The organism is Kribbella sp. NPDC058693 (genome assembly GCF_042715335.1).
In the GTDB taxonomy this organism is placed as follows: Bacteria; Actinomycetota; Actinomycetes; order Propionibacteriales; family Kribbellaceae; genus Kribbella; species Kribbella jiaozuonensis.
In genome coordinates this window covers 1196375-1253305 of sequence record NZ_JBHXSQ010000001.1, presented here as the reverse complement: position 1 = coordinate 1253305, position 56931 = coordinate 1196375, and the positions used below count along the sequence as shown (strand labels likewise).

The following is a 56931-nucleotide window of genomic DNA, read 5'->3' as shown; positions in this document are numbered from 1 at the left end:
ACGCCGATCGGCTGGGCGACGTACTTCGTCGAGGACTACGTGAACGTGCCGCTGGCGTTCCAGACCCAGCTGATGAGCTTCGTCGCCGAGGGTGTCTTCGTCGAGTTCCCCGAGCTGAAGGTCGTCACGATCGAGGGCGGGTTCGCCTGGCTGCCGCCGATGATGTGGCGGTTCGACAAGGACTGGAAGGGGCTGCGTCGTGAGGTGCCGTGGGTGGAGCGTCCGCCGTCCGAGGTGATCCGCGACCACGTCCGGATGACGATCGCGCCGCTCGACCGGCCCGACACCCCGCAGTACCTGCTCGACGTGATCGACCAACTGCTCAGCGACGACATGTTGATGTTCTCCACCGACTACCCGCACGCGCATTTCGCGAACTCCGCGGACGCGCTGCCCGAGGGAATCTCCGGGGATCTGCAGACCAAGATCATGTCCGGCAACGCGCACGCGACGTACCGGCTGCGATGAGGAGCCTTCCATGACACAGACAGAAACCCGACCGGAACGCCGGACCGCGACGAAGCAGATGATCATCGACTGCGACATCCACAACGTGATGGCGCCCGGAGCCCTGGAACCGTACCTCTCGAACCGCTGGCTCCGGCACCTGAAGACGTTCGGCTCCCGGCAGCACAACGGGAACGTGTACCCGAAGGGATCGCCGGCCCGGTACGACGCCTTCCCGCCGTCCGGACTGCCCGCGGGCGCCGATCTGGGCTTCATGCAGAAACAGCATCTCGACGGGCTGAACGTCGAGTTCGGCATCCTCGGTCCGCTCAGCGGCTCCGGCAGCCAGCTCGACCCCGAGTTCTCCGCGGCGTTGTCGGCGGCAACCAACGACTGGCAGATCAAGGAATGGCTGGAGCCGGAGCCGCGGCTGCGCTCGGGCATGATCGTGCCGGCCGAACACAGCGAGCAGGCCGTCGCCGAGATCGAGCGGCTCGCCGGTCATCCGGGGTTCGTGCAGGTGCTCCTCGTCGCGCGTAGTTCCGCGCCTCTCGGCGATCGCCGGTACTGGCAGATGTACGAGGCTGCCGCGCGGCACGACCTGCCGATCGGGATTCACTACGGCGGCGGGGTTCGCGGCGTACCGATCAGCAGCGCGGGCTGGCCGTCGTACTACCTGGAGGACCACGCGGGGATGTCTGCCGCGTTCCAGGCGCATGTGGCGAGCTTGATCCTCGGCGGGGTGTTCGACCGGTTGCCGAATCTGCGCATCGCGTTGATCGAGGGCGGGTTCGCGTGGCTGCCGTCGCTGGCCTGGCGGATGGACACGCACTGGGAGCGCTTCCGCGACGAGATTCCCTCGGTACGGCGGCGGCCGTCGGAGTATGTGCGCGACCACTTCTGGGTGACGACCCAGCCGATCGAGGAACCGCATCGGCCGGCCGACCTGCAGAAGGTGTTCGACCACCTCGGCGGTAGCGACAAGGTGATGTTCTCGACCGACTACCCGCACTGGGACTTCGACCATCCCCAGCACGCCTTCAAGGTCAGGCTGTCCGCGGAGCAGCGGGACAACATCTATACGGAGAACGCCCGAGCGTTCTACAAGCTGCCGGCGCGGGCGGAGTCGCTTTGACCAAGATCACCTCGATCGAGACATTCGACGGCCACGGCTGCATCGTCCGCGTCAGTACCGACGACGGCCTGGTCGGGTACGGGCAGACCGCGCACTCCGAGGCCCGGATCACCGGCGAGGTGCTGCACACGCTGGTCGCGCGGAACTACCTGGGCCGGGACCCGTCCGATGTCATGACCCTGGCCGAGGAGTGCGCGCGGGCGGAGTACAAGTACTTCGGGAGCTTCCTGTTCCGGGCCTTGGCCGGCGTCGATACCGCGTTGTGGGACCTGGTGGGGAAGGCCAGGTCCCAGCCGGTCTACCAGTTGCTCGGCGGGAAGTTCCGGTCGTCGGTGCCGGTCTACGGTTCGGGGATGCGGCGCGACACGACGCCCGAGGAAGAGGTCGACCGGATGGTCGCCGCCGTCGCCGAGCACGGGTTCCGCGCGGTGAAGATCAAGATCGGCGAGCGCAACGGTCGCGATGCCGAGTCGCGAACCGGCCGCACCTGGCGGCTGGTTCCCTTACTGCGCAAGGAGCTCGGCGACGACATCGAGCTCAGCGCGGATGCGAACGGCGCCTACTCACCGGGGCAGGCGGTCCGGATCGGGCGGCTGCTCGAGGAGTACGACTACCTGCACTTCGAGGAGCCGGTGCCGTTCTGGGAGTACGAGAACACCAGGAGCGTGGCGGCAGCTCTCGACATCCCCGTCGGGCTGGGGGAGCAGGAGTTCTCCGTCGACACCATGCGGCGGATCATCCAGGACGGTACGGCAGACGTCATCCAGCCCGACGTCTGCTACATCGGCGGCATCACCCGCGCCCGGCAAGTTGCCGACCTGGCCAACCTCGCCGGGCTCCCGTGCGTACCGCACTCGTCGGGCAGATCGCTGACGGCGATCTTCACCGCCCACCTGGTCACGGCGATGCCGGCCTGCAACCTCTTCCACGAATGGACGATCGAGGACGCCTCGTCGATGCGGGTCTACGAGCCGTTCCCGGTCGCCCGCAACGGCGAGGTCGTCCTGTCCGATGCACCGGGCTGGGGTGTCGAGATCGCCGATTCCGTGCTGCAGCGGATGGAGCGAAGGGCGTCGTCGCTCTAGATGGAGTACCGGATCGGGCGGATGATCGACAGGTCAGGGGAGGCGATCCGGGAGGGACACGATCATGAGTGACAGCACGCGCGCGATCCGTACATTCCGTGTCGAGGTACCGCAGGCGGAGCTCGACGAACTGCTCCGGCGGATCGAGGCGACCCGCTGGCCGACCAAGGAACTCGTCGGGGATCGGTCGCAGGGAGTGCAGTTGGCGGCACTCCAGGAGCTCGCCCGCTACTGGTCGACCGAGTACGACTGGCGCCGGTGCGAGGCGCGGCTGAACGAGCTTCCGCAGTACAAGACCGAGATCGACGGCCTCGACATCCACTTCATCCACGTGCCGTCGCCGCACGAGAACGCGTTGCCGCTGGTCATGACGCACGGCTGGCCGGGCTCGATCATCGAGCTGCTGGAGACGGTCGGTCCGCTCACCGATCCGACCGCGTACGGCGGAAGCGCCGACGACGCCTTCCACCTCGTGCTGCCGTCCATCCCCGGCTACGGCTTCTCCGACGAGCCGGCCGAGCTCGGCTGGGGTCCGATCCGCATCGGGCGGGCCTGGGACGAGCTGATGCACCGCCTCGGTTACACCCAGTACGTCGCGCAGGGCGGCGATGTCGGCTCGCAGGTCACCGATGCGATGGGCCGCCTGGGTCTCGACGGGCTGATCGGCATCCACACCAACCTGCTGACACCGGCGCTGGGCGACGCCGAGGCCCTGAGCGAGACGCCACCCACCAAGGAAGAACAGACCGCGCTCGACCAACTCGCGACCTTCCACGAGTCCGGCACCGGCTACTTCGTGGAACAGGCGACCCGCCCGCAGACCATCGGTTACGCCGCTCTGGACTCCCCGATCGCCCTGGCCGCCTGGATGATCGACCACGACACGGACAGCTACCTGAAGATCGCCCACGTCTTCGTCGACGGAGAACCCTCGGGCAACCTGACCAAGGAACATCTGGTCGACAACATCACCCTCTACTGGCTGACCGGCACCGGCGCCTCCGCGGCCCGCTCCTACTGGGAGGAGACCCAGGAGAACGCCCGTGCCGTCGGCCAGCCGCCGACCTCGGTGCCGATCCCGGTCGGTTTCACCACCTTCCCCGGCGAGATCTGGCAGACCCCGCGCAGCTGGGTCGAGAAGGCTTACCCGAACGTCGTCTACTTCAACGAGGTAACCAAGGGCGGCCACTTCGCCGCCTGGGAGGAACCCGATCTCTTCTCGTCCGAGATCCGCGCTACTTTCCGTTCGTTGCGCTAGTCAGGAGGTGGCCCGGGCGGCTTCCAGGATCAGGTCCGCGGTGGTCTGCGGGTGGCTGATCATTACGACATGGGAGGAGGTACGTACCTCGACGACCCTGCGGAAGTTCCCGCGGGCGTACATCCAGCGTTCGGCCGCGGGTGGGATCGCCTTGTCGCGGCCGGCTACCAGGCCCCAGGACGGGATGGTTCGCCAGGCGGCGGCCGTGGTCGGATAGATGAAGGAGTCGGCGTCGAACGGGCGTTGGGTGGCTTGGAGGATCCGGAACGATTCCGCCGAGATGTCGGCGGCGAAGGCTGCTTGGCCGTCCTTGCTCAGGTAGAGGTCGATGCCGGTGGTGCCGTCGGCCTTCGTGTACGGGATCCCGACGCTGACGGGCTCGACGAGGCTGCCCGGGAACTTGGTGATCAGCTCGCCCTGCGTCTCGCCCACGTCGGGCGCGAACGCCGCGATGTAGACCAGCGCCTTGACGTTGCTCTTGCCGGCGGCCGCGTTCGTGATGACGGTTCCGCCCATGGAGTGTGCGACCAGCACGACCGGGCCGTCGATCGAGTCCAGCAGACTGCCGATGTACGGCGCGTCGGTGGGAATACCGCGCAACGGGTTCGAGCCCGCGATCGTGGTGTAGCCCTCACGCTGGAGCTTCTGGATGACCGCGTTCCAGCAGGACGAATCGGCGTACCCACCGTGGACCAGCACGATGGTCGGCTTGACCTTCGGCGGCTTGCCGGCCTGGGCAGCGGCCGGAGTGGCCAGCAGCGCGGCTGAGCCGGCCGCGACCGCGCCGGCCGCCAGGACCTGGCGGCGAGTGACATTGGTACCCATGCTGATCTCCTAGGCCAGGGACTCGACAGCGGTGTGGATGAGGTCTGCCACGGCCTGCGGCTGGGAGACGTAGACGGAGTGGCTGCCCGAGACCTCGCGGACGGTGGCGCCGGCGCGTTCGGCCATCTGGCGCTGGGCGGGCGGCGGGATCATCCGGTCGTCGGCGGCGACGAGGTACCAGGACTGCTTGGCGCGCCAAGCGGGTTCGGTGACCGATCCGGCCAGGGCGTTCACGCCCCACGGCACCTGCGAGTCGGCCATGAACGCGGCCTCGTCGGCGGGCAGGTCGCCCGCGAACGACTCGTGGAACTTGTCCCGGTCGAGGCAGAGGTAGCCGTCGCGCGGCGGCAGGATCGGGGGTACCGGCGCGCCGGGCGGCGGGTCGGCGATCAGGGTGTTGACGGACTCGCCCTTGTCCGGGGCGAACGCCGCGATGTAGACGAGGCCCACGACCCGCTCGTCGGTGCCGGTCTCGGTGACGACGACCCCGCCGTACGAGTGACCGACGAGGACGGCCGGTCCGTCGATCGAGTCGAGGACCTGCTTGACCGCGGTCACGTCGCCGTCCAGGGAGACGGTCGGGTTCTGGACGACGGCAACTCGGTGGCCCTGGGCGCGGAGCCGGTCGTACACGCCGCGCCAGCCGGAGCCGTCGACGAAGCCGCCGTGGATGAGGACCACTGCCGGTCGGGTGCTGCTCATGAGATTCCTCCAAGGGTGGGGTACTCCGTGACCGTAGGGATGGGACCGCTCTCACGGCAGGCGGGAAAACCCTCGACCGGGTCCCTCGCGACCCTCGATCTGCGCGGTCGGGTACCGCAGAATGACCTGATGGACGACGAACTGGCGGCCGCGTACGGGTTGTACGGCCGCGAGGACGCCTTGGGGCTGCTGAGCGACGTCGTGGACGACGGCGGTAGTGCTGTCGTGATCGGCGAACCCGGGCTCGGCAAGAGCAGTCTGCTGAAGGTGGTCGACCAGCTGGCCCAGCGGCGCGGCCGGCGGGTGCTGTCGGTCGGCCCGACGCAGTTCGACCGCGGGTTGCCCTTCGCGGGGCTGGCCGAGCTAGTCAGCCAGTGTCCAGACAGCGCGTTCGACCTTCTGCCGGCTCCGCAGCGACGTGCGCTGTCGGTTGCACTCCAGCGTGCCGACCCGGACGGCGACGACGTCGACGCCTTAGCCGTCCCGCTAGCGGTGCGCGGGCTGCTGACCCAGTTGTACGGCGCTGAGCCGGTCACGCTGATCCTCGACGATGCGCAGTGGCTGGATCAGGCGAGTCTCGCCAGTCTCGCGTTCGCGCTGCGGACGATCGACCCGCGCAGGTTGAGCGTCGTACTGGCGTCGAGGCCTGATCCCGGGGCGGCGGCCGAGCTGATCCGGGTGCTGGCCGAGCCGCGGCACGAGTTGGAGTTGAAGCCGCTGCCGGACTGGGCGATCGGCCAGTTGCTGCGCAAGCGGCTGGGGCTGCGGTGGACCCCGCCGATGAGTGCCGGGGTGGCGCGGGCCAGCGGCGGCAACCCGCTGCTGGCGTTGATGATCGCGATGGCGATGCAGTCCGATCTGTCGAAGTGGCGCTGGAGTTCGCAGGAGGGCCACGAGCCGATCTTCCCGGTCCCGCCGAGCCTGGCCGGGTTGCTGGGGGAGAAAGTCTCGGTGCTGTTGTCGCAGGACGCCCGCGACGTACTCCTGCTGGTCTCCGCGGCGGGCCGGCTGACGGTCTCGCAGTTGCAGCGGATGGTCGAGGAGACTCGGCTTCGGTCAGCTCTGGAGGCGGCGGCCGATGCGGACGTGGCCAAGGTCGGGGCGGGCGCATTGGTTGCTTTCACCCATCCGCTGCTCGCGTCGGCCATTTACGACGCTGCGGCACCCGAGGCGCGACGTCGTACGCACCGGATGCTTGCCGAGAAGCTCGAGGACCCGGTCGAGCGGGCCCGGCACCGCGCGGAGTCGATCGTCGCGCCCGACGAGACCGCGGCCGGCGAGCTCGAACGCGCCGCCGAGATCTCGCGCAGCCGCGGCGCTCAGCAACTGGCGGGCGAGTTGCTGGAGGCCGCGGCGTTGGCGACGCCGTCCGACGTGGACGCGTCGGTGAGCTTCCGTCGTTGGCTCGGCGCACTCGACACGTACTTCGGTGCCGGGGACCTGCTGGCGGCCCGGGCCGCACTGGAGAACGCGTCCGCTGTGGCGGCGTCGCCGGAGGACCGTGCCCAGGTGCTGCTCCGGGAGGCGCGGCTGCCAGGCAACCTGCGCTCCGCGCGCTCGCTCTCCGAACAGGCGTTCCGGCTCGCGCCCGCGGGCACGGAGGTCCGGGCCGCGATCCTCCAGGAGCTCAGCGAGTACCACCGGATGGAGGGCCACGGCCGGCTCACACTGCGGCTGAGTCAGCTGGCGATCGACGAGGCGGTCGCGGTCCGGCGTACCGACATTCAGTTCATGGCGTTGAACCAGCGGCTGAATGCCGAGTGGCTGTGGGGGAGCAGCCGTCTGAAGGAGACAGAGCGCGAGTTCGAACAGCTGGTCGCGAGTTCGGACACCGAGATCTCCGCCGCGGAGCTGGCCTGGGGCCGCGCATTCCATGCGGCCTGGAACGATCCGGAGGCCGTGGCGGAGATTCGCGACGGCATCCGGCGGACGATCGACGCCGGGCGGTACGGCGATCTGTCGAGCCTGTACATCTGTCTGGTCATGTGCCACGTCCGGGGGTCGCGGATCGCGGACGCGCGGGCGGCGCTCGAGGAGGCGGACCGTTCAGGGGCGTGGGCGAGTGCCTTCAACCTGCAGGAGCAGATGGCGCGGATCCTGGTCGCGGAGTACTCCGGTGACCTGGACGAGGCCCGGACCCTGGCGCAGCGTGCGGCGGCAGAGTCCAGGTCGCACGGGATCACGTACTGGCTGGCCGGATTCCTCGCCCAGGTGGGGTTTGTCGAGACCTCGGCGCGCAACTGGCAGACAGCGCTCGACGTACTGCGTGAACTCGCCGACATCTTCGCGAAGACCGAACTCGTCGACCTCGAGCAGCTGTTGTGGCCGGTCGACTACGCCGATGCCGCGCTGCAGGTCGGCGCACTCGACGACGTCGAGACAGCCGTTGCGCTGCTCCGTCGCCAGGGGGAGGCGGGCCGCCCGGAGGCGAGCGTTGCCGCCGATCGCTGCCAGGCCTTGTTGACTGCTGCCCGCGGCGACCTGGACCAGGCGATCGCCGAACTGCGATGGATCGTCGATCAGACCGGCGGCGAATGCCCGTTCGAGACGGCCCGGTCGCGGCTGGCACTGGGGCAGGTGTACCGCCGTGCCGGCCAGAAGGGCCTGGCCGTCGAGACTCTGAACAAGGCCGCCGCGACGTTCGACGCGCTCGGCGTACCGCGCTGGGCCGAGCGCGCCCGCGACGAGTCCGGCCGCTCCGGCCTGTACCCGAGTACGTCGATGCTGACGGCAACCGAGCGCCGCGTCGCGGAACTCGTCGCCGCGGGCCGGTCGAACCACGAGACCGCCGCGGAGCTGTTCATGTCGGTCAAGACCGTCGAAGCCAACCTGACCCGGATCTACCGCAAGCTCGCCGTCCGCTCGCGGACCGAACTCGCGAACCACCTGAACCGGGCCTGACGAAGTTGTAGGCCGTGGCATCTTGACGTGTTGAGGACATTCGCGTTTCATCCTTCTCACGGTGTCGGCGCAATTTTGCGATGCGCTGTCGCAAATTCCTGACATCGCGGCCGTCGCAGTCGCCCGTCGGGACAGCCCGCTCCCGACCTGCGGAGGCCGGAGAGGAAGACCCATGCGCTCTGCCCTGCTCAGCCTCCTGTCCGCCGTTCCCGTCGCCGCGCTGCTCGTCACGCCGGCGGCCGCGGCTACGACCGCCGGCGCAACCGTGCCATTCACTTCGTACGAGGCCGAGGCCGGCGTGCTCGGCGGTGGCGCGACCGCGGTGTCGCTGACGGCCGCGCCGACGACGCAGTACTCGAGCCCTTCGCTGGAGGCGTCCGGGCACGGGTATGCCCATCTCGCCGGCACCGGCCAGAGCGTGCAGTGGACCAACACGACCGGCGCACCGATCAGCGCGATCACGGTCCGGGTGAGCATCCCCGACAGCAGCGCCGGCGGCGGGCAGACCAGCACGTTGAACCTGTACGTCGACGGCGGTCTGCGGCAGGCGCTCAACGTCAACTCGAAGCAGACCTGGCTGTACGAGGGCAACAACAACTACAACGGCAACAGCCAGAACCCGTCCGACGGCAGCCCGCGAGTGTTCTTCGACGAGACGCGTACCTTCGTCACCGGTACGCCGATCGCACCCGGCGGCACGTTGATGCTGCGCAAGGACTCCGGCAACTCGGCCGCGTACTACGACGTCGATGTCGTCGATGTGGAGAACCCGCCGGCCGCCCTTTCCCAGCCGGCCAACTCGATCTCGATCACCGACTGCGGCGCGGTCGCCGACAACACCCCGACCAACGGTGCGGCGGACCCTGCGTCGGTCGACAGCCGGGCGGCGATCCAGAACTGCATCAACCAGGCGCAGTCGCAGGGCAAGACTTTGTGGATCCCGGCCGGCACGTTCTACGTCAAGGGCACGCAGGGTCTGCAGGCACAGGGCATCACGATTGCGGGCGCGGGCGCCTGGTACAGCACGATCTACCGTGACGTACCGCTGCCGAACAGCACTCCGCTGCCCGCGCTATGGGGCCTGACCTCGACCACGATCCGCAACCTGCACGTTGACTCCAACGCGACCAGCCGTGCAACTGTCGACGGCGCCGGCGGCTCGATGGACGTCACCGGGACGAACTGGGTGGCCGAAGGGATCTGGACCCAGCACACGCTGTCCGGCTTCTGGGCTTCCGGCACCGGCGGCACGATCCGGAACAACCGCCTGACGACGATCTGGGCGGACGGCGCGAACATCAACAACGTTTCGATGGGCAACTCGGTCGGCAACAACCTGACCATCACGAACAACTTCGTCCGCGGCACCGGTGACGATGCGCTCGCCATCAACTCCGTTAATTACAACGACATCGACGGCACGCGGGTCTATTACACGCCGATGGCGAACGCGGTGGTGACGAACAATACGTCGATCGCTCCATGGGGTGGGAAAGGCGTCGGAATCTACGGCGGCAGCGGCCATCGGATCGAGAACAACTACGTGTCGGACACCGCCCGCTACATCGGTCTGGGTGCGGGACGGTTCGGTGTCAACGGCAACGATCTGTTGTCGGCGAGCGTTACCGGCAACCTCGTCGTACGGTCCGGTGGGAATGCGTACAACCAGGGGCAGCCGGCGTTCCACATCGGGAACGGCGGCGACGGGCAGAACGTCGGCGTGGTCGATCGGGTGACCGCGAGCAACAACACCGTCGTCAATTCGCTGTACGACGGCATCGGCTTCTCCACCTCGACGAACACCGTGCTCCAGAACAACACCGTGACCTCTCCGGGGCGCAACGGCATCGTCATCTCGCCGCCGTTCTACCCGGCGCCGTCGGGTTCCGCGACGATCACCGGTAACACGGTGACTGGTGAGGGTACGCCGTACATCAATAACTCCGGTGGGTTCAGCGCATCACTGAGCGGCAACAGTTGGCAGGGTGGCAGTACGCCGGAGGCGCCGTACGGCGGCACGCCCGCCGCGATCCCTGGGACCGTGCAGGCGGAGAACTACAACACCGGCGGGCAGGGCGTCGCGTACAACGTGAGCTCGGTGAACGGCACCGCGAACGGCTACCGCACCGACGGCGTCGACCTCGAGTCAACGTCGGATGCCGGTGGCGGCTACAACCTGGGCTGGACCAGCTCGGGCCAGTGGTTCCACTACACGGTCAACGTCGCCACGGCCGGTACGTACAGCGTCGCGATGCGAGTGGCGGCGCCGAGCGCGGTGACCAACGCCTTCCACCTCGCCGGCAGCAGCGTCAGCATCCCCGCGACTGGTGGTTGGCAGAACTGGGCAACCGTCACCACGCAGGTGACGCTTCCTGCCGGGCTGCAGACGTTGACGGTCTCTCAGGACAACGGCGGCTGGAACCTCAATAGCCTGCAGTTCACCGGCGGCGGCTCCGGCAACTTGGCGGCCGGCAAGCCCACCAGCGAGTCGTCGCACAACCAGGTCTTTGCATCGAGCAACCTGACCGACGGCAACCAGTCGTCGTACTGGGAAAGTGCGAACAACGCCTTCCCGCAATGGGTGCAGGTCGATCTCGGCTCGGCACAGTCGGTCAGCCGCGCGGTCCTGCAACTACCTGCTTCCTGGGGTGTTCGTGATCAGACCCTGTCGTTGCTCGGGTCAACGGACGGCATCAACTTCACGACGGTAAAGGCCTCCGCGACCTACACCTTCTCGCCGACGGTGACCTTGACCTTCCCCGCGACGACCCAGCGCTATTGGCGAGTCACGATTACCGCCAACACCGGGTGGCCGGCAGCGCAGCTCTCAGAGCTCCAACTTCAAGCGTGAGGCGCGTGCTTCTTCTCGACAGTGTCGAGGAGAAACGCCAGGCCGGCCTCGAAGTTGTCCGGCTGGGCGGCGAAGCCGTGGCGCAGGAGTGGCCCGACGTACGGGTAGTCGCCGCTGTCGGCGCGTTCGGTCAGGTACCTGTTGACCGTCGACGTCCATTCGCCGGCGGCGGCCGGGTCCGACGGCACGGCACGTCGCTGCGCCGAGACCCGGGTGACGTACCCGACCGTGTGGTCGTTGACCGCTGTCACGATGCTCCACGCTTCTTCCGCAGAGACGGCTAGCGGCGCGACGGCACGCATCCACTCGTCGAGAACGCGGAGTGTGTTCGGGCCCAGCTGCATGCGGTCGACCAGGAGCTCGATCGTCCACGGGTGGGCCAGGCCCTGGTCCCGGGTCCGTCGCGCGATGGCCTCGAGTGCCTCGCGCCAGTCCTGCGGCAGGTCGTCACCGAGCACGTTCTCCCCGGCGAGCTGATCGAACATCAGGTCCAGCAGGTCGTCCTTGCTCGACACATGCGCGTACAAGCTCATCGGCCGTACCTCGAGGAACGCCGCGACGCTCCGGATCGAGACCGCGTCGAGCCCGTCGCGGTCGGCGATGTCGACCGCGGCGGTCACGATGGATTCGCGGGTGAGCGTCCTGCGCCGGGGCCGGCGGTCGTTGCGTGCCCACACCGGACCCGCATCCCGCTGGGTGCCCTCGTCGGCCGGCCGTGTCATGTCGGGCATGGTACGGCGTCATCGCGCCCGACGCTCGGTGGCGACGGCCGACATCGGTGGCACCGGGAACCCGTCGTACGTGGCTGCTTCCTGCTGCGCGGCCTTGTCCGACTGCTTCTTCTCGCCGATGAACAGCAGTATGACGACGGCGACGACGCAGAGCGCGATCGCGACGAACAACCACTGCCGGTCGATACCGCCGTTGAGGTTGATCGTGCGGATCGTCGCGACCACCAGGATCCACAGCAGGGACAGCGGCATCAGCCGCGTCCACCCGAAGTGCATGAACTGGTCGTACCGCAGGCGTGGCAGCGTCCCGCGCAGCCAGATGAAGAGGAACAGGAAGCAGAGGACCTTCCCGAAGAACCACAGGACAGGCCAGTAGCCGCTGTTGGCGCCGTCCCAGATCAGGTTGATCGGCAACGGCGCGTGCCAGCCGCCGAGGAACAGCGTGGTGGCCAAGGCCGCCACGGTGCCCATGTTCACGTACTCCGCGAGGAAGAACAGCATGAACTTCGCGGACGAGTACTCCGTGTGGAATCCGCCGACCAGCTCGCCCTCGGCCTCGGGCAGGTCGAACGGCGCCCGGTTGGTCTCGCCGATCATCGAGATCACATAGATCACGAACGACGGCGCGAGGATCAGGCCGTACCAGAGCTTGTCCTGCGCGGCGACGATCTGCGACGTCGACATCGATCCGGCGTACAGGAAGACCGCGACGAGCGACAGCCCCATCGAGACCTCGTACGAGATCATCTGGGCGCTGGAGCGAAGGCCGCCGAGCAGGGAGTACGTCGATCCGGACGACCAGCCGCCGAGCACGATGCCGTAGATGCCGACCGAGGCCATCGCGAGCACGAATATCACCGCCACCGGCATGTCGGTCAGCTGCAGCGCGGTGCGGCCGTCGCTCCACGGCAGCTTCACCGTCGGCCCGAACGGGATCACCGTCCAGGCCGCGAACGCCGGAACGACCACGATCGCCGGCGCGAGCACGAACACCACTTTGTCGGCCGTCTTCGGGATCAGATCCTCCTTCAGGATCAACTTCATCCCATCGGCCAACGACTGCAGCAACCCGAACGGCCCGTTGACCTTCGGCCCGATCCGCTGCTGCATCCGGGCAACCACCCGCCGCTCCGCCCAAATACTGAACAGCGTCAGCACCATCAGAATCACGAAGACCAGCACGACCTTGAGCAGCATCAACCCCCACGAGTCCTCCCCGAACCCCACCGGCCCACCGCTGACCTCATCACTCCACCGCATCCGCCATCGCTCCTCCCAGATCGGCTAACAGATACGGTGTATCATTAAGTCGACGGGAAGAGAACCCGGACTTGCTGCACGCGCTGGATCAGGATGTGAGACCGCGGGCGATCGCGATCCGGCGGGTGTGAATGTTGAGGCATGCGTGCGATCGGGTTCGTGAGTTGGTCAGCCGAAGGGCGGATGTGAATGACGGTCGAGCGGGACTATCGGGCGGCCGACGGGCGGTACGAGCGGCTGGAGTATCGGCGGGCGGGGGACTCCGGGCTGGATCTGCCGGCGTTGTCGTTGGGGTTGTGGCAGAAGTTCGGTCGTGACTACCCGTTCGGGACGCAGCGGGAGATCTTGCTGCATGCGTTCGATCTGGGCATCACGCATTTCGACAATGCCAACCGGTACGGGCCGCCGCACCGGGCCGCGGAGCAGGTGTTCGGGCAGGTGCTGCGGACGGACCTGGCGCCGTACCGCGACGAACTCATCCTGACTTCGAAGGCCGGTAACCCGATCGGGCCGAGCCCATATCTCAAAGGCGGTTCGCGCAAGTCGCTGCTGGTGTCGCTCGAGCGCAGCCTGCGCGATCTCGGCACCGACTACGTCGACATCTTCTACCACCACCGGCCGGATCCGTCGACGCCGCTGGACGAGACCGTGGGCGCGTTGGTGAGCGCGGTCCAGCAGGGCAAGGCGTTGTACGTCGGCATCTCGAACTACCCGACGGAGCGCGCGCACGAGGTCGCCGCGTTGCTGCGTGCGGCCGGCGTACCGCTGCTGGTTCATCAGCCGCGGTACTCGATCTTCGACCGTACGCCGGAGACCAGCGGACTGCTGAAGCTCGCCGCCGAGGACGGGTTCGGATTGGTTGCCTACAGCCCCCTTGCGCAGGGGTTGCTGACCGACAAGTACCTAGACGGCACGATCCCGGCCGGCGCCCGCGCCGCGGCCAGCGCGTTCCTCTCACCGGATCAGATCGACGACGTCTATCGCGAGCGCGCGACGGCGCTGAACGAGCTCGCCCGAGAGCGCGGCCAGTCCTTGGCACAGCTTGCCCTCCAGTGGGTACTGCGTCAGCCGCAGGTGACGACTGCCCTGATCGGCGCAAGCTCGACCACCCAACTCGACCACAACCTCGCCGCGCTCGACTTCCCGGCCCTCACCGACGAGGAACTGACCCGCATCGACCACCACGGCATCCACGGCACCGGCCAACGCGTCTGAGCTCCCGGCGCTATTTCTCGGTCAGCAAGTCATTCAGGCGACGCCATGGTCGGGTCAAGGACCGGCGGCGACTCGACCCGCGCCATGGATCGCCGTCCCGCTCAAAGCGGCGCACAACTGAGCGAATGGTGAACCGGTCGCCGCGCATCCGGCGATCGTCGAGTTCGCTCCAGTCCAACGGGGTGGCAACCGGCGCGCCCGGCCGGGCTCGCACGGCGTAAGGCGGTACCGCGGTCTGCCCGTAGGCGTTGCGCATGATGTCGAGGTACAGCCGCCCTTCCCGTTTCGCTATGCGCTGCTCGATGGTGTAGCGCTTCGGGTCACGAGCGACGAGCACCTGCGCGACGCCGCTCGCGAATTCGCGGACCTGGTCGAAGTCCGCCGTACGGTCCAGGAGAACGTGGACGTGAAGTCCTTTGCCTCCGGTGGTTTTGACCAGGGAGGGGAGCCCGAGGTCGGTCAGGAGTTCGCGGACATCGCGGGCGGCGCGGCGTGCCGCGGGGAAGCCGTCGTCGCTCGGCGGGTCGAGGTCGAAGATCAGCTGATCGGGATTCTTCGGGCGGTCGGCGCGAGACAGCCAGGCGTGAGGAGTGATGCATGCTTGGTTGGCGAGGTACACCAGTGCGGCAGCGGAGCTGACGACCGCGTGCTTCACGTTGCCGGCACCCCCGAGCCGTTTCACCGACGCGGTCTCGATCCAGTCCGGGAAGTATCGCGGTACGGTCTGCTGGAACACCTGTTGGCCGTCGATGCCGTCCGGGAATCGCTCGAGCGACAGCGGACGGCCCTTGAGATACGGGACCATCCGTGGTGCGACCGTCTCGTAGTAGCTGATCAGGTCGCCCTTGGTCACTCCGTCGTCGGGGAACAGAACCTTGTCGGTCCGGCTCAGCTGGATGGTACGGCGACCCACGCGGACCTGATCGGTCACTGTGCACGCTCCCGGACCACCTCACGTGGAGGTTTGTCCTCGCGCAGTCCCTGGAAGCTGGGATGGCGGAGTTGCCCGTCCCGCGTCCATTCGCTGAAGGCGACCTGGCCGACGAGCTGCGGTTTCACCCAGTGCACCCGCAAGCGCGGCAAGTTGCCGCTGGCAAACTCCGGTTCGTCCTGCTCGAGCTCGGCGAGTTGTCTGCTCAGTCGCTCGAGCATCGCACGGTCGTAGCCGGTCCCTACTTTCCCGGCGTACCGGAGTTCACCTTTCTCGTAGTAGCCGATCAGCAGTGCGCCGAATCCGACCCGGCTGCCTTGGGGATCGGTGTAGCCGCCGATCACGAACTCCTGCGCGGTGGCGCACTTGAACTTCAGCCAGTCCTTCGAGCGACCGTAGGCGTAGGCTCCGACGGCACGCTTGGCGATGAGGCCTTCCCAGCCGCGCCGGCAGGCCTCTTCCCAGTACGCGACGCCGTTGCCGATCCGATGCGGCGTGAAGCGGAGCGGACCGCCGTACTCGAGTGCACTGCGCAGGAGCGCTTTGCGTCGGCGGAGCGGGAGGCCGGTCAGATCGTGTCCGTCGAGATGCAGGACGTCGAACACGTAGAGGAAGACCTTCACCCCCGTACGGCGTGCCGCGTCGGGGTCGTTGACCTGCATGCGTCCTTGCAACCGGGAGAAGCTGGTCCGGCCGCCCTCGAAGGCGACGATCTCGCCGTCGACCACGAAGTCCTGATTCGTCTGGCCGGCCAGTGCCTCGACGAGTTCGGGGTAGTGGTTGTTCAGTTCCTTCTGGTTGCGCGAGAGGAGGCGGACGCCGTCCGCAGTACGGAAGACCAGGCAGCGTTCCCCGTCGAGTTTGCGCTCGTACAGCCAGTCGGGGTCGGAGAAGCGGTCCTCGGTCAGCGTGGCGAGCATCGGCGTGACCCACTCAGGCTGAGCTACTGTGCGCAAACTCTGCTTCGCCGTCACACCCCCGCTAGTGCCCGAGCCCCCGCGAGGCAAACACCAGCGAGCGGCGCAGGACCTGGGCAGCTACGCCGAGGACCTGCGCCACGTCGTACAGGAGTATCCGGATCTCCAGTGGGAGTTGCTGCATCTGCTGGTCGACCCGGCCGTCGGGGCGTCAGCGCGTCAGCAGCTTGGCGACCTTTGGCAGGACCTGGTCGACCGGGCCGCTGAGGCCGCATTCCATCGCCAGCCAGCCGTTGTAGTCAATGGCCTCCAGCGCGTCCAGGGTCTCCGGCCAATCGTAGTGGCCGGCGCCGGGCTCCAGCCGGTTGTTGTCTCCGAGCTGGACATGACCGATCGACGAACCGGCCTGCCTGATCGACTCACCGACGTGCGCTTCTTCGATCGACATGTGGAAGGTGTCCGCGGTGATCATCACCCCAGCGGATCCGACCTCTTCCACCACGGAGGTCGCATCGGCGAGCTGGTTGATCACGAAGTCCTCGAACCGGTTCAACGGTTCCAGGTAAACCTTCGCGCCCACCGACTCGCCGTGCTCACCCACCTCCCGGAGCGCCTCGACGAGCGCCGCACGGGAGTCCTCCACCGAGCGCGGTGGCACGAACGGAGGCAACCGGCGCGAGAACAACCCGAAGGCATGCGGCGAGACGATCCCCGTACCGCCGGCCGCCGCGATCGTGCTCAGTTGGATCTTGAGCTGCTCGATCGCATCCCGGCGCCGGTCCGCGTCGAAGTCGCCGATGAAGTGGTCCATGTGCACAACCGCCGTCGGCATCTGTACGCCGGCATCGCGCGCCCGGCGCAGCTCGTCCACCCGCGATCCGAAGATCCCGTCACCACGGGCGGACAGTTCGATCCCGTCGAAGCCCACCGACCGGACGAAGGCGAACTTCTCCTCCAAGGTCTCGCCGGGCAGCGTCATCTCCGCGGCCGCCAGTCGGAACGTCATACGGTCACCTCCTCGTCGAAGCTGAGTACGACCTGCAGAGCCTCTTCCGGACGCTCGTCGAGCATCTGGAAGGCCTCCGCGGCCTGCGCCATCGGCACGGTGTGCGTGATCAGGTCGGTCACGTTCAGCCGCTTCTCGGCGGCGAGCTGGATCGCTGTCCGCGCCAGCCGGTCGTAGTTCCACCGATGCTGCAAGGACGGCGCGACCCCGGAGATCTGCGAGCAGATCAGCGCGATCCGGTTGTGATGGAACTCCTCGCCCAGCCGCAGCCCCACACCATCACCTTGCATGAACCCGGCGACGCACACCCGCGAGCTGTACGCGACCGACCGGACCGCCTCGTGCAGGGCGCGATAGTTGCCCGACACCTCCAAACACACATCGGCACCTCGGCCGTCGGTGAGCTCGCGGATCCGTTCCGCAACGCCACCGTCGGCGGGATCGAGCGCAACCTCCGCGCCCAGCTCCAGCGCCAGCTCACGACGGGCCGGAAGGTTGTCGACGGCAATCACCCGGCCACCGTTCAGCCGCGCCAACTGTGCGGCCAACTGCCCGGGTACGCCGAGACCGAAGACGGCGACCGTCTCCCCGATGTGGATGTCGGCGTCCAGCACCAGGTTCAGCGCGATCCCGCCGATCTGGCTGAAGATGCCGATCCGCGGATCGACGGTAGCGTCGAGGACCCGCCCGGCGGCCCACGACGCCTTCTTGACGGTGTGGCTGCGATGTCCCCACGTCCCCCAGATCACATCGCCGACCGAGACGCCTTCGGCCGACGATCCGAGCGAGACGACCTCGCCGACCTCCTCGTACCCCCAGCCGTCGACCGGGTAGCTGATCGAGGTGTCACCGTCGACGAAGAGCCGGGAGTCGTCGTCCCAGCGCTTGTTCAGATAGGGGTTGCTGCCGCGGTACGCCGTGAGCTCGGTGCCCGCGGAGATACCGGAGTACAACGTGCGGATCAGGACCTCGTCCGGTTCCGGCGTACGTTCGAGATCGGGGACGACCTCCGCGACGCGGGACGAGCTGAATCTGACCAGAGATGGCATAAGTCTCCTCGAGAAGTGTGGGTCAGCCTTTGACTGCGCCGGACATGAAGCCCTGCGTGACCTGGCGTTGCAGGACGACGAAGATCACGATGATCGGGACGATGGTGATCAACGTGCCGGCCGCCAGCGGGCCGATATCCATCGAGCGGCCGCCGGTGAAGTTGTAGAGACCGGCGGTGAGCGGCCGGTACTTGCCGCTCGGTAGGTAGAGCAGCGGGACCAGGAAGTTGTTCCAGTTGCTCAGGAACGTGAAGACGGCCAGGGCCGCGGCGCCCGAGCTCACCAGCGGCATCATCACCTGCGCGAAGATGCGGCTCTCGGAGGCGCCGTCGATCCGCGCGGCCTGCTCCAGTTCCTCGGGCAGATCGGAGAAGAACGCGCGCATGAAGAACGTGCCGAACGACAGGTTGGTCGAGATCAGCACCAGGTTGGCCCCGACCAGGCTGTCCAGCAGTCCCATCGACCGCAGCTGGAAGTACAGCGGAATCATGTAGGTGAAGAACGGCACCAGCAGACCGAGTACGACGACGTAGAAGATCGCCGTACGCCCGGGGAAAGGCAGGCGTGCGAACGCGTAGCCGGCCATCGTCGAGATCACGATCACGACGATCGTGCTGGGAACGGTCAGCAGCAGACTGTCGAGCAGATAGCTGCTGAACCGGCCAACGGTCCAGGCCGAGCGCAGGTTCTCGAACGAGAACGACGAGAACAAACCGAACGGATCGGTCCGCACATCCTGCGGTGTCTTGAGTGCCGTGGAGATGATCAGCACCACGGGGAACAGCGTCAGCGCTGCCATCAGCACGAGTACGACGTGACGGATCGCGAGTCCGGTCGACCGGCGTACGACGTGCCGACGGAACTCCAACCGTTCCTCGGACCGGCTGCTGCTCGAGACGGCGACTGGCAGGTCGATCATCACGCCCCCAGTCCCTGCAACGACAGCCGTCGTTGCAGCCGGTTCAGCATGATCGTGAACGGCACCGCCAGGACCGTGATCAGCAGCGCCAGCACGGTGCCGTAGCTGATCCGGTTGAGCTGGAACGCACTCGAGTACGCATAGGTCCCGAGTACTTCGGTGGCGTCGGCCGGCCCGCCGCCGGTCATGATGAAGATGATGTCGAACACGCTGAACCCACCGACCAGCGTGAGCGTCAGCACCATCAGGAAGACCGGCATGATCTGCGGCAACAGGATGTGCCACAACCGCTGACCGGCGTTCGCACCGTCGATCCGGGCAGCGTCGACCAGCTCCACGTCCACGTTGCGGAGCGCGGACAGGATGATCATCGTGACGAAACCACACGTCGCCCAGATCGCGGTCGCCAGTACGGCGAAGATCGCGGTCTTCGGATCACCGAGCCAGCCGCGGGTCAACCCGTCCAGTCCGACGGCGTCGAGCACCCGGTTGATCCACCCGTTGACCGGATCGTAGATCCACCCCCAGACGATGCCGATCGCCACGCCGGGCAGCATGAACGGCAGGAAGAACAGCAATCGGTACGTCGCTCCGCCGCGCCCGGACCAGATCAGGACTGCCACCAGCAGCCCGATGATCATCGGCGCAGCGGTGCCGATCGCGATCCAGATCGCATTGTTGCCGAGGGCATGCCAGGTCGCGGCGTCGGTGAACATCTCGGTGAAGTTCCGCAGCCCGACGAACGGCGGTGTCGGATCGAGACCGTCGAAGTCGACCACCGAGTAGTACAGCGCGTTCGCCATCGGGAAGACGAAGAACACCGCGGTGATGATCGCCACCGGCAGGGCGAGCAGGATGCCGAGCCGCGCCTGCGCCCTCCGGGTGACCGCCGGAACGTTGCTGACGGCCCCCATCTATTTCGCCGACTTCTCGTACGCCGTCTGCAGTTGCGCAGCCACCTTCGCCGCGTCACCCTGCCCGCTCAGGATGCCCTGGATCCCCTTCCACATGGCGTTGTTGAAGACATCGGTGGTGAGGACGTCGATGTTGTACCCGAAGTCACCCGTGCCGTCGGCGATCTTGGCCGAGTCGTCCAGCACCTGCTTGAACAGCGGCGACGCCGTCATCCCGTTCGTGTCGATCGGGTACGCCGGGATGTCCTGCAGCTTCTCCGCGGCCCAGCGGCCGTGCTCGGGGGTGAGCAGGTAGTCCAGGAACTTGATCGAGGCATCCGCCTTGGTGGTCGAGGCGGACACGAAGGTGCCCGAGCCGAGACCGCCGCTGAAGATGCCGGCACCGTCCTTGGCCGGGAACGGGATGAAGCCGACGTCGAACTTGGCGTTCCGCTCGATGTCCAGCGCGAGCCAGCTGCCGGTCGGGTTCATCGCGGCCTTGCCGGAGTAGAACAGCGCGTTCGCGTTGTCGTAGCTGACCGCGGTCGGTGACGGCGTCAGCAGCTTCTTGTCGTTCCAGTCCTTCCAGACGGCCAGCGAATCCACGACCGGCTGGGTGTTCCACGACGTACGGCCGTTGAGCAGGTCGTCCATACCCTTCGACCCGACGGCGCTGGACAGCGACATGCTGAGCAGATGGCCGCCCTGCCAGCCTTCCTTGTCGCTGACGGCGAACGGGACGACGTTGTTCTGCTTGAGCTTCTCGGCCGCGGCGGTCAGGTCGGTGAGGCTCTTCGGTTCGGCGATCCCGTACTTCGCGAACAGCGTCTTGTTGTAGAAGACGCCGACCTCCTCGATCTGGCTCGGTACGCCGACGATCTTGCCGTCGAACGTGACCCGCTTCTTCGCGAAGTCGTAGATCGGCCACTTCTTGTCGGCGTACGCCTTGGTCAGGTCGTAGACCAGCCCGGCCTTGGCCAGCGCGCCGGCGAAGCCCGGCCCGGTGTCGTAGCCGAAGACGTCCGGACCCTGGCCCGACCGCAACTGGGTCTGCAGCACGGTCCGGACGTTCTCGCTCGGGATGACGTCGAGCTTCACCGTGATCCCCGGGTTCTTGGTCTCGAACGTCTTCAGGTCGGATTTGATCAGCTCGAGGTCCGCCGGATCCTCCGGCTGGCCGATCATGTAGCGGATCTCCTGCTGGCCGCTGGTGTCTTGCTTGACGTCCTCGGAGCCGGTGCCGGGGGCGCCACCCGTGCACGCCGCGGTGGCGAGCAGCGTGGCGGTGGACAGCACGGCCGAGGCGACGAACGCGATCTTCTTCATGAGCCACTCCCGGTGTCGGTGGCACTGCGTCAGGAAAAGTTCTAACGTTAGAATTTCTAACGTTAGAAGTGATGGTTGCGGTGCTCGCGAGCTCTGTCAAGATGTCGTCCTACTGTGTTTGAGGTAATCGGAGGGACCACGATGGCGCCTGACGTTGATGCCGGTCCGGATGGCCGGCCGGCCCGTCCCGCGCGGTTGAAGGACGTCGCCGAGTTGGCCGGGGTGTCGCTGAAGACCGTGACGAACGTCGTCCACGAGCGGCGCCACGTGAAGGCCGAGACCCGGGCCCGAGTCAAGGCCGCGATCGCCGAACTGGGCTACACGCCTTCGCTGGTCGGCCGGCAGTTGCAGAGCGGGCGCAGCAACATCGTCGCGCTCGCGGTCCCACGGATCGACGAGCCGTACCTCGGTGCGCTGGCGCACGCGCTGATCATGGCGGGCGAACGGCGGGGGTACGCCGTTTTCACCGACGAGACCGGGCGCAGCGACGAGCACGAACTCCGGGCCGCCGCCGGGTATCCCGGCAACAGCATCGACGGCGTGATCTACAGCCCGCTGGCCGTGGACCCGGAGCGGCTCGCCGACATGAGCCGGTTCACCCCGATGGTGCTGCTCGGCGAACACCTGAGCGAGGGCGCGGCCGACTACGTCGCGATCGACAACGAGCAGTCCGCGCGGGACGTCGTACGGCATCTGGCTGACGGCGGACGGCGGCGGATCGCCTACATCGGCGGCAATCCCTCCCGGCCGTTGAGCGTCGGCCAGTTACGGTTCCGGGGCGTCCGCGCCGCCGTGGACGAGCTCGGCCTGGAGACGCGGGACGACTGGCTGCTCCGCTGCGACCGCTACTCCCGGGAGACAGGCGCCGCAATGGCCGAGCAACTGCTGCCGCTGATCGGCGAGATCGACGCCCTGGTCTGCGCCAGCGACCTGCTGGCCATCGGCGCCATCCGGACCTTCATCGAGCACCAGGTTCGGGTCCCCGATGACGTCGCGGTGATCGGCTGGGACAACATCGTCGACGGCCAGTACCTGTCACCCAGCCTGAGCAGCGTCGCGACCGACCTGGACCTACTGGCCGACCGGACGTTCGAGGCCCTGATCAGCAGAATCGAAGGCAACCGCGACCCGGCCCGCGTCTACACCGTCCCGCACGAACTCGTCCTCCGCGAGTCGAGCCGGGCATCGATCTGAACTGTCATGCAACCAGATCCTCACGCCAGGACTCGTGCAGGCAAAGGGTCCGATCTGGGGAGTGGTGATGGCTGACGGCGACACGGTGCGCGAGCTGTACGAGGGGTGCTACCGGCGGCTGGTCGGGCAGCTGTTCGCGATCTGCGGGGATCTGGGTGAGGCCGAGGACGCCGTTCAGGAGGCGTTCGTGCGGGCGGTCGAGAAGCCCCGGCGGTTCGCGCAGCTCGACAACCCCGAGGGGTGGCTGCGCACAGTCGCGCTGAACGCCGTACGTCGGAAGTACCGCCGCGCGACCCGGTTCCACGGGTTGCTCTCCCGCGCAGGTGTTCCCGAGACCACGATCACCGGGCTGTCCGCGGACCGGGTCGCTCTGGTCGAGGCCCTGCGGCAGCTCCCGTACGAACAGCGCGAGGCGATCGTGCTGCACCACATCGTCGACCTGCCGGTACGCGAGATCGCCGTACAGCTGCGGGTTCCCGAGGGGACGATCAAGGCACGCCTCTCCCGCGGCAGGGCCGGCCTGGCCCCGCTGGTCCACGAGTTCGCCGACGACGCCGAGGAGGTCAACCATGTCTGAGCTGAAGGAACTGTCCTGGGAGGTCCAGGAGTCGGTCCACCCGTTGCCCTTCGAGACTCTCGAGCGCCGTGGCGTTCGCCGCCGGCACCGTCGGCAGGCGCTGACCGGTGCGGGAGTTGCTGTGGCGGTGACCATCGCAGTACTGGCTGCCGTGCTGCCGCTCGGCAAGGTGACCGGCACCGAGAAGCCGCCGGCGGCCGGTGTGTCGATGCCGGTCGACCAGGCGGCCGAGAAGCTGGTCCACGACAAGAAGTCGGGCTTTGCCGGCATCGCGTTCGCCACCCCGACCCGCTGGGCGGCGGTGTGGATGCTGGCCCAGCCGGGATACACCTGGAACTACGCCGCGGTGCTGAGCCGTGACGGTGTGCGGACCACCGCGCCGGTGAGCAAGACCGGGTACGCCGTGGTGGCGGACGGCGACGACGTACTGGCGCTGTCGACGCCGACGAGTATGAAGGGCAGCGACCCGACCTGGGCCCAGGCCCTGATGGTCGGACTGACCGACAAGGGCCGGATCGAGAAGAAGCTGCACTGGGCTCCGCCGATCACAGAGTTCGGGGACGGCGACGTACTGATGGGCGATGGCCCGCTGCGGGCGCTGAATCCGGAGACCGGCGTTCTCCGGGAGGTGAAGGTCCCCGGGGTCGACAACAGCTACACGCCGCAACGCGATACCACCGGACGATGGTGGCTGGTCGGCGCCAGGAACAGCGGCGTCGGCAACATCTACTGGACCGATGACCACGGCAGAACCTGGGACCACTCCGTCATCAGCCCGGGCCGGATGCACGGCCGGCTGGGAGTCAGCCCGGACGGCAACACGTTGGTGGTGATCCCGGGCAACAAGCCCGAGATGGCCCGGCCGGATGACGAGGTGCCGCTGCGGTTGTCCACCGACCGGGGCGATCACTGGGCGACAGTGGCTACCCGGAACTCGACGTACCTGTCGTCTCCTGTTGCCTTCGACAACGGCACGGGCCTCGCGCTCTACCAAGGAGGCAAGGACCGCGAGCTGCTCCGGCCCGGCGCCGGTACGCCGTTCACCCCACCGACCGACCTGGGCCAGGTGATCGGGGTAGGCGACTTCGTCTACGGCATGCAGTACAACGGCAACCACGTCATCACCAGCACCAACCACGGCAAAACCTGGAAGTACATCGACCCCCGCTAGGGCTCAGGCCGGGATGCGGCCGGGGGCCCAGAGGGCGGTGACGTCTTCTCCGGCTGTTTCGCGTCGTTGGAGGTCGGTGAGGAACTCGATGAAGTCGTGCTCGGGACGCCAGTCGAGCAGGTCAGCGGCCTCGCTGAGGTCGTGCTGCTCGACGGTGTCCGGTAGCGCGAGGCCGTGGCGTTCGATCAGCTCGGCTGCGCCCGGCATCCGCGACTCCGACCACTCGACGCCGCGCGCAGCGAAGTCGGCGCGGACCTCCTCGGGCATCCCGTGGTCGCTGTGCACGATCGTCCGGAACAGGTCGAAGCGGTGCGCGATCGCAGCCTCGGTCGCGGCGACCGTCGCGGTCGCGATATCGCGTACGTCGACACCGTTGCGCAGCAGCCGTTCGCCCCAGCGAAGGTAAGGCTCGGGCACGAAGCCGTGATACCGCAGCAGCGCGACCGATGCCCCGGTCGTCTCCTGGTACATCTTCCAGAGGTCCTCGCCGAGCACCTTGGTGACGCTGTAAACGCTGCCCCACCCATACGCCATCGACGATGCGAACACGACGCTCCGGACGCCGGCCGCCCGGCACGCCTGTACGACGTTGAACGTGCCGTCGACGTTGACCGCAAAGATCGTCGCGTCACTGACATCCGGCCGGTGAGCGTTGTGCCACGCCGCAAGGTGTACGACGGCGTCACAGCCCTCCACCGCCTCGAGCACGTCGGTCGGCGTACGCGTATCACACCGCACGAACTCCCCGATCCCAGCGTCCGCAGGATCAGGCGAGGGCATAACATCCGCCCGCCGCACGCGATGCCCCGCCGCAGCAAGCCGCCGCGAAACCTCCCGCCCAGCGACCCCCGACGCTCCGGTGACCAGCACGCTACTCATTCAAATCCTCCACGCACTCGGCAAGCACTTGCCGCCCCGACGCTACCCGGTTTGGTACACAGCCACCCCGGCGTGACGCATGAGGCCTCCGGCGGATCAAGCGTCGTTGGTCCAGGGGCGTTGGTCGTCGGCGCCGGTCATGGTCTTCGGGTCGCACCACCGCCAGAACTGCTCTCGGGGGATGCCGTGCCGGGCGGCGACGACATCGACCGGATCTCCGGTGGACAGTGCCTCCGCCGTGATCCTGGCGGCCGCGTGGTGTCCGATGTGTGGTGTCAGTGCCGTGGTGAGCATGACGCTCGACCGTACGTTCTCGGGGCCGACCTCGACGGCACCGCCCAAACGATGACAACGGTCCAACGACCTGGGCGCTAGAAACCAGCGGCGTGTTATCGTCGCCGATGTAGAAACGTTTCTGTCTGTTACTGCATCGAGAGGGCCTTGATGGCTGTGCCTGTCGTGTACGTGGATGTGCCGCCCGCGCTGGAAGCCGAACTCTTCGGCGACGGCCTGGAGCAGGGGCTGAGGGGGATCGGGAGACTCGTCCGCAAGGGTGACGGTGGTGGCAGGTTGCAGGCGGATGTACTCGTCACCGGCTGGGGGTCGGAGCCGTTGCCCGAGCGGCTCGCGCCGGAGGACAACCTGCGGCTCGTCGTGCACAGCGCGGGGACGATCCGATCGCTGGTGCCACAGGCCTTGTTGTCTCGCGGTGTGCGGGCCAGCCAGGCGTCTGCGGGGATGGCGCAGTCCGTCGCCGAGTTGGCGCTGTACATGACGATCGCCCGGCTGCGTGACCTGGACCGGATCGACCGGGTCATGGCCGGCGCGCATGACTGGCGTGGAGCCGACTTCGGTCTGGCGCGGACGCTCGCCGATTCCACTGTGGGAGTCATCGGCGCCAGCCGGGTCGGACGGGCATATCTCCAGCTCAGCGTGGCCGCGGGCTCCGAAGTGCTGGTCTACGACCCTTACCTGGACGAGCAGGAAGCCAAGCGGCTGGGAGCCAGATTGGTTCCACTCGAGACGCTGCTCGGCCAGTCGACCGTCGTGGCCCTGCACGCGCCGGTACGCCGCGAGACCAGGCACATGCTCGACGCCCCGAGGTTGGCGCTGATCCCGGACGGAGGTGTCGTCGTCAACACCGCACGCTCCGCCCTCGTCGACACCGACGCCTTGCTGGCCGAGGTTCGCAGCGGGCGGCTGAGCGCTGCGCTCGACGTGTTCGACGACGAGCCGCTACCGCTCGACTCGGAGTGGTGGCAGTTGCCGAACGTCCTGCTGACCCCGCACCTCGGAGCCCGGACCTGGCACTCGCGGCGAGCTCAGGGATCGATTGCCGTCGACGAGGTCCGGCGCTACCTGACCGGTCGCGATCTGCGGCACGAGGTGCTCCCGGAAACGTACGACCTGATGGCCTGAGCAGCTTCTCGTTTCAGAGAGATAACCTGGGTATTGCGAAACGATACTAGAAACGCTTACCGTGTCGGGAAGCGTTTACCGGACCGCTGAGGCGGTCGCCGACAGGAAGTGGTGAAGAGTGATGCAGCGAGGACTGAAGGTCGCGGCGTCCGCGGCCGTGGCCATCGCGATGACCGCGATCGCCGGGTGTTCCTCCGGTGGTGACACGGCAGCCGAAGGTCAGGACCCGGCGACCGCGACCGGCACCCTGCGGGTCGTCGTACCGAACTTCCCGGCGAACAACGAAGGCCAGGCCGTCTTCCAGGGGATCGTCGACATCTTCCACAAGACGTACCCGCAGATGAAGGTCGAGCCGGACTTCGTGCCGTACGACAACCTCAACGAGAAGATCTCGACCTCGCTCGCGGCCGGCAAGAACTACGACGTGGTCAGCGCCGGGATCGGCTGGGTGCAGCCGCTGGCCGACCTGGGAGCGATCCAGTCGCTGACGAAGCTCGGCGTGAAGACCGAGGACCTGGAGAAGTCGGTCTACCCGGCCTTCGTGCCGCCGATGAAGTACAACGACGAGTTGTACGCCGTACCGATCGTGGCGAACCCGCGACTGCTTGCCTACAGCAAGAGTGCGTTCGCGGCGGCCGGACTGGACCCGAACAAGGCGCCGCAGTCGCTGACCGAGCTCCGCGAGGACGCGAAGAAGCTGACCACGCGCGACGCCAAGGGGCAGATCACCCGGACCGGCTTCGACTTCTGGGCACCGGCGAGCAACTATCGCCAGCAGTTCGTCGCGTTCATGGGCGCGAAGGGCGGTCAGATGTTCACGCCGGACGGCCAGCCCGCGTTCAACGGTCAGGCCGGGATCGACGCCCTGCAGTTGATCCACGACATGGTCAGCGTCGACAAGTCCTCGACGTACGGCTATCAGAACTCCGCGAAGACCGCGCTGGTGACGACCGGTGAGGCCGCGATGGGCTTCGCCAGCCCGTACGTCGACTGCTCGACCAAGGGCCAGGGCATCGGTGCGAAGTGCAAGGACCTCGTCTACTTCAACCTGAAGGACGCCAAGGAGGTCATGTACGTCGGTGGCCGGGTCGCCTCCGTCGGTGACGGGACGAAGTACCCGCAGGCGGCGCTGGCTTTCATCCGAGCGATGCAGGACCCGACGTCGCAGGAGGCGATCTCGAAGCTGGACGTCGGCGTACCGATCAGCAGCAACGCCGGTGACAGCGCCTTCGTGAAGTCGAACCCGGCCGGTTCCTTCGCCTGGAAGAACCTGGACAAGTCGGTCTTCGAGTACGGCGGCGCCACCTTCCTCGACTTCCGGGCCAAGTTCGGTCCGTCGCTCGACGAGGTGATCCTCGGACGCAAGTCGCCGCAGGACGTCCTCAAGGAACTCGACACCGTGGCGCGCAAATGACCACCGAGACACTTGAACGACCGGTCGTTGCCGCGGTCACGCGACCGTCCCGGCGCCGTCGGGGCGGCGTCGAGCGGGCCAAGGCACGCGCCGGGTGGCTCCTGCTCGCACCCTCCTTGGTCCACTCGGTGATCTTCATCGCGATCCCCGGTGTGATGGCGGTCTACCTCAGCTTCACCAATGCCAGGGTGGCGGGGCAGGGGGACTGGATCGGGCTGAAGAACTACCTGGATCTCTTCCAGGACGCGCAGTTCCTCAACGCGGTCAAGAACACGCTGCTGTACACGATCGCGGTCGTCCCGGTTGCGATGGCGTTGTCGCTGGCCGTTGCGCTGGGCCTCAATCAGAAGATCCCTGCCCGCGGGCTGTTCCGGACGCTGTTCTACATTCCGGTGGTCACCTCGACGGTCGCTGTCGCGGCCGTGTGGCTGTGGATCTACAACCCGGCCGCGGGCCTCGGCAACCAGGTACTCGCGTTCTTCGGCCTGGCGAGATCAGGCTGGCTGACCGATCCCGACGTCGCATTGCCGGCGTTGATGCTGGTCGGTATCTGGCAGGGCCTCGGCGCGAAGATGATCATCTACCTGGCCGCGCTGCAGAGCATCTCGCCGGACCTCATCGAGGCAGCGACGCTTGACGGAGCTTCCAAGTGGCAGACGTTCTGGAACGTCACCTGGCCGGGCCTCGCGCCGGTGCACTTCTTCGTCCTGGTGACCTCGATCGCGGGATCGTTCCAGGTGTTCGACCTGATCTATGTAACCACCGGTGGCGGACCCGCGAACGCCACCAACGTGCTGACCTTCGACATCTTCACCAACGCGTTCGAGCGGCTGCACATCGGCTATGCCTCCGCGGAGACCGTGATCATGCTGGTCTTCGTCGGCATCCTGATCAGCCTCGGCCGCCTGAGCCTGCGGAACCGGGAGGACCTATGAGCAGCGCCGCGGTGACAACGGGCCGGTCGGCCCGCAGCATCTCGCCGGCCAAGGTGCTGCTGGTGGTGGTGCTGGCCGTTGCGGGCTTCCTGATGGTCGTGCCGTTCATCTGGATGATCCTCACCTCGTTCAAGAACCTCAACGAGGTGAACGGGTTCTCCTGGCTGCCCGACCGGATCGAGTGGCGCAACTACGTGGACGCGCTCAAGGCAGCGCCGTTCCTGACGTACTTCCGCAACAGCATCATCGTCGTGGTCGGGCAGACCATCCCGGTGCTCGCGTTCTGTACGGCGGCCGGGTACGCGCTGGCGCAGTTGCCGATCCGTGGCCGCAAGGGCATCCTCAACTACTTCATCGTCCTGCTGATCGTCCCGTTCCAGGTGCTGATCGTTCCGCTGTTCCTCGTGGTACGGCGGATCCCGCTGGCAGGCGGCAACGACATCCTCGGCAACGGCGGCACCGGGTGGCTCAACACCTGGGCAGCGCTGATCGTGCCGTTCGTCTCCGCGCCGCTGTACACGTTCCTGGCCAGGCAGTTCTTCGTCTCGCTGCCGGCCGAGCTGGCCGACGCCGCCCGGGTGGACGGGGTGTCGGAGATCGGCATCTTCTTCCGGATCATGGCGCCGTTGGCTGCTCCGGCGTTCGTGACCATCACGCTGTTCAATGTCGAGTCCGCCTGGAACGGATTCATCTGGCCGCTGGTGGCCACGAGCTCGGAGAGCCTGCGCCCACTACAGTTCGGTCTCGCGACGTTCGCCCAGGGCCAGGGCAATGTGCAGTGGCCGTTCCTGATGGCGATGTCCGCTTTGGCCACGCTGCCGATGATCCTGCTGTTCGTCCTCGGTCAGCGCTACTTCATCGCCGGTATGGCGACTTCGGGGATCAAGGGATGATCCCCACCCGCTTTCTGACGAAAGGTTCTCGATGAAGCCCGTACTGCCTCCGCTGCAGGTCGCCGGACCGCTCGCGTCGGTGCTGCCCGCCGAGGACCGCACGCTGAGCCCGTACTCCGGTCTGACCCGCGACCACTGGATCGCGGTCGCCGACCACCTGCTGGCCTCGGCCGATGCCTACCGTTCGCCTGCGGGCGCGCGGATCAACTTCCCCGGCCGTCCGTCCCAGCAAGGAACCGCGACCGACGGACTGGAGGGTTTCGCCCGGACGTTCCTGCTGGCCGCGTTCCTGCATGCCGGCGGAGCGGACCGCAACGGACATCTGCAGAAGTACGTCGACGGGCTGATCGCCGGCACCCGGACGATCGGTGCCGACGACAACGAGTCGTGGCCGGTCGTCGGGCACATCGGACGCGACGGGCAGCCGCACGTCGAGGCCGCCGGGATCGCGCTCAGTCTCCATCTCACCAAGGACGACACCTGGGGCAGGCTCAAGCCCGACGAACAGGACCGTCTGGCCGACTGGTTCCGGGCCACGATCGAACAGGAGCCCTCGCCGAACAACTGGTACCTGTTCCCCGCGACGATCGCGAGCTTCCTCGAGGGCGTCGGCCGGGCCGATGACCAGACCCGGTACGTGATCGACCGCGCGCTCGGGCTGATCGAGGTCTGGTACCGCGGACAGGGCTGGTACTCCGACGGCGCGGGCGACGCCTTCGACCACTACATCGGCTGGGCCTTGCACCTGTACCCGGTCCTGCACGCCCGCCTGCGCGGCATCCGCGAACTCGAACAGCGCTACGGCGATCGGCTGGAGGAGTTTCTGCAGTCCTTCGCCCGGACGTTCGACCGCAACGGCGCACCGCTGTACTACGGGCGAAGCATGACCTATCGCACCGCGACCCTCGCGGCGGTCGCCCTCGGCGAAGCGGTCGGCCGTACCCCGCTGAGCCCCGGGCAGACCCGCCGGATCTTGTCGGGCGGCCTGCGGTACTTCGTCGAACGCGGCTCGATCACCGACAACGGCGTACTGTCCCTCGGCTGGCACCGAGAACACCTGCCGACGATCCAGCGGTACTCCGGGCCTGGCTCGCCGTACTGGGCGTCGAAAGGGTTCCTCGCGTTGATGCTCCCGGCGGATCATCCGGTGTGGACTTCGGAGGAGACGGCCCTCCCGACCGACACCGAGGATCAGGTGCAGGCACTCGACATCGGGCTGCTGATCCAGAACACCGCGGCCGACGGCCTCGTCAGGGTGCACAACCACGGCAGCGATCACCTCAAGCCGGACGCCGCCGACGCGGGCGCTCCCGATCCGCTGTACGCGCGCTTCGGGTACTCCACCCGGACCGGGCCGACCTCGTTGCACGACCCGGCCGACAACGACATCCAAGTACGCATCAGACGCGTCTGGAGCGCTCGCCGAAAGATCCACCCGGTCGCATCCGGCCCGAACTGGATCGCCTCCTGGCACGCGCCGAGGTTCCCGCGCTTCTCGCCGTGGGAGGCCAGCGACACCGCCGACGGCGGACCGGTCCTGCCGTCGGCACGGATCGAGAGCCTCACCGCGGCGCGCGGAGCTCAGGAGGTGCGAATCCACCGGCTCATCTGGATTCCACCGTCGCTCCCGCTGCGGATCAGTGGTTGGGCGGTCGCGGGATCACACCCGAGTGACTTCGAGGTCGCGGCGGACGGTTTCGCATTGGATGTCGAGGCCGGCGGTCTCCGGTCGGGTCTCGTCGGCCTGCACGGCTGGACCTCTGCGGGTACGTCGAGCGCGTCGTACGGAACGGCGTACGGCGAGTGGGCCGTCGTTCCCGAGTTGCTGTCGACGACGTCTCCGGCGGACACGATCTATGTCGCCGGCGCCACGCTGAGCGGCGTACCTGTGGAGAACGTTGCCAGTGCCGACGTCGACGGCGCTGTCGTCACGATCGACTGGGGCGACGAACGACAGGCGTTCGACCTGGGCGCAATCTTTGCCGGAATCAGGTAGAAGTAGTCGATGACCGAGATCGAGGGAACGCCCCGCCGCAGCGGGCCGTCGCTGCGTGACGTGGCCCGGCGTGCCCAGGTCTCGGTCGCCACTGCGTCGCGGGCTCTGACCAGTGACTACCCGGTCGCCGAAGCGACCCGGGCCAAGGTCCTGCAGGCGGTGGAGGAGCTGCACTACGTCGTCCCGGCGAGGCCGGCGAAACGCAGTACCGCCACGTCTCTCATCGCGATGGTGGTGTCGGACGTCGTGTCGCCGCTGCGCAGCCATGTCGCTGCCGGTGTCGCCGAGGCCGCGGGCGACTACGGACGGCTCAGCTCGGTGTACATCACCGGCGGCGAGCTGCAGCGCGAGGAGGCGGTGTTCGCCTGGCTCGAGGAGCAGGACGATGTCGAGGCGGTCATCTTGGTCGGCGGCGTCGAAGTCACCGAGGAGTACGAGCACCGGATGGCCGCCCATGCGAGGGCGTTGCACGCGCGTGGGTCCCAGCTCGTGCTCTGCGGCCGGCCACCGCTCGCGGCCGGCGTGCCCGCTCTCGTGGTCGAGTACGACAACCGTGGCGGGGCGTACGCCGCGACGAGCCATCTGCTGTCGATGGGACACCGCCGGATCCTGACGTTGACCGGTCCGGAACGATCCACGACGACGATCGGGCGAGTCGAGGGATACCTGCGGGCCCACGAGGACTTCGGCGTGGTCGTCGATCCGTCGTTGCGGATCGCGTGCAGTGCCGATCGAAGTGGCGGGTTCCAGGGGTGTCAGCAGGCGCTCGACCAGGGGCTGGAGTTCACCGCGATCTTCGCGCACAACGATGTCATGGCGTCCGGGGCTCTTGCCGCGCTGCGTGAGAAGGGCCTCGGAGTGCCCGACGACGTCTCGCTGGTCGGCTACGACAACATCCCGGTCGCGCAGGAGCTGTGGCCGCCGCTCACGACCGTCTACATGCCGCACGAGGAGATGGGCAAGGCCGCCGTCCGCCTCGCCATGGAGCGTCCCGCGCCTGGCTCCGGCCGCGAACGCCAACTCCTCGGCACTCACATCGTCATCCGTACGTCGGTGCGGCCGCTGCTCTCGACCGAGCGCCAAGCCGACTACTAGGACCGGCCGGCAACCGCCGCTCGGCGGTTCCGGCTAGCAGGCAGGGCAGGACTCCTGTTAGCGGGCCTATCGGCTGGGTGCTCACGTCGACGACAACACCGCCTGTCGGGAGCGATGCTTCGAGGGTGTAGTCCCGACGTCCCGAGAGGTATCGAGATGAGACGCCGTACCCACCGCCGTCAGGTGTATCCGCTCGTGTGGAGTGTCTTGTGCGGCTTGATCGTCGTACTGGGCCTGATGGCGGGACTGTTCCTGGTGTCGACCGATGTGTTGTTCGTACTTCTGTTCATCGGCGCCATGATCGGAGCGACCGTAGCGAGCAGTCGCTGGTCCAAGGCGAGAGACACGACGCGTGCCGCCAAGGCGTGGAAGGCAGTTGGCACCGTGGCCACGGTGATCGCGGTCATGCTGGCGTCTGCGGGATATGCCGTCCTGCTGGGGCCTGCGGGACCGTTCTTGCTGGTCATACTCGGTGCAGCGTCGCCACCTGCGATGCGGTGGTTCGGACGTCGGCTCGGGCACCTGCCGGGCAGACGCCGCAGCGGTGCGCTGACGACGGCCGAGCTGTGCAGGCACTGGCAGGACAGCTACGAGGCCCTCCGGCAGGCGACCACGGCGGCCGCCCGGCTGCGCATCGTCGAAGCCCGACAGCATTACCTGGACGAGCTCGAACGCCGCGATCCCCATGGGCTCAACGCCTGGTTGAGCCGGAACGCCAGCGCCGCAGGCGATCCCAGCCGGTTCCTGGCCGGCGGAGATCCTCACTAGGGTCAGAGTGCTCGGATTCCTGCAGCAACTCGGTGCACAGCTCGGGGCGTGGTTCTACGTCATCGCAGGCGGCCTTGCCTGCGCGGAGGCCGCGATCATGGCCGGGCTGGTCCTGCCCGGTGAGACCGCCTTGGTGGTAGCCGGGTTCGCCGCCCATCAGGGCTGGATCTCCCTGTGGCCGATGGTGGCGGTGGCCATCGGGTCGGCCGCCCTCGGCGACAGCGTGGGCTATGAGGTCGGTCGCCGTCTCGGACCGAGGCTGCGCTCGTCTGCGTTGGGCCGCCGGGTCGGAGGCGATCGATGGAGCCGTGCCGATGACTTCCTTCGCCGGTACGGCGGACGCGCGGTACTGCTCGGCCGGTTCACCGCCGGCCTGCGAGCCCTGATGCCGGGCCTGGCCGGCATGGCCCGGATGCCCTACCTGCGCACTTTCCTGCCGTGGAACGTGGCCGGCGCCGTGGTCTGGGGCGCTGGTTGTGTCCTGCTCGGCTACGCCTTCTCTGCCTCGCTGGCGAAGCTGGACCGCGTCATCACCTACGTACCGCTGGCCCTGATCGCCTTGGCAGCCGTCGCGGTCATCCTTCATTTCCGGAGGAAGCGCCGACATGCTTGAGCAGGTCGATGGTTGCTATCAGCAAGGTCAGGACCATGAGTGCGGAGGCGCTCAACAGAGCATCCGAAGCCGCTCGCGAGTAGTTGTGCGCCGAGCTCATGAGCACCCGATAGAAGATCGTCGCCAGTACGGCGGTGCCGATCGCCGAGCCGATCCGCTGAGCGGTCTGCAGGGCACCACCTGCCGCGCCGGCCATGTCGACGGGAACGTGCTGAAGGGTCAGCGTGACGTTGGGGGACGTGACCATGCCGCCGCCGAGCCCTGCCACCAGCAACGGGCCGGCGGCCGCCCACGCCGCGGTCTCGCCACCGACATGCCGCAGGACCAGTGCGGTGGACACGAGACCGGCAACGGTCGCAATCAGCCCGGCCACCGTCAGTACACGACCGAATCTCGAGACCAGACGCCCCGCGATCGCCGCGGAGACCGCGATCCCGATCGCGAACGGGGTCACCGCCAGCCCGGAACGCAGCGGCGAGTAACCGAACCCGTCCTGGAAGAACAGCGCCAGCACGAGCCAGATGCCGGTGAACCCGATGAAGTAGACCAGGCCGATCAGCGATCCGGCAGCGAACCCGGACGTGTGCGCCAGCCTCGGGTCGAGCACCGGCTGACGTCCGCGACGTACGACGCTCAGCTCCCAGCGGGCGAAGGCGGCCAGCAGACCCACGGCCGCGACCAGGAGCCACCAGTCCTGGCCCAGACCGTTGCTCTCGGCATCTACCGCCGGGAGCAGCAGGCACAGTACTCCGGCTCCCAGCAGCAGCGACCCGATCAGGTCCAGGTGCGTCCTACCGCGGCCATCTCCCGAACGTGCCGGAACCCACCGCGCCGCGAGTACCAGAGCGACCACGCCGATCGGTACGTTCACGTAGAACACCCACCGCCAGGCATCCGGCCCGGCGATCAACGTGATGATCAGGCCGCCGACCACCGGTCCGGTCGCCGTCGCCACTCCGACAGTCGCACCGAGGATGCCGAAGGCCCGTCCGCGTTCAGCTCCCTGGAAGAGCTCCTGGATCAGGCCGGAGTTCTGCGGCAGGAGCATCCCGCCGGCGACACCTTGTAGCAGCCGTGCGGCGATCAACAGTCCGATGGTCGGCGCCGCGCCGGTCAGGGCACTGGTCAGTACGAACGCCGCCAGCGCGATCAGGAACATCCGGCGCCGGCCCAACGCGTCGCCGAGTCGACCGGCCGGTACCAACGCCAGCCCGAAGCTCAGGGCGTAGCCGGACACCACCCACTGCGCCGTCGCGGCCGAAACGCCGAGTCCTCGCTCGATGGACGGCAGGGCGACGTTGACGATGCTGACGTCGAGCAATGCCATGAACGCGGCGAGCTGGCTCACCCCCAACGTCCGCCAGCGCAGCGGATGGCCCGTCGTACCAGGGGCCTCGCGGGTGGCGCTCATCCGGTCGCCGGCTGATAGGGATGCCTCATCAGGTCCTTGTTCATTCGACGACCACCGGACGGTAGCGCGACCACAGCAGAAGGCTGACCGCGAAGACCGTCATCGCGAGACCGGCCCACAAGTTGGCGTTCACGCCGCCTGTCTTCAGGCGATCCTGGGCGGAGTCCGCGACGAGGCCCACGATGATCAGCACGATGCCGTAGAACCCGATCAGCGCGCCGATCACGTTGCGGATGTCGAAAGGCCCGGCCCGATGCCGTACGTCGGCATCCGGGCCGCTGCCGTCGTGCTGTTCGTTGCTCATCTCCGTCTCCTTCGGTTGATGACGATGCTCAGCGGAAGATCACGTTGAGCGCGACCACGAGCACCAGCGCGAGTCCGGCGAGCTTGGTCGGCGAGCGGTACCAGGTCAGCCGGCCCGCCATCGGGTCGGTGCGCTGCTCCTTGGGCGTCTCCGAGTAGACGAGCCCGGCCAGCGCCGCCGCGGGCTTGGGAGCGGTCGCCAGGCTGACCACGACACTGACGGCGACATCGACGACGAACGCCACCCCGGCGGCGACGAAAGCCGCGCCCTGACCGGGCAGGTTGATCACGCCGGCCAGGTTGACCGCCCAGACAGCGACAGCGCCCACCGTTCCGGCGACCAGCCCTACCCAGCCAGCGGTCGCGGTCATCCGCTTCCAGAACATGCCGATGATGAAGGTCGCGAACAGCGGGGCGTTGAAGAACCCGAACAGGGTCTGCAGGTAGTTCATCAGGTTGCCGTAGCCCGATGCGATGGCCGCCGTACCGATGGCCAGGACAGTGGCGCCGACGGTCGCCCACCGGCCGACCTTCAGGTAGTACCCGTCGGGCCGGTCCTTGCGGATGTACTGCTGCCACAGGTCGTAACTGAAGACGGTGTTGAAGGCGGAGATGTTGGCCGCCATGCCTGCCATGAACGACGCGAGCAGGCCGGCCAGCGCGACGCCGAGCAGCCCGTTCGGCAGGATGTCGCCCATCAGCAGCAGGATCGAGTCGTTGTAGGTGACCCCGCTGGGGGCGCCGCCCGCCTTGAGCTGGACGATCTGCGGCACGAGGACGCCGGCGATCATCCCGGGAATCACCACGATGAACGGCAGGAACATCTTCGGGAACGAGGCGAGGATCGGCGTACTGCGGGCCGCCGACATCGATCGGGTCGCCATCGCCCGCTGGACCTCGACGAAGTTCGTCGTCCAATAGCCGAAGGACAGCACGAAGCCGAGACCGAAGACGATGCCGATCACCGACAGGACCGAGTTGCCGAACCCCGACAACTGGTTGCCGGGCCAGGAGCTGAGCTGCTCCGCGCCACCGCCGGCGGCGACCTTGACCTTGTCGATCAACCCGCCGATACCGCCGACGCGGTGCAGCCCGATCAGCGTGAGCGGCAACAGTGCGGCGACGATGACGAAGAACTGCAGGACCTCGTTGTAGATCGCCGCCCGCAGCCCGCCGAGGGTGATGTAACTGAGTACGATCGCGGCGGCGAGCAGCAGCGCGACCCAGAGCGGCCACCCGAGCAGCGTGTTGACCACGGTGGCCAGCAGGTACAGGTTGATGCCGGCAATGAGGATCTGCGCCAGGGCGAAGCTGATCGCATTGACCAGGTGAGCGCCCGGCCCGAAGCGCCGGAGCATGAACTCGGGGACGCTGCGCACCTTCGACCCGTAGTAGAACGGCATCATCACGACACCGAGGAACAGCATCGCCGGGACGGCGCCGATCCAGTAGTAGTGCACGGTAGGCAGGCCGTACTCCGCGCCGTTCGCGGACATGCCGATGATCTCGACGGCGCCGAGGTTGGCCGAGATGAACGCCAGTCCGGTGAGCCATGCGGCCAGCGACCGGCCCGACAAGAAGAAGTCGAGGCTGTCGAAGACCCGGCGGCGGGCGGCCCAGCCGATCAGCACCACGACCGCGAAGTAGCCGAAGATCAGCACGTAGTCGATGACGTCAGCGCCAAGTTTCAGTCCATTGTCCACGGTGACCAGGATCGATCGCCGGGCGGGTGCCGGGCATCGCCGCCAACCGGCATCCACTGTTCTCGCCAGGAGGAAGCCTGCGTACCTGCTAGCGGGTGGCACAATCAGGAGAGGTTCGGCGGTCCGCCGCGGGCGCCTGCGGCGAGCAAGCGGCCGTCGGTGTGCGAGGGAAGCGATGTGATGGCACGGAGCCGGCTGGCACTGCCGAGCGTCCGCTGGCTGCGCGGGCTGCTGGCCGGTGTGGCGCTGGTCGCAGTCGTGACCGGCTTCGTCGCGCTGCTCAAGCCGTATGTCCCGGTCTTGAATCTGCTGGTCGTGTATCTGCTCGCGGTGCTGCCGATCGCCGTGGTGTGGGGAGCACGGCTGGCGGCGATCACCTCGGTCCTCAGCGTGGTCGCGTTCGCGTTCTTGCTGCCGCGCCAGGGGTCGCTCTGGATCGCCGACTTCCGGAACCTGGTGGCGCTCGGGGTGTTCCTGGTGACGTCGTTCGTGGTGGCCGAGCTGGCGGCGCGGTCGCGACGAGCGGCGGTCGAGTCGGCCCGCCTCACCGAGGAGCAGTCGGCGTTGCGGCGGGTCGCGACGCTGGTCGCGGAATCGGATTCGCCGGCGACGGTCTTCGAGGCGGTGACCCGGGAAGTCGGGCTCCTGTGCGGGGCCGATCTGGCGCGGATGGAGCGGTACGAAGCCGATGGGACAGTGACCGGCGTCGCAGCCTGGAGCAGGGTGCCGGCTCGGCTCTCGGTCGGTACGCGCTTCGAGCTGCTCGGACTCAGTGTGGCGCGGGAGGTACGGCGTACGAGCGGTCCGGTCCGGCTGGACAGTTTCGTGGGTGCGACCGGGGAGATCGCCGAGGAGGCCCGCGGGCTGGGTATCCGTTCGTCGGTGGGCGGCCCGATCCTGGTCGCCGGACAGGTGTGGGGCGTCATTGCCGCCTCGACGAGAAGCATCGAGCCCTTCGCAGCGAATACGGAGTCCCAGATCGCCCGCTTCACCGAGCTGGTTGCCACCGCTGTGGAGAACGCCGAAGCCCGGGCCGAACTCAGGCGACTGGCCGACGAGCAGGCCGCGCTGCGGCGGGTGGCGACACTGGTCGCACGCGGGGCCGAACCCGAGCTGGTGTTCGATCTGGTGGCCGAGGAGCTGGGTCAGCTCACCGACGCCGACATCACCGGGATCTTCCGGTTCGAGAGCGACGGAACAGCGACGATGATGGGCAGCCGCGGCCTGCGCGCGGGCGAGATGGGCGTCGGCGAGCGCCGGATGCTCGAGTCGCCGTCGGCGATCGCGTCCGTTCAGGCGACGGGCGAACCTGCTCGGTACGACGTCGACGACACGCTGCGTCCGCAACTGCCGCCGTTCCTTCGCGGCTGGGGAGTCCGGTCGGCGGTGGCCAGTCCGATCAACGTCGAGGGGCGGTGCTGGGGCGGCATCAGCATCGCGTCGCAGCATGAGCCTTTCCCGCCGGCCACCGAGCAGCGGATGGTCGAGTTCACCGAGATCGTTGCCACCGCGATCGCGAACGCGGAGAGCCGGGCACAGCTCGCCGCGTCGCGGGCACGTGTAGTCGCCGCCGGAGACGAGATGCGGCGGCGGCTCGAGCGGAATCTGCATGACGGCGCACAGCAACGACTCGTGTCGCTGGCGCTCGTACTGCGTGTCGCCCAGCGCGACGTACCCGACTCCTTGCCTGGCGTGCGGTCCGGCATCGGCCAGGCCGTCGAGGAGCTCACCGAGGTCGTCGACGAGCTGCGCGAGATTGCCCGGGGGATCCACCCCGCGATCCTGGTCGACAACGGCCTCGGCCCGGCCCTGCGAACCCTGACCCGGCGCTCGTCGGTCCCGGTCGTCCTGAAGATCGGTGCCAAGTCGCGCTACCCGGCGCCGCTGGAGGTGGCGGCGTACTACGTGGTGGCCGAGGCGCTGACGAATATGGCCAAGCACGCCAACGCAGCTCACGCCGAGGTCTCGCTGGAGGAGCGCGACGGCAGGCTGCGGTTGTCCATCCGGGACGACGGCGCCGGCGGAGCGGAGCCACGCGGCGGCTCCGGCCTGATCGGTCTGCACGACAGAGTGGAAGCTCTCGGCGGGTCGATCCTCGTCATCAGCCCGCCCGGGCACGGCACGGCGATCTACGTCTCCCTTCCGCTGGAACGCGCCTAGCTCGGCCGGACCACGGTGAGGGGTTTGGGCCCTGCGTGTTGACAGTTCGGATTAGCTCAGTGAGTATTGAGGCAATGGACGTTGAGCGAGATTCTCTGGTTGAGCGGGCGCGGGTGCATGCGGCGCTCGGTGATCCTGCTCGGTTGGCGATTGTGGATGCGTTGGTGGTGGGGGATGCGGCGCCGGGGGAGCTGGGGGCGTTGTTGGAGATGCCGACGAATCTGGTGGCGCATCACTTGAAGGTGTTGGAAGAGGCCGGGCTCGTGGTTCGCGGGCGGTCGGAGGGGGATCATCGGCGGACGTATGTGCGGCTGGTGCCGGAGCGGTTGGCGTCGGTGGTGAGTCCGTCGTTGTCGGACGTGCCGCGGGTGATGTTCGTGTGTACGCACAACTCGGCGCGGTCGCAGCTGGCGGCAGCGATCTGGGCGCGGCGTAGTCATGTGCCGGCGGTGTCGGCGGGGACGAGGCCTGCGGAGCGGGTGCATCCGCGGGCGGTGAAGGTGGCGCGGCGGCGCGGGCTCGATCCGCAGAAGTGGCGGACCGCTCAAGTTGTCGACGTTGTGAAGCCGAAGGATCTGGTGATCGCGGTGTGCGACATCGCGTATGAGCATCTGCCGGCCGAGGCGCGACCGCGGGTGCATTGGTCGGTGCCTGATCCCGCGCCGACGAACACGGACGCGGCCTTCGAAGCGGCGTACGACGAGATCGCCGGCCGGATCGATCGCCTGGCTCCACTGGTCTCACCAAAGGGGACGCAGTCATGACCGACGTTGTGTGGCATCACCGCGAGGATCTGTCGATCGATCAGCAGCTCGCGCTGCGAACGGCAGCGACGCGATTGAAGAAGTCGTTCGACGCGTACTACGGAGCCGAGACGATCGAGCGCTTCCTGCACTCGAGCTACGACCAGTTCGCGACCGGCAGCACGATCCCGAACTTCCTGCCCCTGCTGGCCGAGCGGTTCGCGCGCCAGCGGCTGACGGCACTCGCGAAGGTGGAGGGGCATCAGGACGACGGCCGTCCGGTGGTGCTGTTCCTGTGCGTGCACAACGCCGGACGCAGCCAGATGGCGTTGGGGTTCTTCGAGCACCTGGCCGGTGACCAGGCGGTCGGATGGTCGGGTGGTTCGGAGCCGGGCATCGAGGTCAACCCGGCCGCGATCGCGGCGATGGCCGAGCGTGGCATCGACATCTCGACGGAGTACCCGAAGCCGTGGACCGACGAGGTCGTGCGTGCGGCCGACGCGGTGGTCACGATGGGCTGCGGTGACGCGTGCCCGATCTTTCCTGGAAAGCGTTACGAGAACTGGGATCTCGACGATCCCAATGGTCTGGAGGTGGCCGGCATCCGCCCGATCCGTGACGAGATCGAGCGCCGCGTTCGCGAGCTGCTCGGTGAACTCGCCGTACCCGTAGCGAGCGGCCGGTGAGCGCGAGTCCATTGTGGCGGCGTGCAGTTGCCGAGGGCATCGGGACCGGGCTGCTGGTCACCGTCGTCGTCGGGTCCGGTATCGCGGCGGCGAAGTTGTCGCCGAACGATGTTGGACTGCAGTTGCTCGAGAATTCGTTCGCGACCGCGCTCGGGTTGGCTGTGCTGATCCTGATGCTGGGACCGGTCTCGGGCGCGCACTTCAACCCCGTCGTGTCCGCCGCCGATTGGTGGCTCGGGAAGCACGACGGCAGCGGCCTGAGCCTCCGCGAGCTCGCGACGTACATTCCGGCGCAGGTTGTGGGCGCGATCGCTGGGGCCATTCTGGCCAACCTGATGTACGGCGAATCCGCGGTCTCGTGGTCGACAACGGATCGATCAGCTCCGCATCTGTGGATCGGTGAGACGGTCGCCACCGCCGGTCTGATCCTGCTGATCTTCTCGCTGGTGTGGTCCGGCCGAGCGGCGCTCGCGCCTGCCGCGGTCGGCGCCTACATCGGTGCGGCGTACTGGTTCACCTCGTCGACGTCGTTCGCCAATCCTGCTGTCACCATCGGCCGCGCGTTCAGCGATACCTTCGCGGGCATCGCGCCGTCATCCGTGCTCGGGTTCGTCTTCTTCCAGCTGTTCGGGGCGATCGTCGGCGTCGGCCTCGTGGTCGTTCTCTATCCCAAACTCGGCAGCGCGGCCGATGTCGTCGTACCGCATGCCGACACCACCGACTCTGGAGTCGCTTCGTGAGCAAGCCTGTCGTGCTGTTCGTCTGTGTGCACAATGCCGGCCGGTCCCAGATGGCCGCGGGCTGGTTGCGTCACCTGGCCGGGGACAGCGTGGAGGTCCGCTCGGCCGGGTCGGCCCCGCGGGATCAGATCAACCCGATCGCCGTCGAGGCAATGAACGAGGTCGGGATCGACATCACCGGCAACGTCCCGCAGCTGTTGGAGTACGACACCGCCAAGACCAGCGACGTCATCGTCACGATGGGCTGCGGCGACACGTGCCCGGTGTTCCCCGGCAAGCGGTACGAGGACTGGGAGCTCACCGATCCGGCCGGGCAGCCGATCGAGGTCGTACGCCAGGTCCGCGACGAGATCCGCGACCGGGTGGAGAAGCTTGTGGGTGAGTTACAGGCCCCGTGACGGACAACAGGAGCTGGAGACGATGCGGATTCTGGTGATAGGCGGTTCGGACGCGGGTATTAGCGCGGCACTGCGGGCGCGCGAGTACGACCCGGCCGGCACAGTCACAATGCTGGTCGCGGACGCGTACCCGAACTTCTCCATCTGCGGCATCCCGTACAGGTTGTCCGGCGAGGTCGCCGACTGGCCGGACCTTGCCCACCGTACGACGGCCGACATCGTGGCCACCGGCATCGACCTGCGCATCAACCACACCGCGACCGCGATCGATCCCGCCCGCAAGACCGTCACGGCCGTGACACCGGACGACGAGGTCGAGCTCGAGTACGACCGGCTCGTGATCGGCACCGGCGCGGTGCCGCTGCGTCCGCCGATCTCCGGCCTCGACACTCTCGGGCCGGCCAACGGTGTACACCTGCTTCACACGATGGACGAAGCCCGCCGGCTGGACGACGACCTGCGCCGGCGCGACGCCCAGCAGGTAGTGATCATCGGCGCCGGCTACATCGGTATCGAGATGGCCGAGGCGCTGACCAACCGCGGTATCGGCGTCACCGTTCTGGAGCGACTCGACGGCGTCCTCCCTCGGACCCTCGACCAGCAGTTGGCCGACGAGATCAGCGCCGAGCTCGAGTCCCACGGCGTCGAGGTGCACTGCGGAACGACGGTGACCGAGGTACGGCGCGACGCCGGCAACCTGACCGTGGTCGCCGCCGAAGCCAAGTGGGCCGCCGATGCGGTCCTCGTGGTCAGCGGCGTCACCCCGAACAGCGCACTCGCCGCCGCGAGCGGGGTGCGGGTCGACAAGCGCGGCGCGGTCGTCGTCGATCGGCAGATGCGTACGAACGTCCCTGATGTCTGGGCCGCGGGCGACTGCGTCCATACCCACCATGCCCTGCTCGACGAGCCGACGTACGTGCCGCTGGGAACCACCGCGCACAAGCAGGGCCGGGTGGCCGGCGAGAACGCGGCGGGTGGGCAGAAGGAGTTCGCTGGAATCGTCGGCACGCAGGTCGTGCGCGTCTTTGATCGTGTCGTAGCCGCGACCGGTCTGCGGGATGTCGGCGCGGCCGGATACTCGCCGCTGACGGTGCAGACGACCGCGGACGACCACAAGCGCTATTACCCCGGTGCGACTCCGATCCAGATCCGGCTGACGGGGGACCGCGACACCGGCCGACTCCTCGGCGCTCAGCTGGTCGGCACGCACGGCGCTGAGATCGCGAAGCGCGTCGACACGTACGCCGTCGCGCTGCAGAACGGACTGTCGGTCGAGCAGCTCCTCGATCTCGACCTGTCCTACACCCCGCCTCTCGGAAGCCCGTGGGACGCGATCCAGCTTGCCGCGCAAGGCTGGCTGGCAGCCCGATAGCCGGTCAGCGTCGGATGACGGGAATCCGCTGTACCGCGAGGAGCAGTAGACCTGCGAGTGCGCACGCCGCGGCGACCAGCAGGACGAGCGTCCGGTAGCCCAGTGCGGCGGCAAGCAGCGCACCGCCGAGTGGTGCGGTGGCCTTGGCGATCAGGATCGGTGCGGCCAGCGTGCCCGCGATCGTGCCGTAGCCGGTGGCGCCGTACCGCTGGAGGAGGATCGCCGGGGTTGCGATCGAGGCGACCCCGAAGCCGAGGCCGAACAGGACGAGGCAGGCGATCGCGCCGAGCAGGTGCCGCCCGACGACCGGCAGCAGGGACATCGCCGCGCCTTGCCCGACGAGGATGAGTCCGACGATCGTGGTCATCGGCAACCATCGGGTCGAGAGGGTGGTGACGACGCGGCCGGTCACCGACAGCAGCCCGAGCAGGCCGGCGAGCCTGGCGGCGACGACGGCTGGATGGCCGAGGGTGATCAGGTACTGGACCAGGTGTACGGCGATCACGGCCAGTGCGGCGCCGTGGAGTACGAAGGTTGCTGCGAGCAACCAGAAGGCGGGATCACGTAGTACCCAGGTCGAGCGGCGGAGGTGTCGGTCGTGATGCGGGGCGGCGGCCGTGCGGCGCAGGCCGATCGCGTGGAGGGGGATGGTGAGTGCTGCCAGCGCGATCGCGAGTACGACGAGCGCCGGCCGCCAGTCGATCCGGTCGACCAGCTGCCCGGTGAGCGGGATGAAGATCGAGCTGGCGAATCCGGCGACGAGTGTGATGCCCAGCAGCGCTCTCGCTCGCCGCTGCGGGTCCGTGGCTGCCACGACGACAGCGAACGCCGGCTCGTACAGCACCATCGCTGAGGCAACGCCGACGAAGACGAATACGACGTACAGCTGTAGCGCGTTGTGGACCTGCGACCATCCGAGCACCGCGACGGATCCGACCACCGACCCGGTCGTCATGAGGGCATGTCCACCCCGGGCGTCGAGCCGGCGTCCGACCGGGATCGACAACAGACCCGCGACCAGGACGGCGGTGGTGAGGGCACCCGCGGCGGTGGTGTGCGAGATCCCGAGGTCGGTGCTCATCGGGCCGAGGATCACGCTGAAGGCGTAGTACAGAACGCCGTACCCGACGGTCTGTGTGATGGCGAGCGAGCCGACGAGCCGGCGCGGTCCGGGGCCGGCCGTGACAGCCGGCCCCGGAGTCGCTCCCATCAGTTGCAGCAGCCGGACTGCGTGGTCGGCTCGGTGTCGATGACCGTCAGCAGACCGCCGCTGATGCCGGTGGCCAGCCCGCGGCTTGCAGGCGCCTCGAGACTGACCGGTGCCGGTCCGCAGCAGCCGCCTGCGGACTCGTCGGCGGAGTCGCCGTACGCGAGGTTCGACGAGCACACGCCGGTCTCCGGCAGGTTCAGCTGGACGTCACGTGCAGCTTCCCAGTCGCCGGCCAGCGCGGCGACGACGGAACGCGCCTGCTCGTAGCCGGTGGCCAGCAGGAACGTCGGCGCACGCCCGTACGACTTCGCGCCGACCGCGTAGTACCCGGGCTCGGGGTGCTGGAGTTCGTCGACGCCGTGTGGCGGGACGGTCCCACAGGAGTGCTGGTTCGGGTCGATCAACGGCGCCAGCGCCCGCGTCGAGCCGAGGATCGGGTCGAGGTCCAGCCGCAGCTCGCCGACCATGTCGTGGTCGGGGCGGAAGCCGGTCGAGTTCACGACCGTGTCGACGACAACCTGCTGGTCCCCGGCCGTCAGCGCGACGTGGCCATCGGGTGTGCGGGCCAGAGACTCGGTGCGGAAGCTGCTCACCAACTCAACGCGCCCCGACTGCACCAGCCGCTTGAGCCGTGTGCCGAGCGCTCCCCGCGCGGGAAGCTCGTCCGCGTCGCCGCCGCCGTACGTGCGCGCCTGGTCGGTCCCGCGGACGACCCACAGCACCTCGGTCCCCGGCTCGTGGTCGACCAGCTCACCCAGCTCGAGCAACGTGGTCGCAGCGGAGTGACCGGCGCCGACGACCGCCGTACGACGGCCCGCGAAGCGCTCACGGTCGCGGCCGAATACGTCCGGCAGCGCGTGTGAGATCGCGTCGGCCACGTCGCGTTCACCGCGCGCCGGGATGCCCGATGCGCCAAGGACGTTGGGACGCCGCCAGGTGCCGGCTGCGTCGATCACGGCGGACGCCAGTACCTCGTCGCCGTCCGCGAGGCGCAGCAGGAACGGAGCAGTCTCCCGGCCGGCCGTGCGGATCCGGTCGTACCCGACCCGCGTCACGGCGACGACTTCAGCGCCGTACCGAACCTTGTCGGCCAGCGTCTTGGCGAGCGGCGCGAGGTAGTCGTCGATCAGGTCGCCGCCGGTCGGCAGTTCGTCCAAGTCGGGCTCGAGCCAGTCCGATGCCTCGAGCAACCGACGCGCGGCGCTGTCGATGTCGTAACGCCACGGGCTGAACAGCTTCACGTGCCGCCATTCGTCGATCGCGGCCGCGACACTCGGCCCCGATTCGAGCACCAGGAACTCGACTCCGCGTTCGGCCAGATGCGCCGCCGCGGCCAGTCCCACCGGGCCCGCTCCGATGACTACCACCGGCTCTGTCACGATCGTCCTCCGTGCTGTCTAGATACTTGTCTAATCACGAAGCTTGCCTCCTGATTAGACAAGAGTCAACATAGACACATGCCGAAACAGGAACTGACCGTGCTGAACACGTGCTGTACGCCGATCTCCGAGGCCGCCCTCGACCCGGCCCAGGCCGCGGACGGCGCCGCGGTGTTCAAGGCACTGTCAGACCCGATCCGGCTCCGGCTGATGTCGATCATCGCCTCGGCCGGCGACGAGGTCTGCGTCTGCGACATCACCCCGAACTTCGACGTCAGCGGCCCGACAATCTCCCACCACCTGAAAGTCCTCCGCGAAGCCGGCCTCGTCGACTGCGAACGCCGCGGCACCTGGGTCTACTACTGGCCCCTCCCTGAACGCCTCACCTGGCTCTCCACCCTGCTGTCGGTCCCCTCACCCGCCTGACCAACACCAGTTGGCACCGCTGCGACAGCGAGCGGTTGGGTTAGTGCTGAGGGGTTGGAGGTGTTCGGAGGTTCATTCGTTCGCCGGGTCTGGCGAAGATGCTGAGGATCTCTGACGGTTCGTGTCCGGTGCTGCCGAACCAGTGCGGCAGGTGGGTGTCGAACTCGGCGATCTCGCCTGGCCCGAGTACCCAGTCCTGTTCGCCGAGGACGAGACGTAGGTGCCCTGACAGGACATAGATCCACTCGTGGCCGTCGTGGGCTCGAGGCTCCGGGGTGGTCTTGCTGGTCGGGATGACGATCTTCCACACCTGCATGCCGTCGGGTTGCCGGGTGAGTGGGATGACCGTCCGGCCCTTGACCTTGCCTGGTTTGAGGCGGATGCGCGGGTCGCCGACCTCGGGTGCGTCGACCAGGTCGTCCAGCGGCACCCGGTAGGCCTGCGACAGCGCGAGCAGCAGCTCCAAGGTCGGTCGCCGGTGTCCGGTCTCGAGTCGTGAGAGCGTGCTCTTGGAGATGCCGGTCGTGGTCGCCAGACCGGCCAGCGTGATGCCGCGCTGGGCGCGAATCCGCTGCAGCCGCGGCCCGACCTGCTCGAGCACGGCGGCGATGGCGCCTGAGGTGTGGTCCACAAACCTCATCTCACTGCGGATTCCCACAAACAGCAACGATCCTTGGCGAGAGATCCTCGCGGACCCAGTCTGATCCCATGAGCGAGTACGACGTAGTAGTCATCGGGGAGGGGCCGCCGGCCTGTCCGCCGCCCTGGTCCTGTCCCGGGCCCGCCGCAAGGTTGTGGTGGTTGACGCCGGTTCGCGGTGCCGATTGTGATCTACGGCGTCATGCCTCAGCTGCACCGACTCCGGATGCGCATCCTGACTCGATCCGCCAAACCGCTCAGCCCGGCCGAACAACCACACCCGCACCAGTCGCACTGACGCTGATCAACCGACGCAATCTACAGTCCGGAAAGGATCTCCCGATGGCGACGATCACCGCACCTTCGGCGCACACGAGCCCGGCCGACCTGCCGCTCTACCGCCTGCACCTCATGCGAGCCGGATACCTCCTCATGGGCATCGGTCTCGCCGTCGTCAAGTGGCCGGCCGTCATCAGCCACAGCGACTCCTGGCCGCTGTTCGAGGGAGTCGTCGCCTGCATCCTCACCGCGATGTCGCTCCTGGCATTCCTCGGACTGCGCTACCCCGTCCGGCTACTACCCATCCTGCTGTTCGAGTCCATCTGGAAGATCATCTGGCTGGCCGTCGTGGCACTGCCCAAAGCAGCCGCGGGCACCATGGACGCAGCCACCCAGGAGGTCACGATCAACTGCGCAGTTGTCATCGTCATCCTCGCGGTAACCCCGTGGCCTTACGTCTGGCAGCACTACGTACGTGCTCACGGCGACAGATGGCGCTGACCCGCACCACTCTGCCGATGTGCCAGGCAAAATCGAGCCAGCCGGCAGGCCCGGCGTCTTGGGACATGATGACAGCGAGAACGCCGGCTGTCTGCCGGATCTGGCGAGCAAGTAGCGAGCTGGTGGGCTCGGAGTGCGGCAGCCTCGAAGTCGACCGCCACCGTTCGACTAAGCCCGTGCACCCTATCCGCGATGCGATCAGGGGCAGGTCTTTACGTACGAGCGGTCGCCCAAGGCGTCCTTCCACTCTTCGGGGGTGAGGTTGCGCCCGGCCATCCTGCATGCGAAGGCGAGGGTGTCGTCGATCCGGGTGTCCCAGCGGTAGACCGAACCGTCGGACGCCGCGATGGCGACCGTGTCGTTGCCCTCGGCAAAGATCGGGGCAATGGTCTTCGACGCGCGGCCGGCCGTGATGGTCGCGCTGCCGAGTTGCTCGAGCGTGCGTGTATCCCAGACGCTCACGGTGCCGTCCGCGGCGCCCGACACCAGTCGCGAACCGTCCTGGGAGAAGTGGATCGACAATCCCGTGACGGTGCGGTCAGGGGCCGGCGACTGCTTGAACTGGCCGGATCGTGTGTCGATGGTCAGCACCTGGCCGCCGGTTCCGGTGACGGCGACGATTCGGCCGTCCGGCGAGTAGGCCGCGGCCCTGACGCCGAGCGGCAGGTCGCCCTCGGAGACGATGGTCTCGTTGTCGGTACGGATATTCCGCCAGTGCTCGCGGGTGCCGTCGGGGGAGTGCTGGAAGATCACCGCGGTTGTGCCGTCTGGAGCCGCCGCGGTGCAGCAGTCGGCTGTCCATGCGGCCTCCCTGCCGCCGGGCCACAGGCCCTTGTCGTAGATGAGGGGGCCGTGCGGGTCGCCGGTGAGGATTCGGTCGCCGTCGATGTACGCCATCGACAGCACGTTCAGGTTTCCCTGTTCGTCGAGCACTTTGCCGGTCGAGGCATCGATGGTTGTGATTGAGTGCTCGTCGTTGACCGCGAATTGCCGTCCGTCGGGGTGCCAGGCAACCGGTGCAGGCGAACCGTCACGGAGTCCGACGCCAAGCCGGGTGGGTGCGGTCATCGCGCCGGTCTTGGTGTCGGAGAAGCTCCCCCAGGACTGGTTGCCGTCACGCCACAGGTACGCCGTCCGGCTGCCGTCATCGGACGGGACCACGTGGAGGTAATGCCGGGCGGGTGCGACCTGCGACCGGGCGAGGTAGCGCCGCCGCCCGGTCAGGTCGTAGACGCGGATGAGGCCGTCCTGGCCGGCGGCGTACAGCGTTTCGTTGTCCGGGCTGAAGTCGAGACCTCGGATCGGTGGCGCGGCCGCGGACGTGATCCGCTCGCGCACAGTGCCGGTGGCCACGTCCCAGACGACGATGTCCCCGCTGCTCTCCGCTACGGCCAGCAAGCTGGCGTCGCCTGAGAAGATCAGGGTGTCCGGCGCGACGTTCCCGGTACTGCCACGCAGCACCTTGATCGTCCTGCCGGTGCGTGCATCGATCAGGCCGGCCGCTGCGACGACTGCCGGCTGGTGCTCGTACTGCACAATCCCGAGCAGGCCGCCTCGCGCGTCGAGGGCGGTGAACTGCGCGGTCGACATCTCGCCTCGCGTGGACTCGTCGACGCTGGTGTTGATGGCGAGTTCCGGTCGCCGCCACAGCGGCCTGCCCGTGGCGACGTCGTACGCCGCAAGCGGGTTCTCGCCGTAGATCGTCCGGCCGTCCGGACTGAGCATGACACCCCGAGTCTCGCCGGGGAACGCCACTCTGCGTGGCATCGCGCCTGGGGCGCGCAGGTCCCACACCAGGCCGAAATGCCCATCGCCGCCGTGGCCATCGCTGACGGTCTGCAGGCCGGCGGCGAGAAAGCGGCCGTTCGCGCTGAAGGCCAGTCCGGTGGCCAGCAGATCGACGTCGCTCGGCAGCACAGGTTGCGGGCTCACCGGCTCGAGTGTGTCGGCGTTCAGCAATCGGACCGCCCGGTGCGCATCGACGAAGTCGGCGTGTTCGCCGGCGGTCCACGCGATCGCCGCGACCAGCCGACCGTCCGGACTGAATCGAGGTCCGATGAACACTTGCTCGCCCCGGTCCGGAACGACGCTGCGCGAACGCAGTACGCGTCCCGATGCGGCGTCGTAGAGTTGCAAGGTCGCCTTGCCGTCTCCGGCGATGATCCTGGTCCCGTCGGGCGAGACATCGAGGAAGTCAGCCCGGCCGGACGGAGTGGGCATCGACCGGATCAGCTGCGGGTTCTTGTTCATCGCTGCGGTGAGGAGGGCTCGGGTCTCTGCGGTGTCCGCGAGCCGGACGCTTTGCGCCGCGAGCAGGATCGCGTGGCTGATTTCCTTGACGGGCTGCGCGCGGGCGCCGATCCCGCGGGCGAGCTCGCTGGTGGCCGCCTGCTCGGCACGGTCGGCCTGGCGGACCGCGACAAGGCCGGCGATGAGCGCGCCCACCATCAGCGCGGCCGCGGTGCCGAGCGCCGCACGGAGGCGGCGGTTGACCCGCAGCTGGCGGCGTTCGCGGTCCTCGGCGGCGTGGAGTTCTGCCTCGGACAGCCGCTTGCTTGCGTCAAGGAAGTTCTTCTCTGTGGCAGTCAGCGTGGGCATGGTGCGTTGGCGCCAGTCGAGAGCTTTGGCGAGGCGGACGCCGCGATAAAGCTCGCTGTCGGGCCGGGCGAGGCCGTTCCACGAGTCAGCTGCGTTGGCGAGGTGGTGCAGGACGCGCTGGCCCTCGAGGTCGTCGTCGAGCCAGTCCCGCAGCCGTGGCCAGGCACGGGCCAGCGATTCGTGGGCGAGTTCGACGACGCCGTCGTCGCTGGTCACCAGTCGGGCGGCAACCAGCCGGTCGATCATGGCGTCGTTGTCGGGGCCGGTCACGACCAGCCGGCGTGGATGTCGGCTGCGGACCGGTTCGCCGTCGAGTCCGGGGGTGACCAGCCGTAGCAGCAGGTCGCGCAGCACGCCGCGCTGCTCGGTGGGGAGCCGCTCGTAGACCTGCTCAGCCGATTGCGCGACCGCGCCCCGAATGCCGCCCGAGTCTGTGTACCCGGCGACGGTCAGGTGGCGCCCCTCGCGGCGGCTCCAGGTCTCGGCCAGTGCGTGCGACATCAGCGGTAGCGCACCGGGCTGGTCGGCGACCTCGTTCACCAGCAGGTCTACCAGGCCCGGTTCGACGACCAGCGCCGCCAACCGGGCGGGCTGCTCGATCGCGGCCCGCAGGTCGGGCTCGGCCATGCCCGCAAGTAGGTGCAGGCCGCGTTCGGCCATACGGGCGAAAGCAGGATGAGCCGAGACGTCGGCGAGTCGGTCGGCACGGAACGACAGGATCAATGGCGCCACGCCTTGGTGCGCGGTCAGAGCGGTCAGGAACGCGTCGCGCTCAACGGCGTCCTGGCATAGCGAGAAGACCTCCTCACACTGGTCCACGAGGAGCGCGGGCACCGGACCCTTTCCGGCGATCGCGGTCGCCAGCGCGGCGACCGGATGCGCGCCCGGCGTCATCAGTACCACCCGTGTGCCGTCCCGGCGCAGAGACGCCGCGACACCGGCTCGCACCAGCGAGGACTTGCCGCATCCGGACGGCCCGACGACGGCCAGGATGGACGTCTCGGCGAGCTTGCGCAGGCAGGCCGCGACGTCGGCGTCGCGCCCGAAGAACCCGTCGGCGTCGTCGACGTCGTACGACCTCAGACCCAGGTACGGGCAGTTCACGCTGGGCTCGGGCAGTGCGCTCTCGACAACCAGCGACGGGTCCTGTCGCAGAATCGCCTGCTCGAGCGATTCGACCTCGGCGCTCGGATCCAGGCCCAGTTCACTGTCCAAGATCGCACGCAGCCGGCGGATTGTCCGCAGCGCCTCGCTCTGCCGGCCGTCCTGGTACTGCGCCGTGGCCAGCAGCACCCAGCGGCGCTCCCGCAGCTGCGCCTCGGCGACCAGCGCCTGCGCCTTGGCCAACACCTGGACGTGCTGGCCGGACCGCAACGCGGCCTCAACGTACAACTCCTCAGCCTGGTAGTGCAGCTCGGTTAGCCGCGCTGCTTCGGTCCGGGCAGGATCCCAGCCGTCCAGCTCATCGAGCGGCTGTCCCCGCCACAGCATCAACGCATCCGCAAGGACCGTTGCCGACCGTTCCGAGTCCCCGGCCGCCAGCAACTCCCGGGCACGGCCAACCGCACGCTCGAACCGTCGCGCGTCGATGTCATCGAGCGGCACCGCCAGGCGGTACCCCTGTGGCGAGGTCTCAATAGCGCTACCGCCGAGACTCTTGCGCAGCCGGACCATGCAGCCCTGGAGATTCTTAGACCACGATGCCGGCGGCCGCTCCCCCCACACGGCGTCGGCGAGCGCCGCGGCGCTGAGCACCTCTCCGGGACGCACGGCCAAAGCAGCCAGCACGGCGCGGTCGCGTCGTCCCAGAGAAGTGTGATCCCCCTCGATGGTGAGCGGGCCGAGAACGGCGATACCCACACCTCGACTGTCGGGGGTGGGTCTCGGCCCGTCAACCCCGGCGATACCGCAGAGATACCGGCAGGTTCCGGCCGGATACCGCCCCGAGCGACAACAGGATCACCGACCCGTCCGACGCACCCGAGCCACCACCAACGGCGGCCGCGCCGGAGTCGAGAACAGGAGCACCACGAGCCATGACTACACACCGAACCACCACGGCCTGCCGTCCGCCCAGCCGGGCTCTGACCGCACTGACCGTCAGCATCGCAGGAATCTGGCTGGCCCTCGCCGCCACCGCCGCGCCGGCCATCGCCGTTGACCAGCCCGCGCCCACACCATCCGCGACCGTGTCGAACCCCGGCCCACCCAACTACCCCAACTACGACCCCCAATACGAGGTGCTACGAGCTGCGTCGGTCGCCGATCACGAGAACGGACTCGACACAACTTCGGTCGCGCTCGGAGCGCTGGGCGGCATCGCCCTCGCCGGCGCCGGACTCGGGATCACCTTCGGCGTCCAGCGACGCCGCAACCACGCGGTGACCTAAGTCCTGCCAAACTGCGCACGGCAAGTCTTCTCGTAGTGAGAAGGTCGGCGGTGTGACTCGGTAACCGTGAGCCGTCGGTGGTGGCAGAGGGGGGACGAAGCGTGTCGGAGCGTTGGAGGCGGGTTGCTCCGTGGCTCTGGCCTGTCTTGCTTACGTTGTTGGTCACGGTGCCGCTGCTCGTTCCGGGGTTTGTGGTCGGTTACGACATGGTGTTCGTGCCGGATCTCTCGTTGCGGCTTGATCTGTTCGGGGTTTCGGCGGCGATGCCGCGGGCGGTTCCGTCGGATGTGGTGGTCGCGGTGCTGGACGAGATTGCCGGCGGCCAGGTTCTGAACAAGCTGGTGCTGGTCGCGATTCCGCTGCTGTCCGGTATCGGTATGACGGCCCTGTGGCGAGAGCTTCGCCTCGGGGGCGGCGCGCTGCCCGGTGCGGCGGCTGCGACGTTGTACATGTGGAATCCGTTCGTGGCAGAACGTCTGCGCCTCGGCGCTTGGGCGCTGCTTCTCGGGTACGCCGCGCTGCCCTGGCTGGTGCGGTCCGCGATCAGAGTGCGCCGGGGAGAGGGGTGGGCGGGATTCGTCCTGGCATCGGCGGCCTGTGCCTTGACCGCATCCGGCGGCGTTATCGGTCTGCTTGTCGGTGGATTGATGCTGCTCTGGCGACCGCGGGCGAAGCAGCTTTGGCTCTTGGGCGCTGCGGTTCTGTTGAACGGGCCCTGGCTGGTCGCAGGGTTCACGCACGTTGGCCTACCCACGGACCCCGCCTCGGTGACGGCGTTCGCGGCCCGCAATGAGGGGTACGGCGGGACGTTGCCGACGCTGCTTACTCTCGGCGGCGTCTGGAATGCGGATGTCGTCCCGGACAGCCGAGGTGAGCCGGTCTCGTTGGTGCTCGCGTTCGTCGTACTCCTGCTGTCGTTGGCGGGCATCGCGCTGCACTGGAGGCGGAGTCAGCCAATCCGTGCCCTCTCGGTGGCCGCCGTGGTAGCGACAGCGATCGCCTTGGCCGGAGTCATCGCGCCGAGTGCTTTCGCCCAGCTGGTTGCCCATGTCCCCGGGGTTGGTCTGTTCCGTGACGGCCAGCGTTATCTCGGGCCGTTGGTGCTCCTCGAAGCGATCGGCTTCGGCGCGGCCGTTGCCGCGATCGCACAGCGCGTCCCTCTGAAGCGCGTTGTCGGTGTCACAGCACTCCTGCTGCCGATCGCCGCGCTACCAGGGCTCGTGGCTGGCGCAGGCCTTCACGTATCGCGATATCCAGCGGACTGGTCGCAAGCCCAACAAGCACTCCATGGCCGCTTCGTCCCGTGGCCGTTCGAGGCGTACCGCGCACCGTCGTGGAACGGCCGTCGTCCTGTCCTAGACCCGATGCCGCGCTACTTCGACCAGGCTTCGGTCGTACCCGACGAGCTGATCATCGGCGGCCGGCGTCTCGCCGGTGAGGATCCGCAGGCCGCTGCAGTAGCGAGCGCCGTACGGAAATCCATCGACGACGGCACAGATCCGGCACCTGTACTGCTGCAGCAGGGGATCGGCTGGATCGTGGTGGATCGGGAAGCAGGCGGCCCGCTGCCGGAAACCATGATGAGCGGTCTGAAGCGAGAGTTCGCCGGACCGTCGGTCATCGTCTACAAGCTCGACGGTACGCCGGCGCCGCAGCCGCATCCGCTCTGGCGGACAGTGGTCATCCTCGCGGCCTGGACGGTTGCCGGAGCAACGTTGCTCGCCGCTCTGGTGTCCCTGGCGCGGCGTTGTTACTCTTCGGTTCACTTGACCGGGAGGGGACGTATTTCATGGGATCACTGATCGGTGCGGCAATCGCCGTACTCGCAGGGCTCGCGGTGGCTACGACGACAGTTGTCGGGGTGGTTCAGCAGGTGAAGGACGATCCGGCGCCGCCGGCCGGCCAGCCGCAGGGGCAGGCCGATGTCCCGATCGTGAACTACGGCTCGAAGTAGTCAGCAACTGGTCGAAGGCCAGCGCCGCCGCGCTCCACGTGAACTGGTCGGCGCCGGCCAACGCTCCTTCGGACAACCGCCGCCGGAGTGTGCCGTCCTGCAGCAGTTCCGTGATCGCGGTCGCGAAGTCACTCACGCCGTCGACGAGCATCCCCGACACCCCGTCGTGCACGGATTCGGTCGGCCCACCTGCGCTGCGATACGCGACGGTGGGTACGCCGTGACCCGCGGCCTCACCGACGACGAGACCCCAGCCCTCCTTGAGGCTGGGCAGTGCCAGGACCCACGCTTCGTCGTACGCCGCATGCTTGTCCTCCTCGCTCACGTGGCCGCAAAACTCGACCGCGTCGGCAAGCCGGCGCTGCTCGACGTACTCGCGCAGTTCGTCCTCCCACCAGCCGGAGCCGACAATGATCAGCCTCGCGGTCGGCAAAGCCTGGCGCGCCAGCGCGATCGCGTCCACCGCGTGCTCGAGCTGCTTGTGTGGGACCAGCCGGCCGACACACACCACGGTCGGTACGTCGGCCTGCGGGCGTTGCCGCGCCGGCGCCGGATCGGCACCGTTGTGAATGACGGCGATGCCGTCGACACCGAGATCGGTGAGTTCGTCGCGGGACGCCGAAGACACTGTCACGTAAGGACAATCGCGGTACAACCATGGAGCCACGCGAGACTCGAGCCACCATCCCAGCCGGCCACGCCAGCCCGGATAGACGACCTGCCACTGCTCGTGGTGCACGTGATGGACGAGCACCACGACAGACCGACGCACCAGCCGGGTGAAGAACGGCAGCCCGTTCTGAACGTCGACAACGCAGTCGGGCCGATGGAACAACGCATACAGGAGTCCGTGCAGATACACCGTGATCTTGGAGCCGCGGTACACGTACCGCACCTGTTCCCGGCTCGCCTGGCGCGGACTCCCAGGGTACGCGGCGCACAGCACCGTCACCGACCAGCCCAGCAATGCAAGGCCTTTCGCGACTTCCTCGACATACCGCTCGGAACCCCCTCCCTCCGGGTTGGTCGTGTCCCGCCAGTTCAGCAACAGCACGCTCTGCGCACGCACCTGCTCAGCCCCACCCTCTGTGATCACCTCCCCCGAGGTAATGGGCGGGGACGTTACCAAGGAGTAACGATCTCCGCCAGACCTCGGAAGTTCCGTTAATGTCCGGCGTGTGCAGGTGATGACGAACGCCACGGGCCGCGCGGAGTGGCGCGCCGATCTGGGCCGGGCGGTGCGGTTGTTCCGTGCGTTCAAGGTCGAGCAGACAGACCCGGATCGCTTCTATGAAACGCTCGCTGGAGATTCGGCGGAGCAACTGGCGCAGTACGTCGACGTCCGTGGCGCGCTGATGCTCGACATCGGCGGCGGACCTGGCTACTTCGCCGATGCATTCCGTCGTGCCGGGGCGACGTACTACGCCGTGGACTCGGACCTCGGCGAACTCAGCGGTCGGGGTGAGCCCGCACCGGGCACTGTCCTGGGAAGCGGCATGGCCCTGCCTGTTGCCGACGCCGCAGTGGATATCTGCTTCTCCTCGAATGTGCTCGAACACGTCCCCGATCCTTGGCTGATGGCCGACGAGATGGTGCGGGTCACCCGGCCCGGAGGAACGATCTTCCTGTCATAC

Annotated in this window: 50 protein-coding genes and 1 pseudogene (2 of these 51 only partly in view); 30 read left to right on the top strand and 21 right to left on the bottom strand. The window is 67.8% G+C overall.

Annotated features, from left to right (window positions below; genetic code table 11):
- From ACFWUU_RS05865 to ACFWUU_RS05850, 4 genes are all read left to right on the top strand, one after another.
- A protein-coding gene (locus ACFWUU_RS05865; RefSeq protein WP_380173086.1) for an amidohydrolase family protein crosses the window boundary here: on the top strand, positions 1-468 show its 3' end. Its footprint begins 627 nt before the window's first position; the window shows 468 of its 1095 coding nt (coding positions 628-1095); the start codon falls outside the window, past its left edge; it ends in the stop codon at positions 466-468.
- A gap of 10 nt (positions 469-478) precedes the next feature.
- Positions 479-1582 (top strand): amidohydrolase family protein, encoded by a 1104-nt coding sequence (locus ACFWUU_RS05860; RefSeq protein WP_380173084.1) that lies wholly within the window; start codon positions 479-481, stop codon positions 1580-1582.
- A complete protein-coding gene (locus ACFWUU_RS05855) occupies positions 1579-2667 on the top strand; it encodes a mandelate racemase/muconate lactonizing enzyme family protein (protein WP_380173082.1) in 1089 nt (362 codons plus the stop codon). Before ACFWUU_RS05860 ends, ACFWUU_RS05855 begins: the two co-directional genes overlap by 4 nt.
- A 64-nt stretch (positions 2668-2731) precedes the next feature.
- Complete coding sequence (locus ACFWUU_RS05850) at positions 2732-3925, top strand: epoxide hydrolase family protein (protein ID WP_380173080.1); 1194 nt, start codon at positions 2732-2734, stop codon at positions 3923-3925.
- Here ACFWUU_RS05850 and ACFWUU_RS05845 read toward each other — a convergent pair whose 3' ends face one another.
- Positions 3926-4750, bottom strand: a complete 825-nt coding sequence (locus tag ACFWUU_RS05845; protein ID WP_137253421.1) for an alpha/beta fold hydrolase — start codon at positions 4748-4750, stop codon at positions 3926-3928.
- Positions 4751-4759: 9 nt separating this feature from the next.
- On the bottom strand, positions 4760-5452 hold the full coding sequence (locus tag ACFWUU_RS05840) for an alpha/beta fold hydrolase (RefSeq protein WP_380173078.1): 693 nt from the start codon (positions 5450-5452) through the stop codon (positions 4760-4762).
- Between the two features lie 129 nt (positions 5453-5581).
- Between ACFWUU_RS05840 and ACFWUU_RS05835 the strand changes: the two genes are divergently transcribed.
- Positions 5582-8353 carry an AAA family ATPase gene (locus tag ACFWUU_RS05835; RefSeq protein ID WP_380173076.1) on the top strand — a complete coding sequence of 924 codons (2772 nt, stop codon included), beginning with the start codon at positions 5582-5584 and terminating at the stop codon, positions 8351-8353.
- A gap of 172 nt (positions 8354-8525) precedes the next feature.
- Entirely contained in the window at positions 8526-11204 is a 2679-nt protein-coding gene (locus ACFWUU_RS05830) for a discoidin domain-containing protein (RefSeq protein ID WP_380173074.1), read from the top strand.
- Here ACFWUU_RS05830 and ACFWUU_RS05825 read toward each other — a convergent pair.
- Positions 11195-11926, bottom strand: coding sequence for a TetR/AcrR family transcriptional regulator C-terminal domain-containing protein (locus ACFWUU_RS05825; protein ID WP_380173072.1), 732 nt, complete (start codon positions 11924-11926; stop codon positions 11195-11197). The genes ACFWUU_RS05830 and ACFWUU_RS05825 overlap by 10 nt on opposite strands.
- Before the next feature lie 18 nt (positions 11927-11944).
- Positions 11945-13195, bottom strand: coding sequence for an NADH-quinone oxidoreductase subunit NuoH (nuoH, locus tag ACFWUU_RS05820; RefSeq protein ID WP_380173070.1), 1251 nt, complete (start codon positions 13193-13195; stop codon positions 11945-11947).
- A 189-nt stretch (positions 13196-13384) separates the two neighbouring features.
- Here nuoH and ACFWUU_RS05815 point away from each other — a divergent pair, with 189 nt between their 5' ends.
- Positions 13385-14410: an aldo/keto reductase gene (locus tag ACFWUU_RS05815; RefSeq protein WP_380173068.1), complete on the top strand. Its 1026-nt coding sequence runs from the start codon at positions 13385-13387 to the stop codon at positions 14408-14410.
- Positions 14411-14420: 10 nt separating this feature from the next.
- On the opposite strand, the gene ligD (ACFWUU_RS05810) is transcribed toward ACFWUU_RS05815, so the two are convergent.
- The 7 genes from ligD (ACFWUU_RS05810) to ACFWUU_RS05780 all read right to left on the bottom strand — a co-directional run bounded on the left by ligD (ACFWUU_RS05810) (position 14421) and on the right by ACFWUU_RS05780 (position 21451).
- Positions 14421-15341 (bottom strand): non-homologous end-joining DNA ligase, encoded by a 921-nt coding sequence (ligD, locus tag ACFWUU_RS05810; RefSeq protein WP_380173066.1) that lies wholly within the window; start codon positions 15339-15341, stop codon positions 14421-14423.
- On the bottom strand, positions 15338-16261 hold the full coding sequence (ligD, locus tag ACFWUU_RS05805) for a non-homologous end-joining DNA ligase (RefSeq protein ID WP_380173064.1): 924 nt from the start codon (positions 16259-16261) through the stop codon (positions 15338-15340). The genes ligD (ACFWUU_RS05810) and ligD (ACFWUU_RS05805) overlap by 4 nt, the downstream gene beginning before the upstream one ends.
- A 208-nt stretch (positions 16262-16469) precedes the next feature.
- Positions 16470-17264, bottom strand: a complete 795-nt coding sequence (locus tag ACFWUU_RS05800) for a sugar phosphate isomerase/epimerase family protein (RefSeq protein WP_380173062.1) — start codon at positions 17262-17264, stop codon at positions 16470-16472.
- Positions 17261-18313, bottom strand: a complete 1053-nt coding sequence (locus tag ACFWUU_RS05795) for a zinc-binding dehydrogenase (RefSeq protein WP_380173061.1) — start codon at positions 18311-18313, stop codon at positions 17261-17263. The genes ACFWUU_RS05800 and ACFWUU_RS05795 overlap by 4 nt, the downstream gene beginning before the upstream one ends.
- A gap of 22 nt (positions 18314-18335) precedes the next feature.
- Positions 18336-19232, bottom strand: coding sequence for a carbohydrate ABC transporter permease (locus ACFWUU_RS05790; RefSeq protein ID WP_380173059.1), 897 nt, complete (start codon positions 19230-19232; stop codon positions 18336-18338).
- Entirely contained in the window at positions 19232-20146 is a 915-nt protein-coding gene (locus ACFWUU_RS05785) for a carbohydrate ABC transporter permease (protein WP_380173057.1), read from the bottom strand. The genes ACFWUU_RS05790 and ACFWUU_RS05785 overlap by 1 nt, the downstream gene beginning before the upstream one ends.
- Positions 20147-21451, bottom strand: a complete 1305-nt coding sequence (locus ACFWUU_RS05780; RefSeq protein WP_137253433.1) for an ABC transporter substrate-binding protein — start codon at positions 21449-21451, stop codon at positions 20147-20149.
- A gap of 141 nt (positions 21452-21592) precedes the next feature.
- On the opposite strand from ACFWUU_RS05780, the gene ACFWUU_RS05775 reads away from it, so the two are divergent.
- The 3 genes from ACFWUU_RS05775 to ACFWUU_RS05765 all read left to right on the top strand — a co-directional run bounded on the left by ACFWUU_RS05775 (position 21593) and on the right by ACFWUU_RS05765 (position 24393).
- Positions 21593-22645, top strand: a complete 1053-nt coding sequence (locus ACFWUU_RS05775) for a LacI family DNA-binding transcriptional regulator (RefSeq protein WP_380173055.1) — start codon at positions 21593-21595, stop codon at positions 22643-22645.
- Between the two features lie 67 nt (positions 22646-22712).
- The gene (locus ACFWUU_RS05770; protein WP_137253435.1) at positions 22713-23222 is read left to right on the top strand and encodes an RNA polymerase sigma factor; all 510 of its coding nucleotides are present in this window, start codon (positions 22713-22715) and stop codon (positions 23220-23222) included.
- Complete coding sequence (locus tag ACFWUU_RS05765; protein WP_380173053.1) at positions 23215-24393, top strand: hypothetical protein; 1179 nt, start codon at positions 23215-23217, stop codon at positions 24391-24393. Before ACFWUU_RS05770 ends, ACFWUU_RS05765 begins: the two co-directional genes overlap by 8 nt.
- Positions 24394-24396: 3 nt before the next feature.
- Here ACFWUU_RS05765 and ACFWUU_RS05760 read toward each other — a convergent pair whose 3' ends face one another.
- Together ACFWUU_RS05760 and ACFWUU_RS05755 are read right to left on the bottom strand one after the other, a co-directional pair.
- Positions 24397-25272 carry an NAD-dependent epimerase/dehydratase family protein gene (locus ACFWUU_RS05760; RefSeq protein WP_380173051.1) on the bottom strand — a complete coding sequence of 292 codons (876 nt, stop codon included), beginning with the start codon at positions 25270-25272 and terminating at the stop codon, positions 24397-24399.
- 96 nt (positions 25273-25368) lie between these two features.
- A complete protein-coding gene (locus tag ACFWUU_RS05755; RefSeq protein WP_380173049.1) occupies positions 25369-25566 on the bottom strand; it encodes a hypothetical protein in 198 nt (65 codons plus the stop codon).
- A 150-nt stretch (positions 25567-25716) separates the two neighbouring features.
- Between ACFWUU_RS05755 and ACFWUU_RS05750 the strand changes: the two genes are divergently transcribed.
- From ACFWUU_RS05750 to ACFWUU_RS05715, 8 genes are all read left to right on the top strand, one after another.
- The gene (locus ACFWUU_RS05750; protein WP_380173047.1) at positions 25717-26691 is read left to right on the top strand and encodes a hydroxyacid dehydrogenase; all 975 of its coding nucleotides are present in this window, start codon (positions 25717-25719) and stop codon (positions 26689-26691) included.
- 121 nt (positions 26692-26812) lie between these two features.
- Positions 26813-28105, top strand: a complete 1293-nt coding sequence (locus ACFWUU_RS05745; RefSeq protein ID WP_380173045.1) for an extracellular solute-binding protein — start codon at positions 26813-26815, stop codon at positions 28103-28105.
- On the top strand, positions 28102-29040 hold the full coding sequence (locus ACFWUU_RS05740; protein ID WP_380173043.1) for a carbohydrate ABC transporter permease: 939 nt from the start codon (positions 28102-28104) through the stop codon (positions 29038-29040). Before ACFWUU_RS05745 ends, ACFWUU_RS05740 begins: the two co-directional genes overlap by 4 nt.
- A complete protein-coding gene (locus ACFWUU_RS05735) occupies positions 29037-29933 on the top strand; it encodes a carbohydrate ABC transporter permease (RefSeq protein ID WP_137253441.1) in 897 nt (298 codons plus the stop codon). Before ACFWUU_RS05740 ends, ACFWUU_RS05735 begins: the two co-directional genes overlap by 4 nt.
- 31 nt (positions 29934-29964) lie before the next feature.
- Positions 29965-31929 carry a DUF2264 domain-containing protein gene (locus ACFWUU_RS05730; RefSeq protein ID WP_380173041.1) on the top strand — a complete coding sequence of 655 codons (1965 nt, stop codon included), beginning with the start codon at positions 29965-29967 and terminating at the stop codon, positions 31927-31929.
- Between the two features lie 9 nt (positions 31930-31938).
- The gene (locus ACFWUU_RS05725; RefSeq protein ID WP_137253443.1) at positions 31939-33024 is read left to right on the top strand and encodes a LacI family DNA-binding transcriptional regulator; all 1086 of its coding nucleotides are present in this window, start codon (positions 31939-31941) and stop codon (positions 33022-33024) included.
- 156 nt (positions 33025-33180) lie between these two features.
- Positions 33181-33792: a hypothetical protein gene (locus ACFWUU_RS05720; RefSeq protein WP_380173040.1), complete on the top strand. Its 612-nt coding sequence runs from the start codon at positions 33181-33183 to the stop codon at positions 33790-33792.
- 7 nt (positions 33793-33799) lie between these two features.
- Positions 33800-34405, top strand: a complete 606-nt coding sequence (locus tag ACFWUU_RS05715; protein ID WP_380173037.1) for a DedA family protein — start codon at positions 33800-33802, stop codon at positions 34403-34405.
- On the opposite strand, the gene ACFWUU_RS05710 is transcribed toward ACFWUU_RS05715, so the two are convergent.
- The 3 genes from ACFWUU_RS05710 to ACFWUU_RS05700 are packed head-to-tail and all read right to left on the bottom strand — an operon-like array spanning position 34368 to position 37822.
- Entirely contained in the window at positions 34368-35816 is a 1449-nt protein-coding gene (locus ACFWUU_RS05710; RefSeq protein WP_380173035.1) for an MFS transporter, read from the bottom strand. The two genes, ACFWUU_RS05715 and ACFWUU_RS05710, sit on opposite strands and share 38 nt — an antisense overlap.
- Positions 35817-35856: 40 nt before the next feature.
- Positions 35857-36120, bottom strand: coding sequence for a hypothetical protein (locus ACFWUU_RS05705; protein ID WP_380173034.1), 264 nt, complete (start codon positions 36118-36120; stop codon positions 35857-35859).
- 28 nt (positions 36121-36148) lie between these two features.
- Positions 36149-37822: a sodium:solute symporter family protein gene (locus ACFWUU_RS05700; protein WP_233714592.1), complete on the bottom strand. Its 1674-nt coding sequence runs from the start codon at positions 37820-37822 to the stop codon at positions 36149-36151.
- 180 nt (positions 37823-38002) lie between these two features.
- Here ACFWUU_RS05700 and ACFWUU_RS05695 point away from each other — a divergent pair, with 180 nt between their 5' ends.
- From ACFWUU_RS05695 to ACFWUU_RS05670, 6 genes are all read left to right on the top strand, one after another.
- On the top strand, positions 38003-39982 hold the full coding sequence (locus ACFWUU_RS05695; protein ID WP_380173032.1) for a GAF domain-containing protein: 1980 nt from the start codon (positions 38003-38005) through the stop codon (positions 39980-39982).
- Between the two features lie 74 nt (positions 39983-40056).
- Complete coding sequence (locus tag ACFWUU_RS05690; protein WP_380173030.1) at positions 40057-40746, top strand: helix-turn-helix domain-containing protein; 690 nt, start codon at positions 40057-40059, stop codon at positions 40744-40746.
- A complete protein-coding gene (locus ACFWUU_RS05685; protein WP_380173028.1) occupies positions 40743-41411 on the top strand; it encodes an arsenate reductase ArsC in 669 nt (222 codons plus the stop codon). The genes ACFWUU_RS05690 and ACFWUU_RS05685 overlap by 4 nt, the downstream gene beginning before the upstream one ends.
- Positions 41408-42151 (top strand): aquaporin, encoded by a 744-nt coding sequence (locus ACFWUU_RS05680; RefSeq protein WP_380173026.1) that lies wholly within the window; start codon positions 41408-41410, stop codon positions 42149-42151. Before ACFWUU_RS05685 ends, ACFWUU_RS05680 begins: the two co-directional genes overlap by 4 nt.
- On the top strand, positions 42148-42549 hold the full coding sequence (locus ACFWUU_RS05675) for an arsenate reductase ArsC (RefSeq protein ID WP_380173024.1): 402 nt from the start codon (positions 42148-42150) through the stop codon (positions 42547-42549). Before ACFWUU_RS05680 ends, ACFWUU_RS05675 begins: the two co-directional genes overlap by 4 nt.
- A 22-nt stretch (positions 42550-42571) precedes the next feature.
- Entirely contained in the window at positions 42572-43921 is a 1350-nt protein-coding gene (locus ACFWUU_RS05670; protein WP_380173022.1) for an FAD-dependent oxidoreductase, read from the top strand.
- A 4-nt stretch (positions 43922-43925) separates the two neighbouring features.
- Here ACFWUU_RS05670 and ACFWUU_RS05665 read toward each other — a convergent pair whose 3' ends face one another.
- Both ACFWUU_RS05665 and ACFWUU_RS05660 read right to left on the bottom strand, forming a co-directional pair.
- A complete protein-coding gene (locus ACFWUU_RS05665) occupies positions 43926-45131 on the bottom strand; it encodes an MFS transporter (RefSeq protein ID WP_380173020.1) in 1206 nt (401 codons plus the stop codon).
- Complete coding sequence (locus ACFWUU_RS05660; RefSeq protein WP_380173018.1) at positions 45131-46510, bottom strand: FAD-dependent oxidoreductase; 1380 nt, start codon at positions 46508-46510, stop codon at positions 45131-45133. The genes ACFWUU_RS05665 and ACFWUU_RS05660 overlap by 1 nt, the downstream gene beginning before the upstream one ends.
- A gap of 78 nt (positions 46511-46588) precedes the next feature.
- Between ACFWUU_RS05660 and ACFWUU_RS05655 the strand changes: the two genes are divergently transcribed.
- Complete coding sequence (locus tag ACFWUU_RS05655) at positions 46589-46936, top strand: helix-turn-helix transcriptional regulator (RefSeq protein WP_137253456.1); 348 nt, start codon at positions 46589-46591, stop codon at positions 46934-46936.
- Positions 46937-46976: 40 nt separating this feature from the next.
- On the opposite strand, the gene ACFWUU_RS05650 is transcribed toward ACFWUU_RS05655, so the two are convergent.
- Positions 46977-47576 carry a helix-turn-helix domain-containing protein gene (locus ACFWUU_RS05650; RefSeq protein ID WP_380173016.1) on the bottom strand — a complete coding sequence of 200 codons (600 nt, stop codon included), beginning with the start codon at positions 47574-47576 and terminating at the stop codon, positions 46977-46979.
- Between the two features lie 341 nt (positions 47577-47917).
- Between ACFWUU_RS05650 and ACFWUU_RS05645 the strand changes: the two genes are divergently transcribed.
- Positions 47918-48355, top strand: a complete 438-nt coding sequence (locus tag ACFWUU_RS05645) for a hypothetical protein (RefSeq protein WP_380173014.1) — start codon at positions 47918-47920, stop codon at positions 48353-48355.
- 198 nt (positions 48356-48553) lie between these two features.
- Here ACFWUU_RS05645 and ACFWUU_RS05640 read toward each other — a convergent pair whose 3' ends face one another.
- Entirely contained in the window at positions 48554-52813 is a 4260-nt protein-coding gene (locus ACFWUU_RS05640; RefSeq protein WP_380173012.1) for a BTAD domain-containing putative transcriptional regulator, read from the bottom strand.
- Between the two features lie 176 nt (positions 52814-52989).
- Between ACFWUU_RS05640 and ACFWUU_RS05635 the strand changes: the two genes are divergently transcribed.
- The 3 genes and pseudogenes from ACFWUU_RS05635 to ACFWUU_RS05625 form a co-directional block, all read left to right on the top strand.
- Positions 52990-53343, top strand: coding sequence for a hypothetical protein (locus ACFWUU_RS05635; RefSeq protein ID WP_380173010.1), 354 nt, complete (start codon positions 52990-52992; stop codon positions 53341-53343).
- 167 nt (positions 53344-53510) lie between these two features.
- Positions 53511-55145, top strand: coding sequence for a hypothetical protein (locus ACFWUU_RS05630; RefSeq protein WP_380173008.1), 1635 nt, complete (start codon positions 53511-53513; stop codon positions 55143-55145).
- A pseudogene (locus tag ACFWUU_RS05625) lies at positions 55133-55231 on the top strand (DUF2613 family protein); the annotation flags it as partial. The gene ACFWUU_RS05630 and the pseudogene ACFWUU_RS05625, both read left to right, overlap by 13 nt.
- Here the strand turns inward: ACFWUU_RS05625 and ACFWUU_RS05620 are convergent.
- Positions 55185-56393, bottom strand: coding sequence for a glycosyltransferase family 4 protein (locus ACFWUU_RS05620; protein ID WP_380173006.1), 1209 nt, complete (start codon positions 56391-56393; stop codon positions 55185-55187). The pseudogene ACFWUU_RS05625 and the gene ACFWUU_RS05620 overlap by 47 nt on opposite strands.
- Before the next feature lie 91 nt (positions 56394-56484).
- Between ACFWUU_RS05620 and ACFWUU_RS05615 the strand changes: the two genes are divergently transcribed.
- Positions 56485-56931 carry the 5' portion of a class I SAM-dependent methyltransferase gene (locus ACFWUU_RS05615; RefSeq protein WP_380173004.1) on the top strand. The gene runs 300 nt beyond the window's last position, so 447 of the gene's 747 nt are visible here — the first part of the coding sequence; its start codon is at positions 56485-56487; its stop codon lies off the right edge, out of view.

Coding starts and splice junctions, on each gene's coding strand:
- ACFWUU_RS05690 (WP_380173030.1), top strand. CDS start 40,057: ATGGACGTTGAGCGAGATTCTCTGGTTGAGCGGGCGCGGGTGCATGCG.
- ACFWUU_RS05860 (WP_380173084.1), top strand. CDS start 479: ATGACACAGACAGAAACCCGACCGGAACGCCGGACCGCGACGAAGCAG.
- ACFWUU_RS05685 (WP_380173028.1), top strand. CDS start 40,743: ATGACCGACGTTGTGTGGCATCACCGCGAGGATCTGTCGATCGATCAG.
- ACFWUU_RS05825 (WP_380173072.1), bottom strand. CDS start 11,926: ATGACACGGCCGGCCGACGAGGGCACCCAGCGGGATGCGGGTCCGGTG.
- ACFWUU_RS05710 (WP_380173035.1), bottom strand. CDS start 35,816: ATGAGCGCCACCCGCGAGGCCCCTGGTACGACGGGCCATCCGCTGCGC.
- ligD (WP_380173064.1), bottom strand. CDS start 16,261: ATGCTCGCCACGCTGACCGAGGACCGCTTCTCCGACCCCGACTGGCTG.
- ACFWUU_RS05655 (WP_137253456.1), top strand. CDS start 46,589: ATGCCGAAACAGGAACTGACCGTGCTGAACACGTGCTGTACGCCGATC.
- ACFWUU_RS05645 (WP_380173014.1), top strand. CDS start 47,918: ATGGCGACGATCACCGCACCTTCGGCGCACACGAGCCCGGCCGACCTG.
- ACFWUU_RS05735 (WP_137253441.1), top strand. CDS start 29,037: ATGAGCAGCGCCGCGGTGACAACGGGCCGGTCGGCCCGCAGCATCTCG.
- ACFWUU_RS05665 (WP_380173020.1), bottom strand. CDS start 45,131: ATGGGAGCGACTCCGGGGCCGGCTGTCACGGCCGGCCCCGGACCGCGC.
- ACFWUU_RS05730 (WP_380173041.1), top strand. CDS start 29,965: ATGAAGCCCGTACTGCCTCCGCTGCAGGTCGCCGGACCGCTCGCGTCG.
- ACFWUU_RS05755 (WP_380173049.1), bottom strand. CDS start 25,566: ATGCTCACCACGGCACTGACACCACACATCGGACACCACGCGGCCGCC.
- ACFWUU_RS05635 (WP_380173010.1), top strand. CDS start 52,990: ATGACTACACACCGAACCACCACGGCCTGCCGTCCGCCCAGCCGGGCT.
- ACFWUU_RS05785 (WP_380173057.1), bottom strand. CDS start 20,146: ATGGGGGCCGTCAGCAACGTTCCGGCGGTCACCCGGAGGGCGCAGGCG.
- ACFWUU_RS05780 (WP_137253433.1), bottom strand. CDS start 21,451: ATGAAGAAGATCGCGTTCGTCGCCTCGGCCGTGCTGTCCACCGCCACG.
- nuoH (WP_380173070.1), bottom strand. CDS start 13,195: ATGCGGTGGAGTGATGAGGTCAGCGGTGGGCCGGTGGGGTTCGGGGAG.
- ACFWUU_RS05765 (WP_380173053.1), top strand. CDS start 23,215: ATGTCTGAGCTGAAGGAACTGTCCTGGGAGGTCCAGGAGTCGGTCCAC.
- ACFWUU_RS05800 (WP_380173062.1), bottom strand. CDS start 17,264: ATGACGTTCCGACTGGCGGCCGCGGAGATGACGCTGCCCGGCGAGACC.
- ACFWUU_RS05740 (WP_380173043.1), top strand. CDS start 28,102: ATGACCACCGAGACACTTGAACGACCGGTCGTTGCCGCGGTCACGCGA.
- ACFWUU_RS05670 (WP_380173022.1), top strand. CDS start 42,572: ATGCGGATTCTGGTGATAGGCGGTTCGGACGCGGGTATTAGCGCGGCA.
- ACFWUU_RS05770 (WP_137253435.1), top strand. CDS start 22,713: ATGGCTGACGGCGACACGGTGCGCGAGCTGTACGAGGGGTGCTACCGG.
- ACFWUU_RS05745 (WP_380173045.1), top strand. CDS start 26,813: ATGCAGCGAGGACTGAAGGTCGCGGCGTCCGCGGCCGTGGCCATCGCG.
- ACFWUU_RS05695 (WP_380173032.1), top strand. CDS start 38,003: ATGGCACGGAGCCGGCTGGCACTGCCGAGCGTCCGCTGGCTGCGCGGG.
- ACFWUU_RS05650 (WP_380173016.1), bottom strand. CDS start 47,576: ATGAGGTTTGTGGACCACACCTCAGGCGCCATCGCCGCCGTGCTCGAG.
- ACFWUU_RS05775 (WP_380173055.1), top strand. CDS start 21,593: ATGGCGCCTGACGTTGATGCCGGTCCGGATGGCCGGCCGGCCCGTCCC.
- ACFWUU_RS05845 (WP_137253421.1), bottom strand. CDS start 4,750: ATGGGTACCAATGTCACTCGCCGCCAGGTCCTGGCGGCCGGCGCGGTC.
- ACFWUU_RS05750 (WP_380173047.1), top strand. CDS start 25,717: ATGGCTGTGCCTGTCGTGTACGTGGATGTGCCGCCCGCGCTGGAAGCC.
- ACFWUU_RS05835 (WP_380173076.1), top strand. CDS start 5,582: ATGGACGACGAACTGGCGGCCGCGTACGGGTTGTACGGCCGCGAGGAC.
- ACFWUU_RS05760 (WP_380173051.1), bottom strand. CDS start 25,272: ATGAGTAGCGTGCTGGTCACCGGAGCGTCGGGGGTCGCTGGGCGGGAG.
- ACFWUU_RS05830 (WP_380173074.1), top strand. CDS start 8,526: ATGCGCTCTGCCCTGCTCAGCCTCCTGTCCGCCGTTCCCGTCGCCGCG.
- ACFWUU_RS05720 (WP_380173040.1), top strand. CDS start 33,181: ATGAGACGCCGTACCCACCGCCGTCAGGTGTATCCGCTCGTGTGGAGT.
- ACFWUU_RS05725 (WP_137253443.1), top strand. CDS start 31,939: ATGACCGAGATCGAGGGAACGCCCCGCCGCAGCGGGCCGTCGCTGCGT.
- ACFWUU_RS05705 (WP_380173034.1), bottom strand. CDS start 36,120: ATGAGCAACGAACAGCACGACGGCAGCGGCCCGGATGCCGACGTACGG.
- ACFWUU_RS05815 (WP_380173068.1), top strand. CDS start 13,385: ATGACGGTCGAGCGGGACTATCGGGCGGCCGACGGGCGGTACGAGCGG.
- ACFWUU_RS05795 (WP_380173061.1), bottom strand. CDS start 18,313: ATGCCATCTCTGGTCAGATTCAGCTCGTCCCGCGTCGCGGAGGTCGTC.
- ACFWUU_RS05850 (WP_380173080.1), top strand. CDS start 2,732: ATGAGTGACAGCACGCGCGCGATCCGTACATTCCGTGTCGAGGTACCG.
- ACFWUU_RS05790 (WP_380173059.1), bottom strand. CDS start 19,232: ATGATCGACCTGCCAGTCGCCGTCTCGAGCAGCAGCCGGTCCGAGGAA.
- ACFWUU_RS05840 (WP_380173078.1), bottom strand. CDS start 5,452: ATGAGCAGCACCCGACCGGCAGTGGTCCTCATCCACGGCGGCTTCGTC.